The following is a 57,114-nucleotide window of genomic DNA, read 5'->3' on the forward strand; positions in this document are numbered from 1 at the left end:
GCTCGAAGAAACCTGCCATGCTGACCTCCATGATACGGTTTTCCTATCATTTCGAAGGCTTCAGGCGTAGGTTCCTTCAATATTGTACCTACCACTACTTCGGAGATGTCAAAATGCGTTCGCCCTGAATGACGGTGAGGAGCAGAGGGATCAGTTGGGGCCGAGGCCGGTGGTCTGTTCGACCCGTTCCTGGGCGGCCATCGCGGCCTTGGTGCCTGGAGCTGTCTCCATAGCCTTTCGCCAGTATCCGAGTGCGATCTCGGTCTGCCCAGCCTGGTACGCCTGATCGCCGAGCTTCACGTTCAGGTTCGCCGCGTTCTCGGTCGCGACGACGGCCGAGCGGCTGCCAGGATCGGCTCGAGCGGCATCCGCCCAGGCGGAGAACGCGCCGTTCATCTGCCCGGCGCGTTCCAGCGCGTTCCCGAGGAGCAGGTACGCATCGGCGTACTTCTCGTCGTACTGGAGAGCCTGTTTGTAGTGTCCGATGGCATCGTACAGGCGGCCGGCCTTATCCTGCTCGACCCCGATCTGCAGGTAACAGGCCGCGATGTTCCTGCGGGTGGTCTTCTCGAGCTCGGGATCGGTAGCGACCCTGAGCACGGCACTGAACTCCTCGATGGCGGCCTGATAGCTCTGGTTCTCGAAGTGCCGCCTGGCGTTCTCGAGGTGGACGCTGATCTGCTGCTGGCTGCCCTGTTGCTGGTACTCGCGGTAAGCCGAACTGAACATCCAGATGAAACCGATCAGTACGCAGCCGATCAGGACCACCGCAGCCAGCACCTTGACGAAATACAGAGCCTCCGATGAGAGCAGAGGTCTCCTGGGAATCTTCGGCAGCCTGAACTGGTCCGACGGCAGCCCGCCGAAGGGATCCGACAAGGGCGGAGGAGGAGGCGGCACGGGATACTGCGGCGTCGGGCCGTAGAGCGGGCCGGGGGCGCTCATCGTCGAGCCGAACGGATCGGGCTGCGGAGAGATATACGCGCCGTTGAAGCCCGTCGCATCCATGTCGGCCGACATCTCTTCAGCAGTGGAATACCGCTGGCTCGGCTCCTTCGACAGCGCTCTTCGGATCACACGCTCGAGGTGAGGCGGTACAGTCGGCGGGACCAGGATCTCCTGATTCATGATGTTGTATGTGATCGTGACGACGGTGTCGCCGGTGAACGGCTTGCGGCCGGTGAGCATCTCAAAGAACATCACTCCGAGGGAGAAGAGATCACTGCGAGTGTCGAGGGGGCGGCCGGCGACCTGCTCGGGCGACATGTAGCTCGGCGTGCCGAAGACCTGCCCGTCGGCAGTGATGGTCGGCTCCTCCATGAGCCGGGCGATCCCGAAGTCGGTGATCTTGACCTGCCCGCCGGGGAGTATATGGACGTTATCCGGCTTGATATCGCGGTGGATGACTCCGTTGGAGTGGGCGTATCCCAGGCCGCTGCTGACCTGCTTCACGATCTCTACCGCGCGATCCACGGAGAGGTTGCCCTCGATCTCCAGCACGTCGCGGAGGGACTGGCCCTCCAGGAACTCCATGGCGATGAAGTGGCGTCCCTGATCCTCTCCGACCTCGTAGATGGTGACGATGTTCGGGTGCGCGAGCGATCCCGCGGCCCGAGCCTCGCGGTAGAACCGCTGGACCCGCTCTTGCCGCTGCTGGCCCGAGAGGTTCGGGGGCATGAGCAACTCCTTGAGCGCGACGCGACGGTTGATACCCGGGTCCACCGCCTCGTAAACTATGTCGTTGCTCCGCCCGATCTCCCGTATGATTTGATATCTGCCGAGCATGTTCGTTGACAATACGCGTCACCGTGTCCGACGAATCCGAACTGTAACCCGTCGGATTCGTCAACGTCCGAGGAGTGTGCTGAGACGGTTCTTGCGGCCTAGACGGACGATGTCGCGGACGGCGACGATCACCACCGTGACGTTGTCTCCCCCGCCGTTCTCACAAGCCGTCTGGACGAGCTTGAGCGCCGCAAGCGACGGGCCGCAGGAGTCCGCAATCTGGAGGATCGTCTTATCGTCCACATACCCCGTCAGTCCGTCTGAACAGAGGACGAGTACATCTCCGGCCTCGAGTCTCTCGTGATAGACATCCGGCTCGACATCCGGGGCCGCGCCGAGCGAGCGCGTGATAACGTTCCGGAACGGGGAGTTCGCCGCTTCCTCCTCAGTCAGCGCGCCTCGTTTGACCTGCTCGGCGACCCAAGAGTGGTCGTTCGTCAACTGCTCCATCTTGCCGCCGCGGATGAGATACGCCCGGCTGTCGCCGACGTGGCCGATGTAGAGGTGCCGCTCCCGGAGAACGGCGGCGGTGCATGTCGTACCCATACCGTTCCTCCCGGGAATCACCTGCGCGGTGTCATAGACATAGGAGTTCGCGGCAACCAGGGCAGCAGACAGGCTCTTCTCGACATCCTCCTCCGGATCGGCGTAGTAATGAGTCAGGACGGTCTTGAGTCCGAGTTCACTTGCCACCTGGCCCGATTCGTGTCCGCCCATGCCGTCTGCGACTGCAAAGAACGATCCTTTGACCGCCAGCACGGGCAGTTCGTCGGGCTGGAAGAAGTCGAACTTGTCCTCGTTGTTCTCGCGCACGCGGCCCATGTCGGTCCGGGCGGCGACGATGAGGTCGAGAACATACTTCGGCTTGCGGTCCTGCTTGTCGGCCCACGCTTTCGCAAGGTCGGCGGTGTCGAGCTTGGCGGTTATTTCGATGGATTCGGTCATCATATGTCCTATGAATCCCATGGGTCGTATGGGACCTATGCGACGGATGGGACTATGCCGGCCGGAACTTCACGGCCGTCTTGCCGAAGACAATGTCATCACCGATAGAGACGGTGGTCGGCTCGTTCGGCTCGACCTTCGCGCCATTTAGCATCGTGCCGTTCGTGCTGCCGACATCGAGCAGGGTGAATACGCCGTCCTCGGCGGTGATCTGAGCGTGCGACCCCGACACATACGGGTCGCCTGCGAGCACGATGTCATTATCCCCACGCCGACCGATCGTATTCGTGCCAGGCATGACGGCGAACTCCTCGGAGGTCTCTTCGCTGACGAGGTGTGCGACCGGCGCGACTGCCGGTTCTTCGGCGGCTGCCTCTTCGACGGCTTCCTGCTCGGGGACCTCAATTACCTCGGGAGCCTCGTCCATCTGTTCGACCGGCTCGCCGGCCTCCTGTGTCTCCGCGACAACTCTCTCAACAGGCTCTGCGACCATCTCGGGCAGGTCGAGGGTGAGGACGCTCGATCCGAACTTCAGTTCCGCGCCGGATTCCACCTCGACGCGCTCACCCTTCGCAACCTGCGAGCGGTTGACAGATGTGCCGTTCGTGCTCCCGAGATCCTCGACGAAGCACTTCCCATCCTCCAGCACGATCAGCGCGTGCCTGCGTGAGACGGTCGCATCCTCCAGGAGGACATCCGTGCCCTCACGGCCGACGGTGTTCTCGCCAAGCTTGAGCAGGTGCTCGCGGTCCGATGCGATCAGCTTCGGCTGAGGAGCGACCTCGGCCTCCTCGCCGACTTCGCCCGGCGTCGAGGAGAGAAGGAACCCACAGTCGCCGCAATACTTCTCGGTCGGGCTGTTCTCCGTGCCGCAGACCGGACACTTCACTGTCGCGCCGATGACGGTAGCATTGGCGTCGGGCATCGGGGCGGCGATCATAGTCTTGTCGTCAACGTCCTGGGTCATAGCGTCATTCCTTCCTCTTGCCCTGGTCGAGCGAGTAGATCGTGCCGATGAGCGTCTTCTCCGCGCCCGGACCGCCCTGCTGGATGCTCTCGATCGCCTTGCGGACGTCCTCGGCCTCGTCGGTCCGTCCCTGGCTCGCGAGGAGGCTCATGGTCTTCTGAAGCTCCATGGTGGCGGTCATCGCGGAAAGCTGCTGGGTCTTCATGCCCATGACGGTCTTCTCGAGATTTCTCGACGCCTGGGCGATCTCGATCTCCTGTGCGATGATCGGGTTGACGTTCGCCTGGACGAGCGCGCGATCCGACGTGAAATCGAACTCGATGTCGGCGGCGATCGTCTCACTCCGGCCGCTAGACGTGTCCTCGTAGAAGAGCTCGGCCTTGGCAACCCGATAGGTGCCCGCCGGTCGCGGTGCGAACTCCATCTCGCAGAGGACGGACATCGCGCTCCCGCGCTCCATGTCCACGAGCGGCACCTCGGCAGAGCGCCCGCTGAAGGACGGCTTGCGGCCGTAGACCTGCCGAAGCTGAACCCACCTCGACAGGTTGAGACGTAACTTCATGTCGCGCGCGATGATGGTCATCAGGCTCTCCAACTCGCGTCGAAAGACCTCGGGGATCAGGTCGGGACGCGAGATGTAGTAGTAGTTGCCACCGCTCTGGCGGGCGATCCCGGCGATCAGTTCTTCGTTGTAGTCCGGGCCGAACCCGAGTGCGGTGACCGTGATGCCGCGGCTCTTCTGTTCGGCGACCTGGCCGACGATGGAGCCGAAGTCCTTGATGCCGGCGGTCGGGTCGCCGTCGGAGAAGAGAAGCACCCGGTTCACACAGCCTGCGGATACTGCGGAAGCCACTTGATTCGCGCCGACCACAATTCCGTCGTAGAGGTTCGTGGTGTTTCCCGGCTCAATGCGGTTGATATGCTCCTTTATCAGCGTCTTGTTCACGACCCGGCGTGCGGGCATGATGACATCCACCTGCTCTTCAAAGGTAACCACCGAGAGTATGTCGTTCTGATCGAGCAGGTCAACGACGTACCCGCAGGCCCGCTTGACGTAGTCGAGCGGTTCGCCCTCCATGGATCCGCTGCGGTCTATCACCAGCGCGATATTGAGCGGGAGTCGGCGTCCCATCATGCTCGCCGATGACCGCAGTTGGAGCATGACATGATCGCGCGACGGCTCGTTCGAGAGCACATACCGGTTGCCGGCGATGACGTCCATCTCGAGCGCGCGGACGGCGCCGACCATCGCGGTCTTGCCGACATCGGCCATCGCCTGCGTGCGGTCGTTCGGGTCGCCGCCACCGGGCGGAATGATACGGGTCTGTTCCATCAGTTTCCTCCGAAGAACACGGAAGCACGGAAGGAGAGGAGGGCGCGGAGAAGGCTTCCCTCAGGAGGACCAAGACGGCGTCCCATGCTCCCGTGCTTGCCGGCAATTCTGCGTGCTGAATCGTCAGATGTTTCCGACTACACCTCAAACCTGAATGCCGAGCCACCGAACTGGACCGTGTCGCCCGGGCTGAGCGGCTGGTTCGTGACTCTCGTGCCGTTCACCGTCGTGCCGTTGGAGCTTCCTTCATCATAAACGGTGAAGACACCATCTTCGTTCCGAATGCTCGCGTGGTTGCGCGAGACCGTCGAGTCCATCGGCAACTGGATATCCCTGCCGGGCTCGCGACCGATGCTCATGGCTGGCGCGGAGAGGCTGAATACCTGCCCGGCATACGGGCCGGAAAAGCCGACGAGTCGCGGTCCCGCTCCGCGAGCGGGGGCCGGCGCCTGCTGTTGGGGAGGGAGTACAACTCCCAACCCAACGTCTGGTTGCGATTCGGGCGATCCGGCAGCCCCGACGGAGCAGGCGCACTGGCCGCTCGCGTTCTTCTTCGTACCGCAGTAGGGGCAGATCCCCTCCATGGACGGGATGTTGACCGGCTTCGGCGCGACGTCCACCGGGGGCGGCGCGAGTTTCGACGCGGTCGCCTTCTCGTGGAACTCAAGCCGCATCGAGGCGATCTCGATGATGTCGCCGTCCTTCAACTGCGCCGTCTTTACCTTCTGCCCGTTGAGTGACGTCCCGGCGGGCGCTCCGCCGTCGTGGATCACGTGGCGTCCGGACTGCTGTTCGATGACCGCATGGGCGGGCGCGATGTTCATATCGCCGAAGAGCCCGATGTCCGCGAGTTCGTTTCGGCCGACGATCGTTCGCGTCTTGCTGATGATGTACTCACGGCCCTCGTTCCGCCCCTGCACGACGCGAATCCACGCCTGCTTGAGGAGCGTCTCGACGAGGCCGATAAAGAACCCTATCGCCGCGCCGGTGGCAGGGAGTCCGACTCCTCGGGCAATGACTCCAACGCTCTTCGTTCCCGGCGGGAGGATGTAGCGAGTCAGCTCGAACATCGTGCCCCCGAGCAACCCGCCTATCAGGCCGCCGATCGCGCCGTGACGCATCGCGCGCTTCGAATTGATCGGGACGCCCTGCGCGATCCCGACGAACAGACCGATGAGCGCCCACCCAATCGCGCGGGCGAAAACCTGGAGCACGAACGCGACGGGAGCGGTGAGCGGCCTGGCTCTCGCCATGGACTCCGCCACGGCGTAGATCGCGCCGAAGAACATCTGACCGAAGTAGAGTCCGAGCAGCCCGGCGACGGCGCCGATCGCCAGCCCCCAGCCGACGTATCTTCGCGTCATAAGCCCGCTCGAGCTGAACATGCCGTTCACCAGCCCGAGAGCCGCACCGACGAAGCAGCCGAAGAACAGCGTGACTGTCAGTTGCCGCCGGACCTGCTCGTACAGCGAGGCGGCATCGAACGACTGCGGCAGGTGATACCACGGGTTGAAGTCAATGCACACCCACGCGAGCAGCGCGGCGAACGCGCCGGCCATGAGGCTCATGACTATCTTCGAGTTCAAGGACATGGCAAACCTAAGGAGCAAGACGGAATCGTCATGCTGAACGTGTTTCAGCATCCATGCCGGGCCGATCCTGGATCGAGTTCAGGATGACGGTCCTGCGGGCTACTCGTTACCCTTCGAATCTGAGCTTCGTCGTCCCGATCTGAATTTCGTCGCCGGGGTTGAGCGCCTGCTCGGTCACCTTGACACCGTTGACGAACGTGCCGTTCGACGATCCCTCGTCATGGATCGTGAACGCGCCGCCGTCGGAAACGAGCCGCGCGTGCCTTCGGGAAACCGTGCTGTCGTCCGGAAACGCGACGGAGTTTGATTCCTCGCGGCCGATGTTGGTTTCGCCGACCTCAATGTCGTAGACCTGACCCATGCGGGGGCCCTGGATGGCCACCAGCCTCGGGCCGGAAGCGGTGGTGACTGCCGTCGCAGCGCCAGTCACGGAGCACGCGCACCCGCCGGATGCGTCCTTCTTCCGCCCGCAGAACGGACAGACGGTCGGGTCAACCGGCGGCGCCAGTGGCGCCGGCTCGACGAGCGGCTGATCGTCCTGTACCTCGACGCCGAGCTTCTTGAGGACTGACTTAGCGCCCGCACCTCTGTTGCCCAGCATCCTGGCAGCAACGTATACGATCGCGATGAGCAGGATCGCGCCGATCAGCCCGGTGATCGGGTCCACGCCCTTGTACGGTAGCCCTCTGTCAGACTGGTCTGACCCGCCCGACTTGTCGGACGATTCGGACTGGGCAGGCGCGATGGTCTCGATCTCTCCGGCGATCGGGATATCGAGCTTGAGTATCGGATCCTCGCGCCCGATGGCGATCTCCACGTCCTGGCTCGACTTCTTGTCGTCGCCGTAGAGGACGGTCACACTCGCGGTCCCTTCCGCAACGTCATTGAACTCGACGGTCCCGCCCGACGACGGATCGAGCAACTTCTCCTGAGACTTCTTGCCGGAGTCAGTGAGCTTGACGATCGCTGCGGCGGCGGGGCTGCCCGACTTGGCTTCAGTGATGGAAACGCGGACCCGACGCACTCTGTTGAAATCCGAAGCCTTCAGATCAACCGCGATGGCGCCCTTGCCCTCGATCGGCTTGACGGCTTGGTTGCCGGTCTTCGCATCGAGGACGTAGAGGAGCGTCCCTTTCGGGACGGCATCCTTTACGAGCGGCACGTCCGCGGCCGCCTTCCGATCCCGGAAGACCTTGGGTGTGGTCGTCGCGTCCGCGCCCTTGACGTCCGTGTAGGAGAACCAGTAGAAGAACTCACCTTCGGCCGGGACCGAGATCGTCGCGGTCGGCACTGCCCCGCAGCACATACCGACAGCGAGGAGCAGAAAGATTATCGCAAGTACGAATCCGCGCATAGGTTGTAACCTCCTGGATGGTGCCGCATCGCTCAGGGTATGAGTAGTCGCCGAGCCGGTCAGAGCGGCGTCAAGCCGCCGCTCGCAGAAGCCCCTTGAGAGCATCCGGCAGTGTGCGAAGCACGTCTCCCGCGACCATGCCGGCGGTCCCAAGACGCTCCTCTGCGATATCCCCAGCCCTGCCGTGGACGAATGCTCCGCAGATCGCGGCATCGAGCGTCGAGAGGCCCTGGGCAAGCAGTCCGCCGATAGCGCCCGCGAGGACATCGCCCGTGCCGCCGGTAGCAAGCCCCGGCCCACCCGTCGGGTTCACAAAGACTCTGCCCGATGGATCGGCTATCACGGTACGCGCACCCTTCAACACAACGACGGAACGGAAACGAGATGCGGCTTCCTTCGCGACATCCATCCGGTTAGACTGCACCGCTTCCGTGCCGGTTCCGAGCAGTCGAGCCATCTCGCCGGGATGAGGAGTAAGCACCAGTGCGCAATGGTCGCCATCGAGTACGCCCGTACTCTGCGCCAGGGCATTCAGTCCGTCCGCATCTATGACCATCGGCTTGCTCGCCGATCTCAGAAAGCGGCGAACGAACTCGACGGTTTCGGGATGAGTGCCGAGACCGCACCCGAGAATCACCGAATCACCCCTCTCGACCAGTTCGAGCGCCTGAGCGACGGCCTCCGATGAAATGGACAGGTTGCCCTTGTCCGGCAGGCCGCGAGTCATGACCTCGGTGAGTTTCGTCGCCATCACGTTCCACAGACCCGCAGGGCATCCGAGAGTCGCAAGCCCCGCGCCGACCCGCAGGGCGGCCTCCGATGCAAGGGCCGCCGCGCCCGTGAGTCCGAGCGACCCGGCGATGATGGTCGCGTGACCGAACGTCCCCTTGTGAGCGTCGGGAGGGCGCGTCGGGAGTTTATCGGCGACCATTCTCTCTTCAACGAGTTCGACGCCGACCTCCTCGTACAGGCACTTCGGGATGCCGATATCGGCGACGATGAGTCTGCCGACGCAGGCGGCCCCGGGATAGGTGACCAGCCCGATCTTCGGGAGAGCAAATGTCACGGTGCGGTCGGCCCTGACACAGTCGCCGAGGACGCTGCCGGAATCCGCGTCCAGGCCGGAAGGGACATCCACCGAGATGACCGGGATGCCGGACGCGTTGACAGCGCGGATGACCTCCGATGCGAGGCCGGCAACTTCGCCGCTCAATCCGGTGCCGAAGATCGCGTCAACGATCAGGTCGCAGCAACACAGGGAAGAGCTCAGCTCCTCAGCGGCAGAGACGATCGGGATCGGAACGCCCGAATCTAGGAGGATATCGAGGTTGGCCTTCGCGTCGCCGCGGACTTCATCCGGCCTGCCGAGCAGGTAGACGGAGACGAGCGCACCCGCCTCGATGAGCCGACGCGCGGCGACGAACCCGTCGCCGCCGTTATTCCCACGACCCGCAACTACCGTGACGCGCTTCCCACGGGGGTCGCCGAGAGCTTCGCGCGCAGCCTCGAACACCTCGCGGCCGGCGTTCTCCATCAGCACTATGCCGGGGACGCCGAAGTCGTCGGACGCCCGCCTGTCAAACTCCTTCATCTGTGCGGCCGTTGCGATCTTCATATCAGCCAACCTCGGGCGCATTATACACCAGCCGCCCCGCTCGCACAAAGCGGGATGCTCTCCTCCTCACAGTTGTGCTCCCGTCGCCACCGGTTCTGATGACACTGACGATCGCGAGAACGAGGGTTACTCGGAGACGGCGACCGCGTACGCCACGGCGTGGGTCCGGCAGTGGGAGATACTCACCATTACCCGACGGCCGGCCGCCGCCGACTTCGCCCCGCTCGCCAGATGCACGACCGGCGCGCCTGCGCCGTCAGAGAGTACCTCCACATCTCGCCACCTGAGGCTCCGGCCCAGCGCCTTCGCAACCGCCTCCTTGGCGGCAAACCGTCCAGCCACGCGCTCGGCCGGATCTCCCCCCGAGAAGCAGATCTCCTGCTCTCCGGCAGTCAGCACACGCGATCGAAATCCCGGATGGCGCTCGAGACTATCCCTGATCCGGGCTACTTCTATTATGTCGGCACCGACGCCGGTCACCATCGAATGTCACCCCAACATCAGTCCATTACGGCTCGCAGCCTGCGATTCCTCCCGACCCAGCAAGAGCTGCCGGAAGCACAGGGTATCGTTTTGCCTGAAAACTGGGTATAATGTATGTTGACGCGATCCAGGCGAGGAGGCAACCGGCATGGCTGATTCCTGGCATCTGACAAGGTTGAAAATAGACGTCAGGCACGAAGACGACATCGCCATCATCGAGGCGAGCGGCGAGTGCGACCTGATCACGAGCCGAATGCTGAAGGAGACCGCCGACGGCCTTTTCGAGAAAAAGAGCTGCAAGATCATATTCGATCTTCGCAACATGGACTACATTGACAGTTCCGGCTTCAGGGTTCTTCTCGAAGCGAAAAGCATCGCCTCGAACCAAGGCGGAGATATCGCACTGGTGAGTCTCACCCCGCCGGTCGAGCGCGTCTACACTCTCCTCCGGCTCGACGAACTCGTGATGCGGACCGATTCCGTGGACGAGGCGGTCAGCAGGCTCAGACTGCTGCACTGCAACCCCGACTGATCGCCCGGTGCGGTCACTCCTTCTTCCGCGTCTTGTAGATGTGCCGCGCGGCGCTCAACGCGGCAACTTGCCCCTGCCCTACCGCCTTCGCGATCTGATACGGCGGACCCGTGCAGTCGCCGGCGGCGAACACTCCCGCGAAACTGGTCGCCATCGACGCATCCACCTCGATGAAGTTGTCCTTGATCGAGAGCCCTTCGAGCATGCTTCCGATCGGCATCGCCTCGCGGACGACAAATACGCCGTCGGCCCTCAACTCTCCGACATCGGTCTTCAGCGCTGAGACGATCTCCTCGCCCAGGATCTCCTCCGGCTTCGCGTGGATGACCTCGATGCCGGACTCCAGGGACCCGACATCCTCGTAGGTCGAGACGTACCTGACAGACCGGGCGAAACCGGCGAGTGCGTTGGCCTCCTCCTCGCCCTCGCGTATGTATCCCGCCACTACCACATCCCTGCCGGCGTAGAGCGCGCCGTCGCACGTCACGCAGTAGTGCACACCCTTGCCAAGCAGCCGCTCCTCGCCTGGCAGGAGTTTCGCCTGCGCTACCCCGAGGGCAAGGACGATGGTACGCCCGTCGTAGATCTCCTTGTCCGTTCCGACGCAGAGGTTCTCACCCATCGGTAGAATCTTCTGCGCCCTCTCCCTGATCAGCCGGAAGCCGGTGAGCGCGAAGTGGGCGGCGAAACGATCCGCCAGCGCCGAACCCTCCAGGTTCGGCATTCCGAGATAGTTGGTGATCTCGGGATGCGCCCTCAGCTTTGAGGCCGGATCGTGGGCGTCCAAGACGATTGCGTTCAGGTTGCGCGCCTTCGCATTGACCGCCGCCGAGAGTCCGGCGGGCCCCGCGCCGATGATTATCACGTCTGCAAGTCCGATGGCAGGCGCATCGCTTTCCATTAGACATCTCCCGTGGGTCGTTCACTAGCGTTTGGAAACCTTATACCCGATGGCACTCTCACGGAAACCGCGGGGCGCGTCGTGCCGTGCATCGGTTGTGCTATAATACGATGGAACTACGCCTGTCGGCAATCAGGAGAACCAAGTGGACTACGACACCATCATCATCGGCGGCGGGCCGGCCGGACTGAGCGCCGGAGTATACGCGACGCGATCCCGCCTGAAGGCCATTCTGATAGAGAAGTACGCCTGCGGAGGGCAGATGATAGTCACCGACTTCGTAGAGAACTACCCCGGCTTCTGCGACGGCATCACCGGAGCCGAATTGAGCATCGCGATGGAGAAACAGGCTCGCAACCTCGGCCTGGAGATCAAGTCGGCGGAGGTGGTAAACGTTGACTTCACCGCGCCGGAGAAGCGGGTCGTCACCTCGGAGGGGGAGTTCCGCGCGCCGACCATCATACTCGCCACGGGTGCGACTCCCCGGAGGCTGAATCTCCCGGGTGAGGATCGGCTGACCGGCAGAGGCGTGTCGTACTGCGCGACGTGCGACGGCGCGTTCTTTCGCGACAAGCCGATAGCTGTCGTCGGGGGTGGCAACACGGCTGTCCAGGACGCAGTCTTCCTCAGCAAGTTCGCGAGCAAGGTCACGATCATCCATCGGAGGGATGCTCTAAGGGCGACGAAGATTCTCCAGGAGCGCGCATTCAAGAACGAGAAGGTGGAGATCGCCTGGGACTCGTTAGTGAGCGAGATCCTGGGAGAGACGAAGGTCAGCGGACTGACGCTGAAGAACGTCCGCGACGGATCGGAGCGGACTCTATCCGTCGAAGGAGTCTTCATTCTGATCGGAACCGATCCGCACACGGAGTTCCTTCGCGGCCACGTGGCACTCGATCCCGGCGGGTACATCCTGACAGACGAGGACATGCATACCAGCGTCCCCGGCGTATTCGCGGCAGGCGACTGCCGGCGGAAGAGCCTGCGCCAGATGGTGACCGCAGCCGCCGACGGGGCGATCGCGGCGGTTGAAGCGGAGAAGCACCTTGAGGCGCTGCAGGATAAGACGCTCTAGCGCTAAGCATATCGAAGGGGTGAATATGATGCGGAGAGCAATCACAGTTGCCGCAATCCTCGCAGTCATCGTAGGGGTCGGATGGATCATCATACCGTGGTTTGACTGCGGATGCCCTCCCCCCCGTGAGTACCAAGTAAAATGGGGCTTCATCGACAAGACCGGCAACCTCGTGATCAAGCCCCAGTATGGCCGCGCCCGAGGCTTCTCCGACGGCCTTGCGTGGGTCGGAGAATGGGAGAAGTACGGCTTCCCGAACCGACACCCGGGTACCAGATCAAGCGCATATATTGACAAGATGGGCAAGGTTGTCATTCGGAACGACGATGGTGATATGGGCTCCTTCTGCGACGGACTCGCCGTGATAACGCACCGCAGGGGGATTCTGGGCACCCTGACGGACAGAGACACTGGCAAAGCCGGATACATCGACCGCACCGGCGAGGTGGTCATCCCCGAACGCTTCGACGCTGCACGTGCCTTCTCCGAAGGCATGGCAGCGGTAAGGATCGGCGGCCGTGACACAGACAAGTGGGGCTACATAGACAAGACCGGCAAACTGATCATCGAACCACGATTCGACGAAGCACATCAGTTCTCCGAGGGATTTGCCGTGGTCGATCTGACACAGGACTACTGCGGCGGGCCGTACAACTTCGTCGACAAGAGCGGTAGGCTACTCAGTCCGAAGCCGCTGGATGGCGCTCATGATTTCGCCGACGGGTTTGCTCGGATCAAGATTGGCGACAGAGAAGGTCGGATAGACAGGAGCGGACGGATCACCTGGTCGTCCGTTGAGCTTAGGGAGTTCCACGACGGACTGGCCACGGTCAGCGTTGAGGACGATGCTCGCGTGTCCCTTAGGATCGGCTTTGTCGACGGGACCGGCAAGATGGTCATCCCAGCCAGATACGCCTATGCCAATGACTTCTCAGAGGGTCTGGCTGCCGTGCAGGTCAATGTCGGCACCAAGTGGGGCTTCATCGACAAGACCGGGAAATTCGTCATCCCACCCCGCTTCGACAGGGCCGGTTCTTTCTACGAAGGGATGGCGTGCGTGAAGGTCGGCGACAAGTGGGGGTATATCGACAAGACCGGCGGGATGGTCATCAGACCTCAGTTTGACGGCGCGCGCCGATTCTCAGAAGGACTGGCACGCGTGGGGTTCGCCAGGGGGCGATACTTGGATTCATGCCGCCCGGACGAGAAGTAGCCTCCAAAACCAGACTCTCCGCATAGTGGTGGCGGGACGGGGTCGAAGCAAGGGCTACATGTCACAGGCGTCAGATGCCTGAGAACCAGACCTGACACCTGTGACATGTGCTGATCAGAGAGGCAAGAGCTACTTCTCCCGGAAGATCGGGTTGTCGAACGCTGGGAAGTTGAACGGTTTGAAGTTCGAGCCGACCGTCTTCGGGAGCGCGATGATCGTGCCCCTCTCATAGTCGACGGTGTAGGCAGCGGGCTTGCCGTCCTTCTCCCCCCAGACAAAGACGTACACGTTCGCCATCGGGAACTGCATCCCCCGCATCGTGAAGTTCTCGATGCGTGCGTTGACGGTCTCGTCGCCGGTGAACCATACCGTCCCGATCTTGACAAACGGCTTGCCGTTCTCCTCGGCCTGTTCGACCAGGATCGAGTGGCTCTTACTGAGCATCAGGTCCGGCACCTTGTGGAAGAGATGGTAGGCAACCTGCTTCCACTCGGGCTTCTCGACGACCAGTGATATCTCGAAGCAGATCGGCCTATCGTCCTTTTTTGCCAGGATCATCACGTTGGCATCCGACCAGGCGATCTGCTCGGGCTTGATCCCCTCCGGCAGGAACAGGTCCTGCTTCCCAGTTCCCGTCTTGCCGGTATTGCCGACAGCTACCTTCCATCCTGAGGCCACCCCCGACCTGATGAACGCAGCCCACTGCTTGCCATCAGCGCTGACCGCCGCGTCGCCGAAAGCAAAGGCCGACTGAAGAAGCACGGGCTTCGACTCATCGTTCGTCTTGACGTAGAACAGATCGAAGCCGGAGCGCGATGTCCGGCGGGTGAAGAGCACGGCGCCCTTGTCCTGGGGATAGTAGTCGGAGACCTCGGAGGCAACCAGGGTTCTGTTCGTTCCCGTCACCGAGCACTGGTATAGATCGCCGTTCAGGTTCGCGTCGTTCGGCTTCAGCTTTAGATAGAGCACCGAGCAGTACCAGGATGCCTTCTGATTGCCATACTTGAAGGTCTTCTCGCTGGCCGTGTAGAGGTAATGGACGCCGCGAGCTTCCAGGATGATCCGATAGCCCGGGGTGAGAACCTGCGCGTACATCTTGCCGGGCTCGGGGATTCCGAGCGAAGCATCCGGCCAGGTGATGGGCGTCGTTTCGATGGCGTTGATGTCTTGGGCCTTCAGTTCGAGCCTCTTCGCGAGGTCGGCCTTGCACTTGCCCACGATGGGCGGTTCGGCCTCCGCAGCGAAGAGCGGCTGCGCGGCAACCGTGATGACGAAAAGAGCGCAGAGCAGCGTCAGTCCGCATCCAGAGAAGATGCCGCCGGGCATAGAGTCGAAACGTTTCATTGTCTACCTCCCGCAATCGCGCAAGCACTTGCTTCCTGAATCGTTGGACTCGAGGCCCCTCGCCAGGCTTCAATCGCCGGACGCGGATCGTTGCTCGGCGGCCCTTCGCCTTCCTCTTCAGCTAGACTGCCCTGGCCTCGCCCTTCGACGGATCAAACTCCATGACCTTGTCTTGCCGGAAGGAATGAATGGCCATGTGGAGCGCTGTCATAACCCGATAGCCGAACACCTCGTTGCTTCGGGGCTTCCTGCGACTCTTCACGCAGTCCAGGAAGTCGCGGAAGTGCTCCTCGAGAGACCAACCTCGCTCAGCGGTGATCTGCTCGGTCTCGGCCTCGTTCCCGACCGCCCTCTGAGCCTCGATCGTAGCGCTCGTCAGTTCGAGGTTGATCGTGCCTCGGTGTCCCCGGACAACCATGGGGATGCCGGAGTTGTTGGCGAGGGACGCCATCAGCAGCACGGAAGGACCGTTCGGGTATTCCATGGTGATGGTGAAGATGTCGGGAATCTCCGCGCCGTCTTTCCAGGCGTAGCGGCCGCCGGTGGCGGTCACACGCTTCGGGAGTTCGAGCCCCATCGTGCGGACGAGCGGCGTCAGGAGATGCGGCAGAAAGTCGGTTCCGCAGCCGCCGGAGTAGTCCCAGAAGGAGCGGAACGCGAAGAACCTGCCGGGATGCCAGGGGACCTTCTTCGCCGGGCCGAGCCACATATCCCAGTCGAGGTTTGTATTCGGGTCGGCCTGGCCGTCATTGCTGTTCGGATCGTAGAGACCTATGCGGCCGTTTCGCATATCCGAAGCCTGGGCGTGGACGAGGTCGCCGATCGCACCGGCTCTGATCCTCTCGTTAGCCTGCTCCCAGATGCTGCTGGACATGAACTGGGTGCCTACCTGCATGACGCGTTTGTTCCGCGAAACGGCGGTGACGACGTCCTGCGCTTCCTTCAGGTCGCGCCAGTGCGTCATGGGCTTCTCGCAGTAGACATCTTTGCCCGAGTCGGCGGCCTCGATGGTCATGCGCGAGTGCCAGTGGTCAGGCGTGGCGATGCTCACCGCGTCGACGTCTTTGCGGGCGATGATCTTGCGGTAGTCCTTGTACGGCTCGCCGCCCGTCCGAGACGCTGCGGCTTCCAGACGAGGTTGATACACGTCTGAAACGGCTACGATATCCACCGGGTAGCCGCCGTTCTTGAGATTCTGCAGGGCGCCGATGTGGGCATTGCCCATTCCACCGCAGCCGATGACTGCGATGCGGACACGGCCGGCCGAGTCGGCCGCATCCGAGATCGAGCCGGTGCCGAGCAGGGCGACGCCTCCTGCGGCAGCGGCGGACGTCCTGAGGAAATCGCGCCGGGATAATCTCTCGTTCATCTTCGTTCCTTTCTCCTAATCCAAGAGAGGCGTAGGAAATCACGCTGTCAGGAGAGGTTTCCATCAGCGGCACTGAACTTCCTCTGTGAAGGCAGGGATAACTGATGCGGACGCAGTATGAGGGTATGTGTCACAATCCGCCGGGTTGCCGCGTCTAATGCTTCGGATGACGAAGAGAGCATACGAGCGAGGCGATTCGGCAGGTACAGGAGGTACGCGAATGGCAGGAACCTCAGTTGTGACCCGACAGATGTGGAGGGCGGCCAGGCAGATCAACCCCGGCAGAGTCCTTAAGGAATCCGAACAGCCCTTCAGCCTTGCCGTAGTGGCGTCCAACCTCGAAGAAGCCGACGAAATTCGCGGATTCCTGCTCGGGAAATCGTGGACTTCCGAGGACGAGAAGCGGCTAGACAGGATACTCCGGCTCTATCTCCAACCGCTCACGGAGAAGCAGACCGACGAGCTGGCGCGAGAAGCAGTGGTCATCCTCGCAGCGTGCGGCGCCCGACAAGGACTCGAGCGGGTTTCCGGGAAGGTATGCACATACCATCCCGAGGACCCGGCCGGCTGCATGGAGGCGATCCTGAACAGCGACACAGGTGCGATGCTGCGCCTATCGCTGGCCAGGCATATCCCCGTGCTGCGCCCGGAGGTCGCGACCCGGATCGTGCGCCAGGTGTCACTCGAGAACGCGACGTTCGCCGTCGGAACAGCGCTCGGGAACGTCGTGCCGAGCATATTCCAGCCTATAATGGGGGTGGCGGAGGCGGCCGGCGACATCGTGTTTCTCACGGCAAACCAGGTCCGAATGATGTTCATGATCGCCTCGAGTTACGGCCGCGCCCCTGGGTACGCGACCCGATGGCGGGAGATGTCCACCATCTTCGGGGCGGCGTTTACTTGGCGCGCTGTAGCGAGGAATCTCGTCTCGAAGATACCGTTCGGCGCAGGGCTTGTGCCGAAGGGAGCGATCGCCTATGCAGGCACCTACTCTGTAGGAGAGGGACTGGTCTTCTACTACACCACGGGACACAAGATGTCACGCGAGGATGCGCAGAGAGCGTTCCAGTCAGCATACTCGGGCGCGGTCGAGCGAGTGCGACAGATGGTCAACCGGCTGCAGAAGGCACAGGAAGCGCCCGAGAAAGCCGAGCGCGAGGAGCCTCGAACCCCGGTAGGCGCTGGAACGCCCTAACTCCACTCCCAGTGAGTATGCCCGGATACCGGACACATAGGCCGAGGCATGTGGTACAATGTCGCAGCGCTCGCAGATTTCGGTATCGGGCATGTCAGACACGCAGACAATCCTGTTCGGATTCGATCCAACCGAGGGGATCACCGCCGTCGAGGCTCTTGAGTCGGAGGTCGTCCTCTACGTCCGGCGGGGGAGCGCCGTCACAGCTGTACGCGAGCCTTTTCGTCCCTGGCTGATAGTTGCCAACCCCGAGGACATCCCGTCCGACTGGAAGACCGTCGAGGTGAGCGAACTCTCGGGCGAGGGTTACCGCCATCTAGCGACATTCCCCAACTGGAAGGCCTTCCTGACTGCGCGCGAGACCCTGCGCGGGAAGGGCGCGGATCACCTCGCCTACTTGAACCCTGAGAAGCAGTACCTGATGCAGTCGGGCAGAACGCTCTTCAAGGGCATGACCTTCGAGGAAGTCCACCGGATGCAGTTCGACATCGAGACGTCGAGCCTCGTCTCCGATGATGAAGGCGGACGGATTCTGCTGGTGGCGGTGTCCGACAACCTGGGGTTCGAGGCGATACTGGACGGCGATGAGGCGGAACTGCTGCGGAGTTTCGTTAAGACCGTGCGGGATCGCGACCCGGACGTGCTCGAAGGGCACAACGTCTTCGGGTTCGACCTCCCATACATCTCGGCGCGAGCAAAGAGACTGGGTGTCCGGCTGACCCTCGGGCGCGACGGCTCAGAGATGACCTACGGGTCGGAGCGGAACTGCCCGATCGGAGGGAACTCCCGTCCCTTCGTACCGGCCTATGTCCACGGCAGACACATCATTGACACGCTCTTCTCGACCCAGAGGTTCGACGTCGCCAAGGGTCAGCTCGATCGGTACGGCCTGAAGGAATGCGCGCGGGTCTACGGCCTCGCCGAGCCGGAGCGTGTCTACATTCCGGGCGACCGCATCGCGGGGCTCTGGGCGACCGACCCCGAGACGATCAAGCTCTACGCGCGGCACGACGTCCGGGAGACGCGGAAGCTCGCGGCGCTCGTCTGCCCGGCGGAGTTCTACCTGACGCAGATGTCACCGGACTCGTACCAGGCGGTGGCGACCACCGGGACCGGCGAGAAGATCAACGCGATCCTGATCCGAGAGTACCTTCGCCGGGGACACGCGATCTCGTGGCCGCAGTCGGGGCGGGCGGTCGCGGGCGGATACACCGAGATTCGGATGGCGGGGCTGGTGCGCCGCGTTGTCAAGTGCGACGTCGAGAGCCTGTACCCGAGCCTTATGCTTAGTATGAGGATCAAGCCCGAGTCGGACGTACTGGACGTCTTCCTCCCCGCGCTGGAGGAGCTTACGCGCCGCAGGTTCGAGGCGAAGTCGCGGGCGAAATCCGAATCCCTGCCCGAGGATGAGAAACACTACTGGGACGGCCTTCAGAACTCGTTCAAGATCCTGATCAACTCCTTCTACGGCTACCTCGGCTCGCCGGCGTTCAACTTCAACGACATGGACGCGGCGGAGCGGATCACCTCGTCCGGGCAGCGGCTCGTGCTGCAGATAGCGGACTCGATCGAGCGGCTCGGCGGACATGTGATTGAGATTGACACCGACGGCGTCTACTTCCAGCCGCCCGAATCGGTGGAGAGCCTCGAGGCGGAGGAAGCGTTGATCGAGGAGATCGGGCGAGGACTGCCGGAGGGGATTCGCCTGGCTCACGACGGCCGGTACGCGGCAATGCTCTCGCTCAAGATCAAGAACTATGTGCTGATCGGATACGACGGCGCCAAGACCTTCAAGGGGGCGTCGGTCCGCTCTCGCGCGGACGAACCGTTCGGCCGGGAGTTCATCTCCTCGGCGGTGGACCTGCTCGTCAAGGGCGACATGCAAGGGATCGGCCGCATGTACAAGGAGCTGACGGACCGCATCGTCCGCAGGGAACTGCCGGTCGAGCAGTTCGCGCGTCGGGAGCGTATCACTCAGCGGACGTTCAGCAGCGCCCAGCGGAAGAGGCTGGCGCTAGTTGCGCGGGGGCTTCGAGTCGGAGAGTACATCACCGTCTACGAGAAGGAGGACGGCACGCTCGGGCTGATCGAGGAGTACGCGCGAGACGAGGATACCGAGAAGGTACTCGACAAGCTCTACAAGTTCGCGTGCAGGTTACGAGAGGCGTTCGGCCCGGAGTTCGACACGCTCTTCCCGAATCCGAGCCGCTCGGCGCGCCTTCGGAAGGCGGAAGCTGCGGGACAGCAGAGCCTCTTCTAGGCCGCTTCGCGGGCGGCGGGCTGCCAGGCGGAATGGGCCGCATCCACCACCTGAGGATCGAACTGCGTCCCCGCTCCCTCGTGCAGAATCGCGAGCATCTCCGGCGCAGATTTCTCAGCCTTGTATGACCTGGGAGAAGTTATCGCGTCAACCGCATCGGCGACCGCCAGTATCCTCGAAAGAAGAGGTATCTCCTCGCCGGCGAGTCCGTCCGGATACCCCTTGCCGTCCCAACGCTCGTGGTGGTGGCCCGCAATCCAGGCGAACTCGGACAGATGCACGATGTTCTTGAGGATGTCCATCGTAAGCTTTGGGTGGTCCTTCACCTTGCCGAACTCGACCGGACCGAGCGGTCCCGGCTTGTTCATGATCGCGAGCGGCACGGCGACCTTGCCGGCATCGTGCAGGAGACCCGCGAACCGCACGGTAACGACCTCATTGTGCGCCAGCCGCATCGCCTGCGCGAGTTCGGATGCATATCGGGCGACTCGCTCCGAGTGCCCCGTGGTGAACCCGTGCTTGGCATCGATCACCCGCGCGAAGACGGTCAGCATCGTGCCGAGAACGTCCGCGTTCGGACGGAATATCGGGCCCGTGACGCTCGACTCCATGTGCTGGATGAGGGTGCGGAGGCTCGTTTCGTCAACCAGCTGGCGGAAGAAGTTCTGGTCGGAGACGACCTTTCTGAACGCTTCGATCACTTCCGGGTTGACCTCGACGCGCGCCATGAGGCCCATCGTCTGAAGGGTCTGCTCGACGGAGGTATCGGGCTGAAACCGCCGGTTCATGTCGGCGCTGTCGGCGATCCGAATGAGCTGCGCGCCGATCGGGATGTCGTCGGAGGTCTTATGAGACGGGTAACCCGCGCCGTTCCACCACTCGTGGTGGTCGGCGACGAACTCGGCCGAAAGTTCGAGCCCGGGAATGCCTAGAATGATCTCCTTGCCGCGCTGGGGATGCGAGACGATCTCCGGCCTGGATGTCTGGCTGTAGAGCGTCGGGTAGTGGATAATGTGGGAGAAAGAACCCATCGCGCCGACGTCGTGAAGCAGAGCGGCGTAGAAGACATCCGATGCCTGGGCGGGGACGATCTGCTCCGCCATCGAAGCCGCGACGGCTGCGACCCGCCAGGCGTGGTAGAGCCTGGGGTTCTCCTGCACGTCGAGGATGTAGGAGAGCGCGGCGATCAGATCGCCGAAGAGCCTGGAGTTGTCGCCCTCGAACGGCAACTGGGCCGCGATGGCGGCTTCTTTGCCGGGAGACGCGGGGGGATGCGACCCGGCGCTGTCTTGCATTGACACCGGCATCATGGACTTGCTCCCATCTGCGCGAACACACGCATCTATCATTGTCGGCACGTGCGTTTACTCGCCTTAGGGAGGATTTTGCGCAGAGGGGCTACCGGCGGCGGATTACCTCGCGCACCAGAGGGGCGCGGTCGATCGGCGACGGCCCAAAATCGAATGCCCCGAGCAGAATACCCACCGCGCGGCCTGCCGAGGAATCATCCGTGGCATGGATGTCGGCAAGCGGCTCGCCCGAACGGACTGAGTCGCCGATCTTTGCGCGCAGAAAGATGCCTGCGGAGAGGTCGGGCTGACATCCGGCTTCCGAGCGGCCGCACCCGAGTTCCACGGCGGCCTGAGCAACGTCCATCGCGTCGAGACGGGTGACGAATCCCGATTCGGGTGCGGGCACGGCGCGCACCAGCGGAGCCTGCGGTAGCAGAGAGGGATCGTCCACAACCGACGGATCGCCCCCCTGGGCCTCGATGATCTCCCGGAGCTTCGCCGCGCCCCGGCCGTCCGACAGCATCCGGCTTATGATGCGTTCGCCCTCCTCGGGGGTCTCCGCCTTTCGGCCGAGAACGAGCCCGAGACCGCCCAGGTTCACGCACAACTCCACTAAGTCGTCCGGCCCGCCGCCGTTCAGCGCCTCAATGGCCTCCCGGACCTCGACCGCGTTGCCGACCGCGCGTCCAAGCGGCTGTTCCATATCCGTGATGACGGCGACGGTCTCCCGACCGACCTGCCTGCCGATCTCGACCATCCCGGACGCGAGTTCTCTCGCTTCCTTGAGCGTCTTCATGAACGCACCCGAGCCGACTTTCACATCGAGCAAGATTGCATCGGCGCAGGAAGCGATCTTCTTGCTCATCACGCTTGCCGCGATCAGGGGGATGCAGTCCACGGTCGCGGTCAGGTCGCGGAGGGCGTAGAGCTTCTTGTCGGCTGGCGTGAGGTCGGCGGTCTGGGTCGCCATGACGGCCCCGACGCGCGTCACCTGCGAGATGACTTCCTCGGGAGTCAAGGCCACGCGGAACCCCGGAATCGCTTCGAGCTTGTCGGCTGTCCCGCCGGTATGGCCGAGCGACCTGCCGGACATCTTGGCGACAGGAACACCCGCTCCAGCCCAGAGCGGCACGAGGACGAGAGTTGTCTTGTCCCCCACTCCACCGGTGCTGTGCTTGTCGATCTTGGTGCCAGGGATGTAACTGAGGTCGAGCACCTCGCCGGAGTGGACCATAGTCATCGTGAGGTCGGCGGTCTCGCGCGGAGTCATGCCTCGGAAGCAGACGGCCATCAGCCACGCCGCCGCCTGCGCGTCAGACACTTCGCCCCGGGCGTATCCGCCGACGATGGCCTCGATCTCCTCGGCGGTCAACTCCCCGCCGTCGCGCTTCTTGAGGATGATGTCGTAGATTCGCATGGCCGCCACTGACCCCAAGTTTCGCCACGGCATCAACCCAATCCCTTCATTGCTCGTGTGGACCCGCACTGACAACCGGAAACATGGACGAGTATCAACCGAAACCGGCAAGGAGAATGCACGCCCAGCGCGGAATACTATCCAGACTTTCCGCATATGAATGGGCGGACGACGTTTGTGGGTATGAACGATAGGATATGTGTCGCCGTGGTGCTGAATGCACGTGCGGCTGTTCGATAGAGGGGTAACCAATGAAAGCGGTTCGGTTTGCGCAGAACCCATTGATCACGCCGGCGGACGTGCCGCCGACCAGACCTGAGTTCGAGGTCGTCTGCGTCTTCAACGCCGGCGTGGCGAAATACGGGGACGAGATCATCCTGCTGCTCAGGGTCGCGGAGTGGGCGCGCGGTGACGAGAAAGTCGTCCGCGTACCCGTGCTGGAGGCCGGCGGAATATGCATCCGCGAGTTCTCGAAGGAAGACGGGAGCATGGACTTCCGCGATCCGAGGGCGATCATAACCCCCAAAGGCACGCTGCTGACCTCGATCTCTCACCTGAGAGTCGCGCGGAGCAGGGACGGTGTCAACTTCACCGTTGACCCGAATCCCGCGCTCTGGCCCGACCGCGCGTCCGAGGCCTACGGGCTCGAGGATCCGCGGGTGACGGAGATCGCGGGGACATACTACATCGCATACAAGAGCGTCGCGCCGAACGGGATATGCGTCAGCCTGGCGACGACGACGGACTGGCAGCATTTCGAAAAGAAGGGTATCATCTTTGCGCCTGAGAACCTCGACGTCGCCATATTCCCAGAGAAGGTGAACGGCCGTTTCGTCGCGCTGCATCGGCCGGTGCCGCGGATGTTCGGCGCGCCGAATATGTGGGTCGCTTACTCGCCCGACCTGATGGCCTGGGGCGAGCATCACTTCCTGATGGGCATACGCGAGGACGCATGGGACAGCGGGCGCATCGGGGCAGGCGCTGTGCCGATCAAGACGGAGCGAGGCTGGCTGGAGATATACCACGGCTCCACGCCGGAAAACCACTACTGCCTGGGTGCGCTGCTGCTCGCGCCGGACGAACCCCACGAGATAATCGCGCGCGGTACGGAGCCGATACTGAGCCCCGAGCAACCCTACGAGATAGACGGTTTCGTGCCGAATGTCTGCTTCTCTTGCGGCGCGATCGCGGAGGATGATCGTCTCGTGATCTACTACGGCGGCGCGGACACCGTTATGGCCGGATGCGAGATCAGCATAAGCGAGTTGCTGGAAAGCCTCGTAATCGGTTAGTATGGAGCAAGACGGTAGACATTGGACTGCAGACCGTAGACCGGCATCCGTCGGCCTGCGGTCTTTTGCCGTAGGAGGAAACATATGCCGGTCAGGATAGCAATAGTCGGCGCCGGGAAGTTCGGCGAGGTTCACCTGAAGACGTTCAAGCAGCTCGAGATGCTGGGGGTCGCCGAACTTAAGGGGTTCAGCACCATCAAGCAGGACGAGATTGACCTCTACGAGCCGCAATATGGCGTCAAGGGATACCTCGACTACAGGGAGATGCTCGAGAAGGAGGACATTGACGGCGTCACGGTCGTCACCCCGGACTTCCTTCACCGCGAGATAGTCGTCTACGCCGCGAATCAGGGCAAGCACATCCTGTGCGAGAAGCCTCTCGATGTGACCGTCGAGGGCTGTACCGAGATGATCGAGGCTGCGAAGAAAAGCAACGTCCTGCTGCAGGTTGACTTCCACAAACGGTATGATCCCGACCACATGGCGGTCGAAGCCGGAGTCGGCGCCGGGAAGATCGGCACCCCGCTCTACGGCCACTGCTACATGGAGGACCGGATCGAGGTGCCAGTGGACTGGTTCGCGCACTGGGCGCCGCACGGTTCGCCGGTATGGTTCCTCGGCAGCCACTTCGTAGACCTCGTCCGCTGGATCATCAAGTCGGACGGCGACTCGGTCTACGCCACCGGGAGCAAGAAGAAGCTGCTCGGTGAGTTCGGGATAGACATGTACGACTCGGCAAGCGCGAAAGTGGTCTTCAAGAACGGCGCGTCGTTCTCGTTCGACGTCTCCTGGATCATCCCCCGCAAGTTCGAAGCGATAGTGAACCAGGGAATGCGGATCGTCGGCACGGACGGCCTCTGGGAGGTTGACAGCCAGGACCGTGGCGACCGGTCGTGTTTCCAGGACGAGGGAATGCGCACCTGGAACAACAACTTCATGCGCGAGGAGAAAGACAAGCACGGGCGAACCGTCTACAGAGGCTACGGCGTTGAGAGCATCGCCGACTTCGCGTATAACGTCGAGTTTCTGAAAAGCGGAGGGAGCCTCGATTCTCTGGCGGGCAAGTATCCGTCGGGCGAGGACGGCCGCGAGGTAACACGCATCTGCGCGGCGATTCACCAGAGCATGGAGACAGGGGAGATAGTGAAGCTATGATACCGAACATCAAGACCGATCTGCCCGGGCCGAACGCCCGGAAGTACATAGAGATGTCCCGGCAGTACGAGCCCAACTCGATGTCCGACCAGGTGCCTGCTGTCTGGCAGAGAGCCGAGGGAGCGGTCGTCGAGGATGTAGACGGAAACACGTTCATTGACTTCACGTCCGGCGTATTGGTGACGAACATCGGCCACTGCCATCCGAAGCAGGTGGCGGCTATCCGGGAGCAGGCCGGGGACGTCATGAACTCCTACGATTTCGTCAACCCCTGGAGGGCGCGGCTCGCGAAGAAGCTCGTGGACATCACGTGTGACAACCTCGACAAGGCGTTCATCCTCTCGACCGGCGCGGAAGCAACCGAGTCGGCGATGAAGGTCGCGCGACGATACACCGGCAAGTACGAGATCATTGCCTTCCACGGCGCTTTCCACGGCCGGACCTACATGGCGATGAGCGTCGGCGGCAAGCAGGGCGTCAAGCGGGGCTTCGGGCCGATGGTGCCCGGCGTACTGCACGCGCCGAACGCCTACTGCTACCGGTGCGCGTTCGAGCAGACCTATCCTGACTGCAACTTCACCTGCCTTCGCTACCTCGACCGCCTGATTGACACAGAGAGCACCGGCAACGTCGGAGCGCTGATTACCGAATCGTATCAGGGCGGCGCCGGCTCGATCATCCCTCCCGGCGACTACATGCAGCGACTGAAGAAGTGGTGCGAGGAGCGCGACATCGTATTCATCCTCGACGAGGTGCAGTCGTCGTTCGGTCGCACGGGCAAGATGTTCGCCTACGAGCACTGGGGGATCAAGCCGAATCTGCTCTGCCTGGGGAAAGGCATCGGGAGCGGCGTGCCGATCTCCGCGCTCGTCGGCGAGTCGAGAATCTTCGACGTCCTCGAACCGGGCAGTATGTCCAGCACGAGCGGCGGCAATCCGCTCTGCTCGCGAGCCGCGCTGACCTCGATCGAAGTCATCGAGGAGGAGAACCTCGTCGAGAAGTCGGCGGCGCTCGGGCAGGTGATGCTCGACCGCCTCAACGACATGATGCGGAAGTACGAGATGGTCGGTGACGTCCGCAGCATGGGTCTGGTCGCCGGAGTGGAGATCGTGAGGGACAAGGCTGCCAGGACGCCGGACGCCGAGGCGACGCGAAAGATCATCGAGGCTGCTTACCAGGGAGGCCTGATGATGATCGCGCCTATCGGCTTCCATGGCAACGTGATCCGGATCGCGCCGCCGCTAGTGATCACCGAGGAGCTTCTCAATAAGGGTCTTGATATCATGGAAGACGCAATCAAGAGAATGAGCTGATGCCGGTACCTGATCTTCACGAACGACTCGCAGAACTCGATGCCCTCGTGGATCCCGCGCACGCCGCCGAGTCCGAACGGATACTGGAGGATGCGCTCCTCTATCGCGAGGTCCCGCGTCTGCCGCTGATCGAGGCCGTCGGAGTCGAGGGCTGGCCGACGTACCCCTACTCGGAAGCGTTTCACGACATCGAAAAGATGCTAGTGAACGAACTGGCGGGCGTCTATGCCGGCGCGAAACTGCGGGACGACCGGATGTACACCATCCGAGCGAACTACGGCGTCGGTACGATGGCTTCACTCTTCGGCTGCGAGATATCGCTCACGATGAACAATATGCCCTGGTGCGAGGCGCTCTCCGAGCGGGAGCTGCTCGATGCGCTCGACCGGGGCATCCCCGACGTGAGTGCTGCCGGGCTCGGCCCGCGCGTGCTCGAGACCGAGCGGTTCTATCTCGACGCGCTGTCGAAGCACCCGAACCTCAGCAAGGCGGTACGCGTCTTCATCTGCGATACCCAGGGTCCGTTCGACACCGCGCACCTGGTCATGGGCCACCGGATTTACACGGAGATTTACGACGATCCGGACCTCGTCCACCGTCTGCTCGATCTCGTCACCCGGACCTACTGCCGATTCACGCAGGTGCAGAAAGAACTGATCGGTGAAGGGAACGACTGGAGCTTTCATTCGCAGACCAAGGTTCGGGGCGGGGTGCGCATCTGCGAGGACGCACCGACGAACATCTCAGGGTCCTCCTACCTGGAGTTCTGCCGGCCATACAACCAGCGCGCTCTCGCGGAGTTCGGCGGCGGATGGATCCACTACTGCGGGCAGGGACACCAGATCCTGCCGCACATCCTTGACACTCCAGGCGTCCTCGGCGTCAACTTCGGCAATCCGGAGATGCAGGACCTCGACGCCGTGTACGACGCGTCCGCCTCGCGGAACATCGGCATCATAAGCTGGAACCGGCCGCTCACCGATGAGCAGAGAGAGCGCATCCGGACCGGGATAAGCCTCATCGGGAAGGGCGTCCGGTCGCCGGATCAGGCGCTGTGGTGACTGCCGGAACCCGCAGGGCGCGCCGGAAAGCATGGCGAGCCGCGCCGCGTTTGTGGTATCATCCCCATGAGGACTCCGGGTGGGTTGTCGAGCTGTGGACGAGATCGTCTCCGTTCTGGATCGCTACTTTTCCATCTTCCTGGGCACGGACCGCCGCACGGTGGAGCCCGGGACCGTTCGACTCGTCTCCTCGCCGATGCGTGAGATCGAGGACACCTTCTGGGAGTACGTCCGGCTTGTACTGTGCGGAACCGCATTTCGCCGGGGAGTAATCTCGGTACACAACGCGCTCTACGAGGACGCCAAGGAACTCGTGCCACCGGGCGCCGATCCTTCCATCATCTTCGATCCGATCTTCCAGCAGGAGATGATCACTCTCACCCGCAGGAAGCTCTCTCACCTCGGAGACATCCAGCCTTTCAAAGGGTTCGTCTTCTACTGCACGCCGCAGACCCTCAGGTTTCATCCTAACTACGAGGTCCGGCAGGTGATGCCCGACGACAGGCACAAGTTCATGCTGCTGGCGGGCGATGAGCGGATGCTCAAGTACATGTGGGACAACATTTACTGGTCGGTATGCCAGGGCACGGCTTACGGGATACTCAGGCACGGCTACTACGTATCATTCGCGGCGGAGTACAAGATTCCGTACATGCAGGACGAGGTCGGCGAGGTGCTGATCCTGACGGGAGAGGAGTACCGGGGCCGCGGGTACGGCAAGTCGTGCGTATCGGCGGTCACTAAGGCCGTGCAGGACTCCGGGCGCGTGCCGCTCTACCGCGTAGACGAGAACAACACTGCGTCGGTGCGGACCGCGAAGTCGCTGGGATACCGGATCTACTCCGAGTGGTTCTCCTGCAGGCTGGTGTCGAAGAATTGTTGAGCTTGTCGGGCCGAATGGCACGGTTCTTGCAATATGCCCCTGTGTACTCTACTCCTTCCAACCTTGCGTAAGGAGCATGCCGGAGTGATCGCTTCATGATCGCCGACGCTCCTGCCGAGGCATCTTCTGGATGCCCGCGCACCGTTTTTCATGGCGCGCGGGCGTCTTTTTTTTGCCAACCCTGGAACTTTTGCGGGGTTAGCACCGTCTGTATAGATGGTGCTTGGTTCTGCAAGGGCAGGCCGGGTGCCGATTGCAGATATACGCTTCTTCATCCAACGTGGTCCGGCCGTCACCGATGGCCGGTGATTGCCATCCCCCATGAGGCAGCCCGCTCATCCGAGCGGGCTTCTTTTTTTGTGTAGAGCACTATCACAGACCGCCGGATACCGCAAGCTTCGCGGGCCGAAGGACGCCCTTCTCTGTTATGAAGGCTGTAACGTATCCCGCCGGAGTCACGTCGAACGCCGGGTTCCAGGCGCGGACTCCCTCTGGGGCGAGGCGCACTCCGCCGATATGGGTTACCTCTCGCTCGTCGCGCTCCTCGATGGGGATGCGCGAGCCGTCCGGGATACTGAAGTCCACAGTGGAGATCGGGGCCGCGACGTAGAAGGGTATCTCGTGCGCCTTCGCCAGTACCGCCAGCCCGTATGTGCCGATCTTGTTCGCCGTGTCTCCGTTCGCCGCTATCCGGTCGGCCCCGACGATCACGCAGTCCACCGCGCCGCTGGACATCGCCCACCCCGCCATGCCGTCGGTAATGATCGTTACGGGCACGCCGATGCGCGAAAGCTCCCAGGCAGTGAGTTTCATGCCCTGGAGGCGCGGGCGCGTCTCGTCGGCGAGAACCCTGATCCGCTTGCCCGACTCGAACGCCGCGCGGATGACGCCGAGGGCGGTGCCGTATCCTGCAGTGGCGAGAGCGCCGGCGTTGCAGTGGGTCAGGACGGTGCAGTCGTCGTCGAGCAACTCGGCGCCGTTCCGTCCGATGGCACGGTTTACGTCTATGTCGTCCGAGAGGATGGCGGTCGCCGCGGCTGTGAGGACGACCTTCATCTCGTCGAGAGGCTTGTCGAGGTGCTCCCGTGCGGTGTCGAGCATGCGGTCTATCGCCCAGAAGAGGTTGACGGCGGTCGGGCGGGTGGAACGAAACTCGCCGGCGATCTGCTCGAGACGGCGAATGAACTCCGCGGGATCATCAGCCTCGATGCCGCGCGCTCCCAGTGCGATCCCGAGCGCCGCCGCAACGCCGATGGCGGGAGCGCCTCGCACGACCATCGCGCGGATGGCGTCGGCCACCTCTCGGTAGTCGGCGCACTCGACGAACCTGAGCTGATCGGGGATGAGGGTCTGGTCAATCAGCCTGACCTTGCCGTCAACAAGATCGACCGGCCGGATGTCGTCCTGCATGATGCTACTCCAGTCGGGCGTGCTCCATCGCAGCGAGGCACTCCGGGCAGGAGCCGGCCTCCATCCGTTCGATCATGTCGAGGATGACGCTGCGCACCCGCTCGTTGTTCTGCTTGAGCACCCTGACGACTTCTCCCGCATTGACCGGCTCGACGCCTGCCTGGCCGACGCAGCCCGCATCGTAGTCCGTGATGAGGGAGATGTTGACGTAGCACATCCCGAGTTCGCGGGCCAGAATCACCTCGGGGTGCTGGGTCATGTTCACCACGTCCCAGCCCATCTTCGTGAACCAGGAGCTTTCCGCGCGGGTGGAGAATCTCGGCCCCTGGATGACGACGACCGTGCCGTGTTCGTGGACGGGAATGCCGTGCGACTTGATGGACTCGACCGCCAGCGCGCGCATCCGACCGCAGTACGGCTCCGCGCCCATGACATGGACAACATCGGGACCATCGTAGAAGGTGTCCGCCCGGCCGCTCGTTCGGTCAACGAACTGGTCGCAGACCACGAAGTCACCCGGCTTGATGTGAGGCTGCAGGCTTCCGACCGCCGCCGGGCCGATGATGCGCGTCACGCCGAGTTCCTTCATTGCCCAGGCGTTTGCGCGGTACGGGATCATGTGTGGAGGAAGGGCATGCCGCCGTCCGTGGCGCGGGAGAAATGCCACCCGCCTCCCGGCGACAGTCGCAATTGCCACGAGATCGCTCGGTGGCCCATAGGGAGTCTCAACCTCGATCTCCTCGACATCGGAGAGGAACTCGTAGAAACCGGAACCGCCGTACACGCCGATCTCGGCGCGATTGTCGCTCATTTCGATGACTCCTTACAGGATGCCGCAAACTTCGGATGCTCGAGTGCATTGAGCGCGGCCGCCTGCTCGGCCTGCTTCTTGCTCTTGCCGGATCCGGTCCCGAGAGCCTCTCCGCTGAGGCGGGCCTCGACCAGAAACGTCTTGTCGTGATCGGCCCCGGACGAGGAAACGACGAAATACTCGGGGGCCTTCTTGTAGCGGCTCTGGCTGATCTCCTGAAGAAGCGATTTGTAGTTGCGGTGGTGCTCCTCGCGCTCGATGTCATTGAGGAGCGGACCGAGGGATCGAAGTATCAGCCGGCGGGCGTCCTCCATCCCGCCGATGAGATAGACGGCGGCGATCAATGCCTCAAAGGCGTCGGCGAGTATCGAGGGTCTGTCGCGCCCCCCGGACGACTCCTCGCCCATGCTGAGAAGGAGCCCCGGGGCGAGCCCGATCTTCCTCGCGGCGACGGCAAGGATCGGTTCGCTGACCGCGACTGCCTTGGCCTTGGCGAGATCGCCCTCAGGCTTGTCGGCGAACCGGGAGTAAAGATGCTCGGCAACCACCAGGCCGAGCACCGAATCGCCGAGAAACTCCATCCTCTCGTTGCACTCGGCGCCGCACGTTTCGCCCAGGTAGGACTTATGCGTGAGAGCCTGCCGAAGCAGAGGCTGATCGGCCTTCTTGATCTTCAGCCTTCGCGCGAGTTTCTGGAAATCGCTGAGTGGCATCGCAGGACCTATCCGCTCAGTTTCACGACTGCCTCGCCGATTCGCGCAACACCCTTCTTGATGTTCTCCATCGAAGTGGCGTACGACAGGCGGACGTTCTGGTCAGCGCCGAAGCCGGATCCCGGGATAACCGCCACCTTCGCCTCGTTCAGCAGGAACTCTCCGAACGAGTCAGAACCGCTCACCGTCTTGCCGTCAAACGACTTGCCGTAGTACGCCGAGACGTTCGGGAAGACGTAGAACGCGCCGCCGGGATTCGGGCAGACGACTCCGGGGATTGCATTCAGGCCGTCAACGATGACCTTCCGCCGCTCGTCAAACGCCTGACGCATCTCCTCGACCGCGTCCTGCGGGCCGATCAACGCCTCGATAGCACCGGCCTGTACGAACGACACGGGGTTCGAGGTGCTGTGGTCCTGGATGCGGGACATGCCGCTGATGATATCCTGCTCGCCCGCCGTATATCCGACACGCCAACCGGTCATCGAGTGGCTCTTCGAGAGGCCGTTGACGGTCAGCGTAAGCTTCTTGATCTCCTCGCCGAACGAGGCGATGCTGACTTGCCTGTTGTCGCCATAGACCAGCTTCTCGTAGATCTCGTCGGAGATCACGTAGACACCATTCTCGACCGCGATCTTCGCGATATGCTCGATCGCCGACGGATCGTAGATCGCGCCGGTCGGATTGCTTGGGCTATTGAGCACGAGCGCCTTCGTTTTGGGCGTAATCGCCGCTCGGAGCATCTCGGGGGTCATGCGGAAGCCTGTGCTCTCGTCGGTCTGCACGTAGACAGGAACACCATCCGCGAGCTTGACCATCTCCGGATAGCTCACCCAGTACGGCGCGGGAATGATCACTTCGTCGCCGGGGTCGCACAGGGCGAGCATGACGTTGTAGAGAGAGTGCTTCGCACCGATCGAGGCAATGATCTGCGAGGGCTTGTACTCGAGTCCGTTGTCTCTCTTGAGCTTTTCGCAGATGGCCTGCTTCAGCTCGGGCGTTCCCGAGGTCGGGGTATACTTCGTCATACCCCCTTGAAGCGCCTTGATGCATGCATCCTTTACGTTCTGCGGAGTGTCGAAATCCGGCTCGCCGGCTCCGAAGCTGACAACGTCAATGCCGTCGGCTTTCATTTGCTTCGCTTTGGCAGTGATGGCAAGGGTCGGCGACGGGCTGGCCTTGCGGGCTCTCTCTGAAATAGACAATGAACTCACCTTCGCTCTCCTCAAAATGACCTGAGTGCAACCGAGGCCGTGAACGCCTGCGCGCCCACGGCCCCGAATGCTGATAGACATTCAGTGCAGCCGCCTGATCAGGCGTTGGCAGGCGGCGGATCCTCGTCGGACTCCTCTGCTTCCTCGAACGAGACGGTCTCTCGGGCGTCGTCTACGGATGTGTACTCCAGACCTTGGTCGAGATCGAGCACGGTAGATTCCTTGTCGGTCTCGGGCGCCTGCTCGTCCTGAGTCATCCACCACGGAAGCTCGTCTTCCGCAGCCGGCTCGACCGCAGGCGCTTCAGCGTCCAGTTCCCTGGATGCGACGACAGGCGACTCGGGCGCGTCGAGGTCAACAACTCCGTGGGACAGAGGCTCTTCGTCCTCGGACTCGACCTCAAACTCTACCGCAGGCTCAAAGGTCGGCGCCGCGATGGCAAAGTCGCTCGCGGGCGTGTCCCCGGCGTCGGGTTGATCGGCGATCACCGGCACGAGTTCCTCAGCGACCTGCGACGGTTCTTCAGGCGCGGCAATCGGCACCTCCGGCACGGGTTCGGCGAGCTCCGGGATCTGAATCGGCTCGGCGACAGGCGCTTCCTCGATTTCGGGCGCCGCAGGAATCACGGCGGACGGCGGCGCGTCCCGATCCGTCAGCAGGATGGACTGCGCCTTCCTGCCGGCAACCTGCTGCAACTGGCCGAAGCACTTCCAGCAAGCCGCGCGATCATCCTGATTGGCGCTTCCACACCTCGGGCAGTACTGCATTCAATCGCCCCCATTCGTTTCGAAAGAGACCGCAGACAGCGGCACTTGACAACAGTCTACCACTTGCGGCGACGCGTGTCTAATCACAGCGCGCGAAGACCAGCGTTGCATTGTGCCCGCCGAATCCGAACGAGTTTGACATCGCGACACGGACATCCAGCTTGCGTGCCGTGTTCGGAACGTAGTCGAGATCGCATTCGGGGTCGGGCGTTTCGTAGTTGATCGTCGGATGCACGATGCCGTCTCTGATCGCGCAGAGGCACGCGATTGACTCGACCGCGCCGCCCGCGCCGAGCAGGTGCCCGGTCATGGACTTAGTCGCGCTTATCGGAACCTTCGGGGCGTGCGCGCCGAAGACGGTCTTGATCGCAGCGGTCTCGAGCTTGTCGTTTGCGTCGGTGGACGTGCCGTGCGCGTTGATATAGTCAATGTCCGCAGGCTTCAGACCGGCGTTGGAGATCGCAGCAGCCATTGACCTGGCCGCTCCCTCGCCTTCCGGAGCTGGAGCCGTTATGTGAAAGGCATCGCCGCTCATTCCGTAGCCGATGAGTTCGCCGTAGATACTCGCCCCCCGGGCACGCGCGTGATCCAGCGCTTCCAGGATCAGAGTCCCGGCGCCCTCGCCCATCACAAAGCCGTCGCGGTTCAGGTCGAACGGACGGCTGGCGCGCGCCGGATCATCGTTTCGGGTGCTGAGGGCCTTCATCGAGCAGAACCCCGCAACGGACAGCGGGGCGATCGCGGCCTCCGAACCGCCGGCTATCATCACATCGGCCGCGCCGCGCCGGATGATCTCCGCGGCCTCTCCAATCGCGTGCGTGGCCGTCGCGCAGGCGGTGACGACGGCGAAATTCGGGCCCTTTGCACCGTAGATGATTGAGATCTGGCCGGAAGCCATGTCGGATATGAGCATCGGGACGAAGAACGGACTTACGCGGCCGGGACCTCGCTCGAGCAGCGTCCGATGCTGTTCCTCCCAAGTGTTGGTACCGCCGATGCCGGAGCCGATAAGGACACCGACCCGGTCCAGATCCGTGGACTCAAGATCGAGCCGCGAGTCCTCAATGGCGAGTCTTGTGGCGGCGACGGAGAACTGGACGAAACGGTCCATCCGTCGAGCTTCTTTTCGCTCCATGTACTGCTCAGGATCGAAGTCATTGACTTCGGCGGCGATGCGAGTGGTATATTCGGACGCGTCGAAGTGGGTAATGGGCCCGGCCCCGGAGACGCCGCCCAGCAGCGCCTTCCAGAAGGCTTCGTGCCCGTGGCCGATCGGGGTGATCGCCCCCATTCCCGTAACTGCGACCCTTCTTCTATCCATGAATCTCCTCAGACAGTTGTGGCGCGGACACAGCGGAGAACAAAGACAAGCGGTACGAAGTAGAGACAGAACTCCCGGCACTTCGAACTCGCCGCTTCGCGTTTCCGGCTGTGTCCGCCTGGTGAAAGGTCAGTCTGCGCTAGACCTTGGCTTTCTCCTCGATGTAGCCTACGGCATCGGCAACGGTCGTGATCTTCTCAGCGTCCTCGTCAGGGATCTCGATATCGAACTCCTCCTCGAGACCCATGACCAGTTCGACAACGTCGAGGGAATCGGCTCCCAGATCATCCACGAATGAAGCGTCTGAGGTAACCTCTTCCTCGTTGACGTCAAGCTGCTCCACGACAACCTTCTTTACGCGATCGAATGTTGGCACTTGTTCACCTCCTTACATTACCATCCCACCGTCAACGTTCACGACTTGACCAGTGATATAGCTCGAATCTTCGGTGCAGAGAAACACTATCAGCCTTGCAACGTCCTCGGAAGTTCCGAGTCTGTTCAGAGGAATCTGACCCGATATACTCTCCCTTATGCTCTCAGGAAGATCGTCGGTCATCGCCGTCTGGATAAAGCCCGGCGCCACGGCGTTGACGTTGATCCCTCGGCTCCCGAGCTCGCGAGCCGCCGTCTTCGTCAGCGCAATCACTCCGCCCTTCGAAGCCGAGTAGTTCGCCTGACCGGGGTTGCCGATGATACCCATGACGGACGCGACATTCACGATCTTTCCGCTGCGCTGTTTGAGCATGGTGCGCGTGACCGCCTTCGTGCAGTTGAACGTGCCTTTCAGATTGGTGGCGATCACCGAATCCCATTCCTGCTCGGACATCCGCGGGATGAGCGCATCGCGCGTGATCCCCGCGTTGTTCACGAGAACGTCCACACCGCCGAGCTCGTCGAGCGCGCGCTGGACGATCGCATCACAGTCGGCGGGAAGCGCGACATCGGCCCGGACCGCGATCGCTCTTCTGCCGGCCTTCCGCACCTCGTCGGCGACGGCTTCTGCGGCCTCGACGACATAGTCGGCGATGACGATGTCGGCCCCCTCGGAGGCAAGCGCGAGGGCCACGTATCGGCCGATGCCCTTGCCCTCCCGGCCCGCTCCGGTCACTATAGCAACTTTGCCCTGCAGTTTCAAGACTGCTTAGCTCCTCTCCAATGACCGACGAATGCTTCGAGCGATTCGACGTCGCCAACGTTTGCGACATCGGCCGAGTCGGTCGTGCGCTTGATCAGACCGCCGAGCACCTTGCCCGGACCGACCTCCACAAACCCGCCGATGCCATCCGAGACCATCTTGAGGATTGACTCCTCCCATCGGACGCTTCCCGCGATCTGTTTCGAGAGCGCGGAGCGGATTTCATCAGCCGACCGCACATAATCCGCCGTGGCGTTTGCGACTACCGGAATATCGGCGTCTACGATCGCGGTCGCAGCCAGTTCCGCAGCAAGCTCGTCGGCCGCCGGCTGCATCAACCTGGAGTGAAACGCACCGCTGACGTTGAGCGGCATCACCCGCTTCGCGCCGGCCTCGGACGCATAGCCGGACGCCGCCTCGACGGCCCTTGCCTCGCCGGATATGACCACCTGACCTGGTGAGTTGTAGTTCGCCACATCTACGATGCCGACCTCCTGCGCTCTACTGCATATCTCGCGAACCTGATCCGCGCTCAGGCCTATCACGGCGGCCATCGTTCCGGGATACTTCACTCCAGCGGCCTGCATGAGTTCGCCCCTCCTGCGCACGAGCCGGAGGGCGTTCTCAAAAGCGGCCGCACGAGCCGCAACCAGCGCCGCATACTCTCCGATGCTGTGTCCCGCGACGACATCCGGCCGGATACCCTCGGATTCCAGCAGACGCAGAACCGCCACACTGACCGTGAAGAGCGCCGGCTGAGTGTTCGACGTGAGGCGCAAGTCCTCCTCCGGTCCATCGAAACAGAGCCCGCTGAGCGGGAAACCCAGAGTGCAGTCCGCGGCGTCGAAGACATCGCGCACCACCGGGAAACGATCATGCAAATCCTTGCCCATGCCGACGGACTGCGATCCCTGTCCCGGGAATACGAACGCGAGTCTCGTCATAGCGTCCACTTCACAACCGCAGCCGCCCACGTGAGACCGGCGCCGAAGCCGACCGTCACAACGAGATCACCCTTCTTGACCCTGCCGGTCGTATAGGCCTCATCGAGAGCAAGCGGGATCGAGGCAGCCGAGGTGTTGCCGTATCTGTCAACATTGATGAAGACCTTCTCAGGCGCAAGACCGAGCCTCTGCGCTGCGGACTCCATGATGCGGATATTCGCCTGATGAGGCACGAACAGATCCACATCGTCAGTTGTGAGACCGCATGCTTCCAGCGCCTTGAGGGAAGCTTCTCCCTGAATCTTGACGGCGAACTTGAAGACCTCTCGCCCCTCCATCTTGATCAAGTGAAGGCGGTTGCGGACGGTTTCCTCAGACGTGCGCAGTTTTGAGCCGCCGGCTTCTATCTTGAGCAGATCGGCGCCCGAGCCATCCGCGCCGAGGTGGGTCGCCAGCACGCCGGCGCCGTCATCCACAGGAGCGACTATCGCAGCGCCGGCGCCGTCGCCAAACAGCACGCAGGTGCCTCGGTCGGTCCAGTCGGTGACGCTGGTAAGGATGTCAACTCCGATCACGAGAACTCTGTCGTAGGCGCCCGTGCGAACGAATTGAGTTGCTGTGGTGACTGCGTAGACCCAGCCGGAGCATCCCGCCTGGAGGTCGAATGCCGGGGTATTGGTAATGCCGAGCTTCTGCTGAATGACGCAGGAGGTAGCAGGGAACGGCATGTCTCCCGTGACGGTGGCGCAGATGATGAGATCGAGATCCTCGGGAGCAAGCCCCGCCGAGTCGAGAGCCTTCCTGGATGCTTCCAAGGCAAGGTCCGAAGCCGGAGTACCCTCGTTAACGATCCGACGTTCTCTTATCCCGCTTCGCGTGACGATCCATTCGTCGGTCGTGTCGACGATCTTCTCCAGATCGGCGTTCGTCAGCACCTTGGGCGGCGCGTATGATCCTATGCCTACGATGCCGGCACTGCGTAGTTCGGCTGCCATGAGGTCTCCGTTTCGTGGGTTGATTTGGGTCTCGGGTCGCGGCCCGATTCCATATGAGGATTCACCTAACCGGCGACAAGTTCCTTCTGTCGAACCGCCGCGGTTATGCATCCGACCACGTCGCTCTCTACGGCGGACGCGGCGGCCCGGATCGCGTTCCGGATCGCGCGGGCGCTTGAACGTCCGTGGCTGATTGTGCAGATGCCGTTGGTCCCGAGCAGAGGCGCTCCGCCGTACTCTGCATAGTCGAGGTAGACGCGGGCGCGTCTGAGGGCCGAACCCATCAGCAGAACACCGAGTCTGGCGAGGATGCTGCGTTCGACTTCTTCCTTGAGGACGGCGACCAGAAACTCGGCCACGCCTTCGGTGACCTTCAGGGTGATATTCCCGGCGAATCCGTCGCAGACCACAACGTCGGCGGCGCCGCGGAAGATCTCCTTGCCCTCGACGTTGCCGATGAAGTTCAGGTCCGATTCGGAGAGCCGCAGATTGGCGCCCTTTGTGAGCTTGTCGCCCTTGGATGGCTCCTCGCCGATGCTCAGGAGCCCGACTCGAGGCTCTGACACGCCGAAGACTCGCTCGGCGTACGTCGCCCCCATCATGGCAAACTGAAGGAGATTGTGGACGTCGCAGTCCACGTTTGCGCCCGCATCCAGGAGGACGACCCGGCACTTGGCGGATGGGATCATGGACGCGATGGCCGGGCGCTCGATGCCCGGTATGCGCCCGAGCTTGAGAGTAGCGACGGCCATGGCTGCCCCGGTGTTTCCGGCGCTGACCATGGCCTGAGCTTCTCCCGAATTGACCAGGTTCGCTGCAACCACGAGCGACGAATCCTTGCGTCGGACGGCGTTGGTCGGGCTGTCGTCCATCGCAATCGCCTCGGAGGCGTGAACGACCTCAACCTTCGCTCCGGCCGAGGGATACTTGGCCAACTCGGCCTCGATCCGGCTGCGATGCCCCACCAGTGTCACGGAAATGCCGTGCTGATGAGCTGCTTCGACGGCTCCCTTGACGATCTCGAGCGGGGCGTAGTCGCCGCCCATTGCGTCAACCGCGATTCTCATGAAGGGCGATCCTCTCCCCTAGTCTTCTTCCTTCTCCTTGACTTCCAGGACCAAACGTCCGTTGTAGAAGCCGCAGCTCGGGCAGACGTGATGCGGCAGGCGGGGCGCATGGCACCGCGGGCAGTCCACCACATTCGGGGCGACCAGCTTGTAGTGAGTCCGGCGCTTGGCACCGCGAGTTCGGGAATGTCTTCTCTTAGGTAACGGCAATTCGATTCACCTCTTTCTTGCTGTTCGGAAGGCCGGCACAAACGCGCGGCCGCTAAGAATCCTCCGGCGATTCCTCTTCGAGGAGTCCGGCTAGTGCCTGGAACGGGGACTCGACGGGCTCCTGCGGGCAACCGCATTCGCCCTGGTTCAGATTGCTCCCGCACGTGGGACAGAGGCCCCTGCACTCCGGCGAGCAGACCGGGCTTATCGGAATCCCGACCAGCATATTCTGCCTGATCAGTTCCTCCAGGTCCAGTATGTTGTTCGCGACGAGTTCCGACTCTTCGTCGTCGGCGACGGCCACAACAGAATCCCCGATATGCACCAGACGGAACTGCTCGTCTATGTCCGCTTCGACTGGCAACGTCAAGTCGCTCAGGCAGCGGCCGCACTGCTGGCGGACTTCGGCGCCCACCTTGCCCCTGACGAGAAGCAGAGTGCCAGTGTTCGTCAAATCCACTCGCCCTCTGAGCGGTGAGACGCAGGTCAGCTCGGCATCCTCCGGAAAACAGGGTTCGTCAATCTCCTGCACCGAGCGCATGCCAATGTGCTGAGTGATCTCCGAGAGATCGAGTTTCATGCCTACCGGCCGTTCTCGCCCGTAACGACGCGGGCGGTCTCCCTTGCGATCGCCAGTTCCTCGTTGGTCGGTATGACCAGAATCCGGGCGTTCAGTTTGCCTGTGCTGATGTCGCACTCACCCCGGCACTCCTCGTTCTTGACTGGATCGAGTTCTATCCCGAGGAACTCCATATCCCTGCACATCATGGCCCTGATCGGCGGGGAGTGTTCTCCGATGCCCGCCGTAAAGACAACCGAGTCGAGGCCGCCCATAGCGGCTGCGTATGCGCCGATGTACTTTCGGCCTCGGTAACAGAATATCTCTAACGCGAGCTTCGCCCTCTCATGCCCGGCAGCGGCATTTGCCTCGATGTCGCGCATATCGTTGCCGATGCCGGTGATACCCAGCAACCCGCTCTTCTTGTTGATCAGGTCGTCCACATCGCCGGCGGAATAGCCGAACGTGTTCTGCAGGAAAGGCAGGATCGCCGGATCAATGTCTCCGCACCGGGTACCCATCACCAGCCCCTCGACCGGTGTAAGACCCATGCTCGTGTCCACCGACTTGCCGCCCTTGACGGCCGTAAAGCTGACACCGTTGCCGATGTGACACGTGACGATCTTCTGCTGCTCGACCGGAATGCCGAGATCAGTGAGAATCTTCGTCGCGCGGGAGGTCACGTACTTGTGCGAGGTGCCGTGGAACCCGTAGCGCCTGATGCCGTGTTCCTCGTACAGATCGTAGGGAAGGGCATAGATGTACGCGTGCTTCGGGATGCTCTGATGGAAGGCGGTGTCGAACACCGCGATCTGCGGGGCGTCCGGCATAACCTTCATCGCTCCCTCGATGCCCATCAGATTCGGCGGGTTGTGCAGGGGCGCCAGCTCGCTGAGGCGGGACACCGCGTCTATGACCTCCCGGTCTATCCGGACCGAACCTGAGAATGATTCGCCGCCGTGAACGACCCTATGTCCGATCGCCGCGATCTCGGAGACATCCGTAATCGCGCCGGACCCAGGATTCGTGAGGGCGTCGAAGACGAGGCGCATGGCGACGGTGTGATCGGGGATGTCCACCTCGTTCTCGACCGTCGGCTTGCCGGTCGTCTCGTGCCTGAGCATCCCCCCGGCGCCGATTCGCTCCGCGATACCCTTCGCCAGCACCTGTTCGTTCGACATATCAATGAGCTGGTACTTCAGCGACGAACTGCCGGCATTTACCACCAAGACTAACATTATCTACTCGCTCTTCCAGCCAAGCGGCAGGGGCGAAGCATTGACTGCCGACATCGGACACCTCTGCGCACCGATCGCCCAATGCGTCGCCCCTGCCGCCAACCGCCTATTGTGTCGCTTGAACGGCGGTGATCGCCGTGACGTTTACTATGTCTTCCCAGTCGCACCCTCTAGACAGGTCGTTGACCGGGTTTGCCACGCCCTGAAGGATAGGCCCGTATGCCTCCGCCTTCGCAAGGCGCTCCGTCAGCTTGTAGCAGATATTGCCCGCCTGTAGATCGGGGAATATCAGCACGTTTGCCTTCCCGGCGACCGGGCTGCCGGGAGACTTCTTCTGGCCGACCCACGGCACGAGCGCCGCATCCGCCTGAAGCTCGCCGTCTATGCACATTTCGGGCGCCTTCTCCTTCGCGATGCGCGTCGCTTCGACGACCTTCTCGACGAGGGGATCGGACGCGCTGCCCTTCGTAGAGAACGACAAAAGCGCTACCGTCGGCTCGAAGCCGAACAGGGCCTTCATCGTGTTGCCGGTGCAGACCGCGATCTCGGCAAGCTCCTGCGCGCTGGGATTCATGACAAGCCCGCAGTCTGCGTAGAGCAAAAGCCCCTGCTCCCCGAACTCGCAGTCCGGAACGATCATAACGAAGAAGCTCGACACGATCGAGATACCAGGCGCGGTCTTCAGTACCTGCAGGGCCGGACGCACCGTGTCCGCCGTAGAGTGAGTCGCGCCGGAAACCTCGCCGTCGGCATCACCCGCCTTGATCATGAGCACGCCGTGGTAGAGTGTATTGCCCGCAAGCTCGTATGCCTGCTCCGGAGTCATGCCCTTGTGCTTCCGCAGATCGAAGAGCAGATCGGCGTAGGCCTGCCTCCTCGGCGAGACAGCCGGGTCAACCGTCTCGATGCCGGCGAGAGCAAGACCCTGATCGTCCGCGGCCTTGCGAACGGCCCCGGCCTCCCCGAGGAGTATCGGCGAGGCGATATCGCGCTTGCGTATCTCCACAGCGGCCTTCACCACTCGAGGATCGTGACCTTCGGGAAGAACTATCCGCTTCCGAGCTTCGCGAGCGCGAGCATAGATGCCCTCCATGGGCTTACCCATCATTCATCCTCCGAGGGTCCGGCCCCCCTGAATCCCAGCTTGTCACGTCCGCGCTGAATCTGGCTCAACACCTTGCTGACAAAACCTTCGAGATCAACCAGGATCTCCTTGGCGTACTCGTCCGCGCCGGCCTTGGTGGTCCGCGCTTCGTCCTCGGACGCGGCGATGATCTCCTTCGCCTGAGCGGTAGCCAGCGTCTTGATTTCGCTGCTGTCCACCAGGCGCATGGCTTCCGCCCTGGCTTCCTCGACGATTCTGCCGGCGTCCGCCCGCGCCTGATCGGCAATCTGCGCAGCCTGCTCCTTAGCGTCGCTCAGGATGTGGTCGGCGTCTCGGGTTATTCGCCCGGCCGCCTTGACGTCCTCAGGCAACGACGCGCGCAGCTTGTGGATCAGACTGAAAACCTCATCCTCGTTGACGAAGACGGTGTTCATGAGCCGCCTGCTGTTGTCCAGCAGTTCCTCAAGCTTTTCCAGTAGTGCTAGAGTATCTATTCTGATCGCCTCCTTAAGCCGGATCGGCTCTGGCCGCCGGCCTTCAGACCGTGAGATGAGGAGCCGAGCTTGGCGCTCAGGCGTTCCTCGACTATCTTCGGGACGAGACCCTCGACCGAACCGCCAAGGAGGGCAACCTCCTTGACGATGCTGGAGCTGAGATACGAGTACTCGGCGTTCGTCATCATGAACACCGTCTCGATATCCCGATCCAGCCTTCGGTTCATCAGGGCCATCTCGAACTCGAACTCGAAATCCGACAGGGCGCGAAGACCCTTGACTATCACGTTCGCCTGATGCTCCTGAGCATATTGAACCAGAAGCCCGGTAAACGAGTCAATCCTCACGCCCGGGATGTCAGCGCACGCGCGGCCCAGCATCTCCATGCGCTCCTCGATGCTGAACATCGCGTCCTTGTCCAGGTTGAGGGCAACCGCCACGATCACCTCGTCGAACACGCTCGCGGCCCTCTGGACGATGTCCAGATGGCCGTTCGTGACAGGATCAAAACTTCCTGGATAGATTGCTCGTTTCACAGACTCTCGTCCCAAGAGCGCGCCTCTCAACTCACCGCTACGAGATCACTGCCTTCGAAGCGCTTCATGATAACATCGGTCAGCCCCTGATTCGCCGGTAACGACAAATCCGGGTCCGCCTTGATCATCTCGAAGGCGTCCTCCCTGCTCTTCTCCAGTATATCCACGTCACGCAGGACGTTCGCAATCCGGAGGGAAGGCACCCCGCTCTGGCGGGTCCCGTAGAACTCGCCGGGGCCGCGTATCCTGAGATCTTCCTCCGCGATCTCGAACCCGTCGTTCGTCCGGACCATCACGACCATTCGCTCGCGCGCATCGTCGGTCGTCGGGTCGGATATCAGCACACAGAAAGACTGGTGCGCTCCCCGCCCGACTCTTCCTCTCAGCTGATGGAGCTGTGCCAGTCCGAACCTCTCCGCATCCTCTACCAACATCACGCAGGCATTCGGCACGTCCACGCCGACTTCGATGACCGTCGTGGAAACGAGGACGCTTACCTCCCCGTCTCGGAACCTGCGCATGATATCGTCCTTTTCAGCCGGCTTCATCTGGCCGTGCAGCAGGGCAAGCTCGATATCCGGAAAGACATCGTTCCGCAGATGATCGGCAAGCTCGGTGGCCGCCTTCGCCTGCAGCCTCTCGGACTCCTCGATCAGCGGACATACGATATAGACCTGCCTGCCCTCGGAGATCAGCTTCCGCGCGGCCTGATAGATCTTCGGCCGCTCCTCCGTCGCCTTGAGGTGCGTGCGGATCGGCTTGCGTCCCGGCGGCATCTCGTCTATCACCGACAGATCGAGATCGCCGTAGACCGTGAGCGCGAGCGTCCTCGGGATCGGCGTCGCGGTCATCACCAGAATGTCCGGGTTGTAGCCCTTCTCCTTGAGCGCCGCTCTCTGAAGCACCCCGAAACGGTGCTGCTCGTCCACTATGACAAGACCGAGCCGCGCGAAGTCCACGCCTTCCTGGATCAGCGCGTGAGTGCCGATCACTATCTGCGCCTCGCCCGATGCTATCCGCTCGCGTGACGCCCGCTTCTCCTTCGCCGTGAGGCTCCCGGTGAGGAGCGCCGTCTGAAGCCCGAGCTGCTCGGCCCATCGAGTGAGCACAAGGTAATGCTGTTCCGCGAGTATCTCGGTCGGCGCCATAAGCGCCGCTTGATAGCCGTTGTGAATGGCGACCATCATCGCCGCCAGGGCGACGACCGTCTTCCCCGAACCGACGTCGCCCTGCATCAGGCGGTTCATCATCGTCGGCTGTGCCATGTCCCGCTCGATCTCGGCGATTACTCGCTTCTGAGCGCCGGTCAGATCGAACGGCAATATCTCGTATAGCGGCTTCGCGCACACCGGCGTCACGTGGAACGCGATTCCCGGCCCGGCCGCAACTGCGCTCTGCCTTCGCAGCGCAAGCGCGAGTTGGAGCAGGAAGAACTCCTCGTACACCAGCCTGAAGCGCGCCGTCTCCCGCTCTTCCTCGCTGTCCGGAAAGTGAATCTGACGGAGCGCCATCCTCAAGTCAACCAGCCCGCGCCGGGTCCGGATCCCCTCCGGAAGCGTCTCCTCCACCACCGGGAGGAACGCATCAAGCGCGTTGTATATGATCCGCCGGACCCGCCCCTGGAAGAGACCCTCCGTGAGCGGATAGACCGGAACTATTCGTCCGGACGAGAGGGTGTCGCCGCTTTCGCCGACCTCCTCCCACTCGGGGTTCGCTATCTCTATGCCGCGCGTGCCGAACTGGGCAGTCCCATAGACCACTATTTCCTTGCCCAGCAGTCTGACGAACTTATTCTTAAGGTACCACTGGTTGAACCAGACCAGGTATGCTACCCCGGACTCATCCTCGACCGCCACCCTGGTCAGGAGAGTCCCGCTTCGGGGAGTCCGCATGTTGTCCGCGACGCGCACCCTGCCCCGAAAGCTCGCCGTCTCGCCCGCATGGAGCTGCGCTATCCGACGCATGCTGCGGCGGTCTTCATAGCGCCTCGGGAAATGCCAGAGGAGGTCCTGGGCGGTGAAGATGCCGAGCTTCCCCAGGAGCTTCGCCATCCGCTCGCCGACTCCTTTGACGAACTGGACGTTCATGTCGAGATCGGGAGGTCGCGCGGACTTCCGCATTTCCGAGCCGGCAGTGCGTATCCGTGACTGCTGCATCTGACTCCTCGCGGAAAATACCGACGTATTATAGCTGGGTACACGGGGTCTTGTCAAGGATTCGGGGAGGGTGAGAGGCGTGGACCGAGGGATGCCGGGAGAAGCGATGGATAGGAGCGGACCGGTGCGGTCGCCTCGTCTCCTTGACTCGTCCTCTACAACTTGAATACCGAGTCCGGGAGGCCGGAGTTCACCTTGACGTCCATATATTCTGTGACACCCGCAAGCTTGCCGTCGCCGTTGTAGACGTCGAGTTGGCCCGGCACCCAGATCGCGCCGTAGTCCTTGTGCTTTGAGTAGATGAAGCGCGCGCTGAGACCGCCCTCTGAAGTGTACCTCTCGATCTTGAGCAGCTTGCAGGTCTTGGGCTCCACCCAGCAGGCGTTCCTCCTGGTCGAACCCGGACGAACGAAGGTGATTCGATATGCGGAGCCGGCCTGGGTCTTCTCGATAACCGCCTCCTGGACGATGTAGTCGTTCCAGAGTTCGTCGGTGACCAGGCCGACGTCGAGGTCGTTCTGCAGCTTGTGCGGATCGTTCCGGCAGTCCTCGGTCTTGCGTATTCCTAGCGACGGAACCCAGTAGGACTTCTTGTAGCCGTTCTGCACGACGCGAAGCGCCACCATTCCGAGCTTGCCGTCAACGGTCATCTTGTCGGGCGCCTTGTACTTGACGACGGTAGTCTTCGCCTCGTAGCTCCGCGCAAGGTCGTCGGATATCTTCGCCAGCGCTTTCTGATCGGCCTTGACTATCCGCGCTTTGACGGTGATGTCTTTGAATCCCTTCGTCGCGGCGCGTATCTCGCTGCGGACGTCCGCTGCGAGGCAAGTCGCAAGGACCGCGACTATCATCAGGACGGCGGCAAGCCCGAGGCGGATCTGTCGCAGGTTCATTTGAGGGTGTCTCTCCAACAATGATCGCGCCCGCGGTCAGGGCGCGAACTCCTGTTTCCTTCTATCATACAATACGATGGGCCGGTGCTCGATGTTTCCCCTTGCATGCGGTGAGCGGGTTCGCTATAATCGGGCGGATTCGCGGGCAACACCGATCATCCGCCGCCGGAGCGTGCCAAATGGCTGGAAACGGACTCAAGCGTACTGCCGGTCTCACTCTCGTCGAACTGCTCGTCGTCATCGCGATCATCGGCCTGCTCGCGGCGATTCTTCTCCCCGTGTTGATCTCCACGAGGGAATCGGCCCGCGCCGCCAAATGCACGTCCAACCTCAAGCAGTTGTACGTCGCCTTCGAACTCTATACCGCCGACTGGAACGGCGTGCTCCCCTGCCCCGGCGGACTGGACGGCGACCGAAGCTACTGGGCGCAGGAGTGCGGCGGCGGGGTTGACGCCTACCTGAAGAACCAGGACGAGGGTGGAAGGAGCATCTTCTGCTGCCCGTCCTACACCGGAGTCTACGCGTCGCCCTGGTCGCCCCGAACCTACGGCATGAACTCGTTCCTCCGTTCGCCCCCGGATGACCGTTTCCCGAACTGCCTCAAACGGCTGTGCGGGATCAGGAAGTCGAACATCCTCGAGCCGTCGCGGACGATACTCCTCTACGAAGGGATGCCGGAGAGCCGAACCAACACCCACGGCGAGGGCTACGTCTTTCGATGCGGCGACTGGACGCTTGTGCGCGGCTACGCTGATCTGAAACACTACCAGAGGTCGGACAAGCCCTGGCACCGCGGTCGCAACAACTACCTGTTCTGCGACGGGCACGTGGAGAGCCTCGTTCCGGAGAAGTACCCGGAGTTCAAAGGCGGTCCCAAGTCACCCGAGACCGACCTCTGGCACGTGGACAAGGAAAGATATCACGGGAAATGATCGGTTCAACCGGCCCGATCCAGGGCCAGCAACAGCCCGAACGCCGCGCCGAGCACGACAGCGACGTACGGGTTGCAGAACATCTTTCACCCGCCGCCCATCTGGCGGCTGAGGACGCTCAGCCCGTAGCCTACCGCCCCGCCGATGACGATTCCGAGAGCCATCTTCATTGCGTTACTCCCATGTGAGAGCCGGTGACCACCGGCTCAGGACCTGGGCTTTCACCCGCCGGGTTTGCAGTCGCCGCCGCCACCCAGGAAACGGCTGAGCGACGAGAAGACGGAGAGCGTCCGGCTTGTCTCAGTAGCGCCGCACTTCGGGCATTCCTTGCCCTCTCTTGAGGCGTCAACCGTTTCCAACAGCGAGAACCTCTCGCCGCACTTCGAGCACTTGTATTCGTAGACAGGCATGCGCTTCACCTTTGGTCCGCGTCTGTCGCGCGAGTAGACACTCATATTATACCACTTGCCAGACACATCGTCACAGTTTTCGGCATCCGATTGGCGAGGCAGGAATCCGGGCACAGATCGTGTGATAGGTACAATGTCCCTGCGCCGTCCGATTATTGTTGTCCCGGGACTGTTCATCCGTAGAGGGGAGGTACCCACGTGAGATTGATGGGAAAGCTACTCGTCTTGGTGGCTCTTGGGGTTGCGTATACGGCAGGCGGCTGTGCGCCTCCCCTCACGAGCGGCGCGTTAGTCGGTACATACCGGCTGGAACATCGGGTGGGCACCAAGAGCCACGGAGTGGAGACCCTGGTCCTGCATGCAAACGGAACGTATTCGCAGACATTCGTGCCGAGCAGAGGAGGTACCACCATGACAAATACGAACAAATGGAAGTACACCGATGGTACGCTCTGGCTGGTAGATGCACTAAGCGTGCCAGAGCCTATCCTAGACATCAAGCAGTACCCCGTAGAGAGGATCACCACAGGCTTTGGGGTCAGTGCTTACGGGGGCATATCGTTCTGCAAGGACCCCGACCTGGATCTCTACTACAGGAAGGTTCCGTGATCGGGAAGACAATGCCTGATACTACTTCCCGGAGAGACGGGCGCGGAGGTCCTCCTCCGAGAGGCCAGTGATCTCGAAGGTCTTTTCGCGGGAGGCGTGGCCGGAGGCGAGGGCGACCTGCGCGATCCTGTCCCCAAGGTCAGGCGGCGGATTCCGGGTCTTCCTCGGCGTCGTAGATTCGTTCACCGGTGCGAAGCACTTCCTTCACGAACCCGCTTCGGTCTCGCGTTTCATCGAGGAGGATCGGCTCGATGTGGATATCTACCTCGCTCCGCAGCCTGTACAGCTCGGCCGCCAGATCGAGAAAGTCACCGCCAAGTCCACAAGTGATTACCGCAATATCAATGTCGCTGTCCTCGCGCGCAGTGCCGCTAAGCTGCGATCCGTACAAAACGACCTTGCGCACCGGCATGCGCTTGCGCACCCTGTCGGAATATCGCCTGGCTACTCTGATAGCTTCTGCTTTATCCATAGATAGAATTCCGTAGTCTGATCGAGAATCAGGCGGCACTTCTCCGGCGAAAGCGCTTTCGCCAGCATGTCGCGGTCTGCGGGATATCGGCTCTCTACATTCAGCGGTTCAAGGCGTCGGGTAAGATCGAGTTGTTCCGGGGTGAGGCTTTCCGCAAGAGAGGACTGCACCGCCATCATCTCCAGGTTGTGAGTGTAAGGCGGCATCTCGCTCCTGACTCTCGCGAAGTACGCTTTCATCATCTTCTCGATGACCTGATGGCACATGAAGCCCACGTACAGATATCGGCCCGTGTCCAACATCGCGTTAGCTGTCTCCAGGTCGTATTCAGCCAGTTCAACCCAATACTCGGATCTCTCGCTCATATCGCGCCTAGTCTCCACCTGAATCATTATACCATACGCATGTGCGAACAACTAGAACTCGGAGAGCCGCGTGCAGACGTCATCCTCGGATAGGCCGGTGATCTCCAAGGTCTTGTCGCGCGAGGTGTGGCCGGAGACGAGGGCTACCTGCGACTTCCGGACACCCAGCAGTTCCGCGACGAACTCGACGGCGGCCTTGTTCGCGGCGCCTTCGACCGGCGGCGCGGTAAGCTTGATGTGCAGCACCTCACCCTCCCAGGCAGTAACCTGGTTGCGCGATCCACGCGGGTTGACTCTCACCCTGAGCCGGGTCTTTTCCATGACGGTGTCCGATCATAGGTCACTTCTTCACCATCCGGTCGTAGATGTCGGTCCAGCCTTCACCCTCGGGGCGCGGCTCGTAGTCCTCGAACTTCTCGCCGCGAAGAGTCAGAATCCCGAGCTGCCCTACACGCGCGGAGGCGTAGATCGCCTCGAGGACCTCGAAGTCGCCCTGACGCCCGCCGTACTCGATCGTCAGGTAGAAGCGGCCTGATGCCTGATCCGAGCGGCGGTCGAGAACCTTCGCCGGAACCTCGCGCAGGCGCTCGGTTCGGTTCGACTTCCATTCCCGGTAGCCCCGCTGCCAGATCATCATGACCATCAGCCAGACGATGACCGCGTAGACCGTGAGGAGGATTCCGAGCGTCAGTGGGTTCATAGTCTCCTTCGGAGCCGACAAGGAGGCAAGACCGCTTCCTCAACCGGCGAGGATAGACAGCAGTGCAAACGCGACCGCGTTGTTACAGGCGTGCGCGACGATGCACGTCAGCAGCGAGCCCCTCTGGTTGAATGCTACCGCAAACACTATGCCTAGCACAAGTATCGGTAGCAGGCCCAGCGGAAGCGGGTGGACCAGCCCGAACGCGACGGCGCTGACGATCACTCCCGCGCCGACTCCCCACCTGGCCCGGAGGCTGCTGAACAGCACACCCCGGAAGAAGAGTTCTTCGAAGAACGGGGCCGCCGCGACCACGAGCAGGAAGATCGCGACCCTGGCGGCGAGCGATTCCGACTCGACGAACAGCGGAACGATCGCGTTCTCGGAGGTGGGCAGGTATCGGCTGAGCCACTTCGCGGCGAAGGCGGTCACCAGTACCAGCGGAAGCGCGGCGGCGTATGCGCCGACACCCCAGAGCGCGTCCTTCAGCGGCTCCTTCGACCGAAGCCCGACGGCCACCCAGTTCCATCCGACGGAATGAAGGCGGGCGGAGAGGTAGATGAGGGCGAGCATCCCGGAGAACAGGTAGGCCGTGGCCGTGAACATGACCTCGACGGTCGCCTCCGCCGATATGCGCGCCGCATCGAGCGCGGCGGAGCCGATCAACTGGACGGCTGTGAGCAGGAGAACGTACACGACGAAGGCTTCCAGCAGGTATCCCGCGGCGTCGGCGCGAACGACGGGATCGGCGCTTGAGGCCGGGAGGTCGGCGCTTCGATCGCATCCGCGCTTCCTCCTCGAATACCATATCAGGAGGCCGATGCCGACGAGCCCCGTCACGAACAGCACCAGCGCGAGAGATATCAGGAGCACGAGCGTCCGAAGGGCCTCACTCTCGGCGGCCGCCCGCTCCGCCTCTGCCCTCTCCGGCATCCCGGCCCGGGCGTAGAGTCGGCTCATGGCGACGCGCTCGTACCAGCCGAGATCGAGGGCCCGGATCCGCTTCTCGTAGTCCTTCGCGGCGGCGGACGTCGGCCTCTCAAGGCGGTACACATCCAGCCAGAGTTCGGCTTCGGGCCAAACGGGGCGGAGTCCCTCGATCGCCGCGTGGAACCGACGGTCGTCTCGCGGTTCGATCTCCTGACTGAGGATAATCATCCTGCGGTAGATATCGGGGTTGCTCGGATCGCTGTCGGCAGCTTCCTGGTATCCCTTCAGGGCGGTCTCCGCAGCCTCCCGGATCTGGGCTCTCATCGTGGGGAAGTAGCGCGAGTAGGCCAGCGCGGTCTTCGCGGAGATGTCGCCCCGGAGCACGGACTCGGAGATCGCGGGAGCCTCATCCTCGCGAGGAACCACTATCTCGGCGACGGCCAACCCCACCATGATCACGACTAGGAAGGTGAACAGCAGAATGAAGCGCTCGAAAGGGTATCCACTTCGCTCGTTGAGACCGTCCGGAGGCGGGTGTCCGAACTCCATCAGAAGCGCCCCTCTCAGCCCAGCCCGATCAGTATGCGGGCCAGAACTCCCTCGATGATCCGCAGCGCGATGATCGCCAGGATCGGGGAAAGGTCGAGTCCGCCCGTCCTGTACGGGGAGAGCACTCTCTGGAACGGCCTGAGGGCGGGGTCGGTGGCTCTGAGCAGGAAGCGGACCGCATCAGGATATCTTCTGCCAAGGTCGGGCACCCATGAGAGAATCACCCTGGCCAATATGAGCAACGTGTAGACGAAGATGGCCTCTCTGACGACCAGATAGAGGATTGCTGCGGTCGGGCCCATGGGCTGCCTCCAAAAGAGTCTGCGATCAGGAAGATCACCTCATGGATGACTTGCCGATCTCCCGCGACCTCTGGGCGGCGGCCGAGACCGCACCCATGACGGCAGACCGAAACTCATCATCCTCGAGGCTGGCAATCCCCTCGATGGTAGTGCCGGCCGGGGTGGTAACCCTGTCGCGCAGGACCGCGGGATGCTCGCCGGTCTCGATCACCATCTTGGCAGCCCCGAGTACGGTCTGGGCTGCCAGCGAGAGGGCGGCATCGCGGGACAGGCCTTCGCGAACCCCGCCCACCGTAAGGGCCTCGATGAACATGTAGACATATGCGGGGCCGCTCCCACTCAGCCCGGTGACGGCGTCCATTCTGTCCTCGGTGACCCGCACGACCTTGCCGGATGCGCCGAGAATCCCGGCGGCGAGATCCATGTGGGAATGGGAGGCGCGGCGGCCCGGCGCGATTGCGATCGCTCCCTCGCCGACAAGGCAGGGAGTGTTCGGCATCGCGCGGACGACGGGCGCATCCGAGCGGAGCGCCTGTTCAATGGCAGACGTGGTGATCCCGGCGGCGATGGAGATGATCGTCTGATCCGGCCTGACGGAATCCGCTAAGTCAGAGATGACGTCGGCCATGAGGAACGGCTTGACGGCGAGGATGATCACATCGCACCCACCGACGATCAAACGGTTGTCGGCCTCGCAGCGGATGCCCATCTCGCGGAACACCGCTCGCCGAAGCTCGTCCGGATCGGAGGCGCAGAGGGCGTCGGGGTTAGCCCTCGCGCTCAGCAACCCGCGCGCGATCGCTTCGGCCATCATCCCCGCTCCGACGAAACCGATCCTGGTGACGTCCGACATGCGTCTGATCCTTCTATTGCGAACCGGCCTCGAACACGCTCACGCTGGACCGGCGCATGTCCTCAGGCACTTCGATGACGACGTTACTGGGCGCGAACAGGAAGACCCTGTCGCCGACCCTCTCTACGAACCCGTTGAGCGCGTAGGTAACACCGTTCAGGAAGTCCACGATTCGCTCGGACATCTCCTGGGGAGTCTTGTCGAGGTTGACGATCTGCTGGCGGCCTTCCTTGAGGCCGTCGGCGGCGAGGCGGGCATCTTCAAATGTTACCGGCAGCCTTATAGACACGTGGCTCACCTTGGCGGGATGAAATCTGGACGACACCGGGCGCACACGGGTTTCCTCGGTTGGATGGTACTCGTCGTCGTAGTCCTCTTCTTCGGCCTCGCCCATGCCGAAGAGTCCCTTCATCTTGGTCAGGAAACCTCTCTGCTCGGGATCTTCCGTGGACAAATGGTTGTTCATCGCGGGCCCTCCTTCTTCCTCTGCGACCGACTCGTCAGAGTCAAGAGTCGTAAGTTCAAAGCTCAATTCTCAAGGCTTTCGAGGGGCGCGCGGGCCGAAGATCGCGGTGCCGATGCGCACCATGTTCGAGCCTTCCTCGATCGCCACCTCAAAATCCGACGTCATACCCATCGAGAGCCACAGTCGGTTACCCTCGGGCAACTGCCCCCAAAGCTCCCTCAGCAGCACAAAGGATCTTCGCACAGCAGTCTCATCGTCGGTCAGCGGGCCGATGCCCATCAGTCCGCACACCCGGACTCCGTGTACCGAGGAGACCTCGCCCACCAGGTCGAGCGCAGCTTCCGGCGCGATCCCCGACTTCGATTCCTCTCCCGATACGTTCACCTCGATCAGCACGTCCTGCGACTTGCCTATCGAGGAACTCCGCTCCGCTATCTCCCGAGCGAGGGCCAAGTTGTCCACGCTCTGGATCAGATCAAACACATGGACCGCACGGGCAACCTTGTTTCGCTGGAGATGACCGATCATGTGCCAGCGGACCCGGCCGCCGATCACGTCGTACTTTGCCAGCGAATCCTGAACGTAGTTCTCTCCTATGTTCGCCACCCCTGCGTCTATCGCCTTCTCGATTGCGGCGGCGTCAACAGTTTTTGTGACGGCGACCAGTGTGACATCGGACGGGTCTCGGCCGGCGCGCGCGGCGGCGCCCGAGATGCTTTCCTCGACGCGCATGAGATTGTCTGCGATCGTCATGTCCGGACACCCGCGGCAAGTCGTACTGAATCGGGCGCATTATAGCACAAGAGTCTCGACCGGACAACGGCAGATCAGACCTTGGGTACATCTCCCAAGAGTGGGTGCGCCTCTCGATATGCCGCCGGAGCGGCTACTCGAGGAGATCGGTGTTCGGGTCCGCAGGCGCGACCAACCGCCTGGTGTCGAGTAGGTTTCTCTGGAGACCATATCGAGACACGGTCATGACGCCACCCACTCAACTCGAATGCACCCTCAGACCTTTCCCGCCACGAAGAAGACCCGGTCGCTAGTAGAGGTTGCCGGACGGAAAGAGTAACCGGCATAGACCGCGTGAACCTCAAACCCCGCGGACCTGAGCATCCCGGAGACCTCCCCGATGTCATAGGCACGCTGAAAGTGAGTCAGATCTATGAGACTCACTTCGCCGCCTCGCCTGTAGCGGAAACTCATGGATACCCGGCAGATTCGGGTAGCGGGGTCGTAGACGCTCTTCCAGTCGTAGGTGACGGGCCTGTTCGAGACGAGGCTTCGTTGATCGAAGAAACCGGCGGCGAGGGCGAACTCCGTGTTCATGTCGAAGATGAACAGCCCGCCGGGTTCGAGATGCTCGGAGACACGGTAGAACGCCTGCTGGAGCTGGTCGGCTTCTGTAATGTAGTTCAGGCTGTCGAAAAACGAGACCGCCAGATCGAACTTCCCGGGCACGGTGAACGAGGACGCGTCGCCGACGCGGTATTCGATGTTCCGGCCCTTATCTCGGGCCTTGCGACGGGCGATCTCGATCATCTCGGATGAGATGTCAACCCCGACCACGTCGCATCCGAGGTCGGCGAGCAGAGCGCTGACGGTGCCCGTACCGCAGCAGAGATCGAGCACGCGGTGGATCGTGTGGACATGTAGCTCAGCGCCGGCCTGAACCCTCAGTTGTCGTCCCATGCGCAGCAGAATCCGCTCGACGTAGCTGATCCACTCGGAGTAAGGTACTCCGGCCATCAGTTCATCGTACAAGCAGGCTATCGCGTCGAATTGCCCGGCGATCGGCGGGGTAGTGTCCTCCGACGACCTCCAGTCTCGGCTCCGTGTCATGGCGACAGTGTAGCATAGCGGACAGAGTGGTGACCAGTTGGAGGAGTCGGGAAACTCGAGACGTGGGACCGCAACGGCAGAGGTGCAGGCAGACGATCATGCGAGCCCGGCCCTGCGGTCCAGAGCCCTTTGACTGCCATCTTATATCACGCAGAGCGGAGAACTTGCCGCTCCGCTGAGGCGTCGGCGGTCATCCGTTCGACGATCAGCGGAGTCGGAATGGACCCGAAGTTCAGGATCGCGTCGTGGAAACCCTTCAGATCGAACCGGGACCCGAGTTTGCGCTTCATCCGTTCGCGAAGGTCGAGGAGCAGCAGTTTGCCGATGACATAGGTCATCGGCTGCGTCGGGCTCATGGCGTACCGCCTGACCTCGGCCGCAGCGGCGGCCTCCTCGATGCATGCCTTGTCCGCCAGCATATCCACTGCATCGCCCAGCGACATCTGGCCGGTGTGCAGGCCGACGTCTATCATCACCCTACAGGCGCGCCAGATCATATCCTTCAGTTGGAAGATGCGTACCCTGGGATCGGTGTAGAATCCCTGCTCCTGCATCAACTCCTCGCAGTAGAGCGCCCAGCCTTCCATCAGCAGGCTGCTCAGCATCTGCCTGCGCACGGGATGCGGCGACTCCATCGCCCTTGTGAGCTGGAGATGATGGCCGGGGATACCCTCGTGAAGGGCGATGATCGGTATGGCGTATATGCAGTGCTCCAGAAGTTGCGCATACTGCTGATCCTGCGGCAGCCGTTCGTCAACGGGAGTCACCCAGAGACATCCCGTCTTGCGGTCGCCGAAAGGAGCAGGCGGGAAATATGCGGCAAAGGGCATGACGTAGCGCTCGACCTCTGGCGTGGCAGCGACGCACAGGTCGGCGTCTTCCGGGATCGTCGCAAGCCCGTGTTCAATGACGAAGTCGCGTGCCGACTCGTAGGCCTGCCGATACGCGTCCACCAGGGCCTCGCGCGGCGGGTGCTCGCGCTTCAGTTGAGCCACGAGCTCGGACCAGGGAACGGACGGGGCAATGCCCTGCGCGACATCCGCGATCTCCCGCTCGGCGTCATGAAGCGCGCGCTCGCCCAGGTCCACCAGTTCGGCCGGGGTCAGTCCCAGACAGTGCTCCTGTTCGAGCATCCTGGCGTACACACCCGCGCCGACCGCGAAATCCCCGTCCGCCCCGGGGAGCACATCATCTCGCAACCAGCGACCGTAGTCCTCGAAGGCGAGAACGGCCCTCTCGGCCTCAGCGGATATCTCGCGCTCGAAGGTGGAGCCGGCGACGATTCCGGGGAGATCATCGCGGAAGAAAGAGAGCGACCCCTGGTTCACCCCGAGCGCGATCTGAACGAACACGGATGCCGGATGGCGCAGGTTCTTCTTCGACTCGGCGAGCATATCCGGTATCTCGCGCATTCTGTCGAGGACCGGGCTGAGCCTCTCCTCCTCGGACCCGGAGCGCCTCATCAGCACACCCATGCATCCCCAGACGGCTTGCGATCCATAGACGCTCGGATTGTTCTCCCAGGAGCGTTGGTCTTCGAAAAGTATCAGTTGGCTGCGCGCCAGGCTCAGCGCGAGTTGGCGGTTCAACTCCTGCTCGTGGTCGAGGTTGCCGGGTTCGATCTCGGATTCAAGAACCGATATGGAATCCCTCAGCGAGGAACAGACGGCCCTGAAGCCGCCCGCGGATACGTCACCCAGCGTGTGGTCGTACTTGTGTATGCCGAGGATTGTGGCGCCGACCGGATTGGACCTCCAGATGGTGTCCAGCACCTCGTCGCACAGGGTTGACAGGCGCGCGCCGTCGTTCCGGGTCCGTATGAACACTCGCAGGGCTCCTTGTCTACAGACGGATGCCGATGCGACGCGACAGAGTATTCCCTCTCGTTACCGGGCTGAGCGCGTCTTGTTCATTATCGGAAAACATGCTGGGGTATTTTACCCGGGACCTGCGGTATTCTGAGCGTGGGACAAGGAAATACGGCAAGCAGCGCTGCCGGCGGTTCGATGGTCTATACCCGTCGGCCGTGCCGAGGCGGAACTATCTCACGAGCACTGCGAACCGAGCGAAGGCATCGTCAATCCGGCCATCCCGATGAGGTTCATATGTCACCAGCTCGAACGAGTTGTGTACGATGGCCCTGCCCTCTTCGAGCGAGCCGACGTGCCCGAGACCGAGCGCCTGCACGATAATGTTGCCTATCGCGGTCGCCTCGATCGGGCCTGCGATGACGGGGCGGCTCGTTGCATCTGCGGCGAGCTGACACAGAAGCTTGTTCTGCGTGCCTCCTCCGACCATATGGATTCGGTCGAGACGATTGCCCGTCAGCATTTCCAGCCGTTCGAGCACCCATCGGTACTTCAAGGCGAGGCTGTCGAGAGCGGTCCGCACGACCGAGCCGACGTCATCGGGGACGGGTTGGTTCGTGCGCTTGCAGAACTCGCGAATGCGGGAGGGCATGTCGCCGGGCGCAAGGAACGACTGGTCGTCGGGATCGACGAGCGACCGGAATGGCTCGGCGGCGGCGGCCAAATCCGTCAGTTCCGTGTAGGAATACTCCCTGCCCTCTCGCCCCCAGGTGCGGCGGCACTCCTGAACGAGCCATAGGCCCATGATGTTCCTCAGCACTCGGAACATGCCTCCCACGCCGCCTTCGTTGGTGAAGTTCAGCTCGCGGGTCTTGTCGTTGATGATCGGCTGCTTTGACTCGATGCCCATGAGCGACCAGGTGCCGCTG

57 protein-coding genes (1 of these 57 only partly in view) are annotated in these 57,114 nt (G+C 62.3%); 12 read left to right on the forward strand and 45 right to left on the reverse strand.

The window, feature by feature from the left end:
* Window positions 1-150: 150 nt before the first annotated feature.
* The 8 genes from KBC96_00005 to acpS all read right to left on the reverse strand — a co-directional run bounded on the left by KBC96_00005 (window position 151) and on the right by acpS (window position 10,074).
* A complete protein-coding gene (locus tag KBC96_00005) occupies window positions 151-1,797 on the reverse strand; it encodes a protein kinase (protein ID MBP6962768.1) in 1,647 nt (548 codons plus the stop codon).
* A gap of 48 nt (window positions 1,798-1,845) precedes the next feature.
* Complete coding sequence (locus tag KBC96_00010; protein MBP6962769.1) at window positions 1,846-2,733, reverse strand: Stp1/IreP family PP2C-type Ser/Thr phosphatase; 888 nt, start codon at window positions 2,731-2,733, stop codon at window positions 1,846-1,848.
* Between the two features lie 49 nt (window positions 2,734-2,782).
* Window positions 2,783-3,697, reverse strand: coding sequence for an FHA domain-containing protein (locus tag KBC96_00015; protein ID MBP6962770.1), 915 nt, complete (start codon window positions 3,695-3,697; stop codon window positions 2,783-2,785).
* Window positions 3,698-3,701: 4 nt separating this feature from the next.
* A complete protein-coding gene (locus KBC96_00020; GenBank protein MBP6962771.1) occupies window positions 3,702-5,030 on the reverse strand; it encodes a VWA domain-containing protein in 1,329 nt (442 codons plus the stop codon).
* Between the two features lie 137 nt (window positions 5,031-5,167).
* Window positions 5,168-6,616: an FHA domain-containing protein gene (locus tag KBC96_00025; GenBank protein ID MBP6962772.1), complete on the reverse strand. Its 1,449-nt coding sequence runs from the start codon at window positions 6,614-6,616 to the stop codon at window positions 5,168-5,170.
* A 112-nt stretch (window positions 6,617-6,728) separates the two neighbouring features.
* A complete protein-coding gene (locus tag KBC96_00030) occupies window positions 6,729-7,976 on the reverse strand; it encodes an FHA domain-containing protein (GenBank protein MBP6962773.1) in 1,248 nt (415 codons plus the stop codon).
* A 70-nt stretch (window positions 7,977-8,046) separates the two neighbouring features.
* Entirely contained in the window at window positions 8,047-9,591 is a 1,545-nt protein-coding gene (locus tag KBC96_00035; protein ID MBP6962774.1) for an NAD(P)H-hydrate dehydratase, read from the reverse strand.
* Window positions 9,592-9,717: 126 nt separating this feature from the next.
* Window positions 9,718-10,074: a holo-ACP synthase gene (gene acpS / locus KBC96_00040; protein ID MBP6962775.1), complete on the reverse strand. Its 357-nt coding sequence runs from the start codon at window positions 10,072-10,074 to the stop codon at window positions 9,718-9,720.
* 148 nt (window positions 10,075-10,222) lie between these two features.
* On the opposite strand from acpS, the gene KBC96_00045 reads away from it, so the two are divergent.
* Window positions 10,223-10,606, forward strand: a complete 384-nt coding sequence (locus tag KBC96_00045; protein MBP6962776.1) for an STAS domain-containing protein — start codon at window positions 10,223-10,225, stop codon at window positions 10,604-10,606.
* 13 nt (window positions 10,607-10,619) lie between these two features.
* Here KBC96_00045 and KBC96_00050 read toward each other — a convergent pair whose 3' ends face one another.
* Window positions 10,620-11,507, reverse strand: a complete 888-nt coding sequence (locus KBC96_00050; GenBank protein ID MBP6962777.1) for an NAD(P)/FAD-dependent oxidoreductase — start codon at window positions 11,505-11,507, stop codon at window positions 10,620-10,622.
* 145 nt (window positions 11,508-11,652) lie between these two features.
* Here KBC96_00050 and trxB point away from each other — a divergent pair, with 145 nt between their 5' ends.
* The gene (gene trxB / locus KBC96_00055) at window positions 11,653-12,582 is read left to right on the forward strand and encodes a thioredoxin-disulfide reductase (GenBank protein ID MBP6962778.1); all 930 of its coding nucleotides are present in this window, start codon (window positions 11,653-11,655) and stop codon (window positions 12,580-12,582) included.
* Window positions 12,583-12,607: 25 nt separating this feature from the next.
* Complete coding sequence (locus KBC96_00060) at window positions 12,608-13,795, forward strand: WG repeat-containing protein (protein MBP6962779.1); 1,188 nt, start codon at window positions 12,608-12,610, stop codon at window positions 13,793-13,795.
* A 129-nt stretch (window positions 13,796-13,924) separates the two neighbouring features.
* On the opposite strand, the gene KBC96_00065 is transcribed toward KBC96_00060, so the two are convergent.
* Together KBC96_00065 and KBC96_00070 are read right to left on the reverse strand one after the other, a co-directional pair.
* Window positions 13,925-15,139 (reverse strand): hypothetical protein, encoded by a 1,215-nt coding sequence (locus KBC96_00065; protein ID MBP6962780.1) that lies wholly within the window; start codon window positions 15,137-15,139, stop codon window positions 13,925-13,927.
* A 121-nt stretch (window positions 15,140-15,260) separates the two neighbouring features.
* Complete coding sequence (locus tag KBC96_00070; protein MBP6962781.1) at window positions 15,261-16,508, reverse strand: Gfo/Idh/MocA family oxidoreductase; 1,248 nt, start codon at window positions 16,506-16,508, stop codon at window positions 15,261-15,263.
* A 220-nt stretch (window positions 16,509-16,728) separates the two neighbouring features.
* On the opposite strand from KBC96_00070, the gene KBC96_00075 reads away from it, so the two are divergent.
* Both KBC96_00075 and KBC96_00080 read left to right on the forward strand, forming a co-directional pair.
* Complete coding sequence (locus tag KBC96_00075; protein MBP6962782.1) at window positions 16,729-17,703, forward strand: hypothetical protein; 975 nt, start codon at window positions 16,729-16,731, stop codon at window positions 17,701-17,703.
* Window positions 17,704-17,794: 91 nt separating this feature from the next.
* Window positions 17,795-19,963: a DNA polymerase gene (locus KBC96_00080; GenBank protein ID MBP6962783.1), complete on the forward strand. Its 2,169-nt coding sequence runs from the start codon at window positions 17,795-17,797 to the stop codon at window positions 19,961-19,963.
* On the opposite strand, the gene KBC96_00085 is transcribed toward KBC96_00080, so the two are convergent.
* Together KBC96_00085 and KBC96_00090 are read right to left on the reverse strand one after the other, a co-directional pair.
* Window positions 19,960-21,273 carry an HD domain-containing protein gene (locus KBC96_00085; GenBank protein ID MBP6962784.1) on the reverse strand — a complete coding sequence of 438 codons (1,314 nt, stop codon included), beginning with the start codon at window positions 21,271-21,273 and terminating at the stop codon, window positions 19,960-19,962. The genes KBC96_00080 and KBC96_00085 overlap by 4 nt on opposite strands.
* Before the next feature lie 88 nt (window positions 21,274-21,361).
* Window positions 21,362-22,672 (reverse strand): thymidine phosphorylase, encoded by a 1,311-nt coding sequence (locus KBC96_00090; GenBank protein MBP6962785.1) that lies wholly within the window; start codon window positions 22,670-22,672, stop codon window positions 21,362-21,364.
* Between the two features lie 251 nt (window positions 22,673-22,923).
* Between KBC96_00090 and KBC96_00095 the strand changes: the two genes are divergently transcribed.
* From KBC96_00095 to KBC96_00115, 5 genes are all read left to right on the forward strand, one after another.
* On the forward strand, window positions 22,924-23,964 hold the full coding sequence (locus tag KBC96_00095) for a glycoside hydrolase family 130 protein (GenBank protein MBP6962786.1): 1,041 nt from the start codon (window positions 22,924-22,926) through the stop codon (window positions 23,962-23,964).
* A gap of 84 nt (window positions 23,965-24,048) precedes the next feature.
* Window positions 24,049-25,119: a Gfo/Idh/MocA family oxidoreductase gene (locus KBC96_00100; protein MBP6962787.1), complete on the forward strand. Its 1,071-nt coding sequence runs from the start codon at window positions 24,049-24,051 to the stop codon at window positions 25,117-25,119.
* Window positions 25,116-26,432, forward strand: coding sequence for an aspartate aminotransferase family protein (locus KBC96_00105; protein MBP6962788.1), 1,317 nt, complete (start codon window positions 25,116-25,118; stop codon window positions 26,430-26,432). The genes KBC96_00100 and KBC96_00105 overlap by 4 nt, the downstream gene beginning before the upstream one ends.
* Window positions 26,432-27,493: a hypothetical protein gene (locus KBC96_00110; GenBank protein ID MBP6962789.1), complete on the forward strand. Its 1,062-nt coding sequence runs from the start codon at window positions 26,432-26,434 to the stop codon at window positions 27,491-27,493. Before KBC96_00105 ends, KBC96_00110 begins: the two co-directional genes overlap by 1 nt.
* 79 nt (window positions 27,494-27,572) lie before the next feature.
* A complete protein-coding gene (locus KBC96_00115; GenBank protein MBP6962790.1) occupies window positions 27,573-28,376 on the forward strand; it encodes a GNAT family N-acetyltransferase in 804 nt (267 codons plus the stop codon).
* A 372-nt stretch (window positions 28,377-28,748) separates the two neighbouring features.
* Here KBC96_00115 and mtnA read toward each other — a convergent pair whose 3' ends face one another.
* The 19 genes from mtnA to KBC96_00210 all read right to left on the reverse strand — a co-directional run bounded on the left by mtnA (window position 28,749) and on the right by KBC96_00210 (window position 45,947).
* A complete protein-coding gene (mtnA, locus tag KBC96_00120) occupies window positions 28,749-29,786 on the reverse strand; it encodes an S-methyl-5-thioribose-1-phosphate isomerase (GenBank protein MBP6962791.1) in 1,038 nt (345 codons plus the stop codon).
* Between the two features lie 4 nt (window positions 29,787-29,790).
* Window positions 29,791-30,597, reverse strand: a complete 807-nt coding sequence (locus KBC96_00125; GenBank protein ID MBP6962792.1) for an S-methyl-5'-thioadenosine phosphorylase — start codon at window positions 30,595-30,597, stop codon at window positions 29,791-29,793.
* Window positions 30,594-31,310, reverse strand: coding sequence for a ribonuclease III (gene rnc / locus KBC96_00130; GenBank protein MBP6962793.1), 717 nt, complete (start codon window positions 31,308-31,310; stop codon window positions 30,594-30,596). The genes KBC96_00125 and rnc overlap by 4 nt, the downstream gene beginning before the upstream one ends.
* An 8-nt stretch (window positions 31,311-31,318) precedes the next feature.
* Complete coding sequence (locus tag KBC96_00135) at window positions 31,319-32,515, reverse strand: pyridoxal phosphate-dependent aminotransferase (GenBank protein ID MBP6962794.1); 1,197 nt, start codon at window positions 32,513-32,515, stop codon at window positions 31,319-31,321.
* 107 nt (window positions 32,516-32,622) lie between these two features.
* On the reverse strand, window positions 32,623-33,291 hold the full coding sequence (locus tag KBC96_00140; GenBank protein ID MBP6962795.1) for a hypothetical protein: 669 nt from the start codon (window positions 33,289-33,291) through the stop codon (window positions 32,623-32,625).
* Between the two features lie 79 nt (window positions 33,292-33,370).
* Window positions 33,371-34,612, reverse strand: a complete 1,242-nt coding sequence (fabF, locus tag KBC96_00145; protein ID MBP6962796.1) for a beta-ketoacyl-ACP synthase II — start codon at window positions 34,610-34,612, stop codon at window positions 33,371-33,373.
* 139 nt (window positions 34,613-34,751) lie between these two features.
* The gene (gene acpP / locus KBC96_00150) at window positions 34,752-34,988 is read right to left on the reverse strand and encodes an acyl carrier protein (protein ID MBP6962797.1); all 237 of its coding nucleotides are present in this window, start codon (window positions 34,986-34,988) and stop codon (window positions 34,752-34,754) included.
* 12 nt (window positions 34,989-35,000) lie between these two features.
* Entirely contained in the window at window positions 35,001-35,750 is a 750-nt protein-coding gene (gene fabG, locus KBC96_00155) for a 3-oxoacyl-[acyl-carrier-protein] reductase (protein MBP6962798.1), read from the reverse strand.
* Entirely contained in the window at window positions 35,747-36,694 is a 948-nt protein-coding gene (gene fabD, locus KBC96_00160) for an ACP S-malonyltransferase (GenBank protein ID MBP6962799.1), read from the reverse strand. Before fabD ends, fabG begins: the two co-directional genes overlap by 4 nt.
* Window positions 36,691-37,689 (reverse strand): ketoacyl-ACP synthase III, encoded by a 999-nt coding sequence (locus KBC96_00165; protein MBP6962800.1) that lies wholly within the window; start codon window positions 37,687-37,689, stop codon window positions 36,691-36,693. Before KBC96_00165 ends, fabD begins: the two co-directional genes overlap by 4 nt.
* A gap of 65 nt (window positions 37,690-37,754) precedes the next feature.
* On the reverse strand, window positions 37,755-38,756 hold the full coding sequence (gene plsX, locus KBC96_00170) for a phosphate acyltransferase PlsX (GenBank protein MBP6962801.1): 1,002 nt from the start codon (window positions 38,754-38,756) through the stop codon (window positions 37,755-37,757).
* 18 nt (window positions 38,757-38,774) lie between these two features.
* Window positions 38,775-38,966, reverse strand: a complete 192-nt coding sequence (gene rpmF, locus KBC96_00175; GenBank protein ID MBP6962802.1) for a 50S ribosomal protein L32 — start codon at window positions 38,964-38,966, stop codon at window positions 38,775-38,777.
* A 52-nt stretch (window positions 38,967-39,018) separates the two neighbouring features.
* Complete coding sequence (locus KBC96_00180) at window positions 39,019-39,546, reverse strand: DUF177 domain-containing protein (GenBank protein MBP6962803.1); 528 nt, start codon at window positions 39,544-39,546, stop codon at window positions 39,019-39,021.
* Between the two features lie 2 nt (window positions 39,547-39,548).
* Window positions 39,549-40,763 carry an acetate kinase gene (locus KBC96_00185; protein MBP6962804.1) on the reverse strand — a complete coding sequence of 405 codons (1,215 nt, stop codon included), beginning with the start codon at window positions 40,761-40,763 and terminating at the stop codon, window positions 39,549-39,551.
* Between the two features lie 106 nt (window positions 40,764-40,869).
* Window positions 40,870-41,868, reverse strand: coding sequence for a phosphate acetyltransferase (pta, locus tag KBC96_00190; protein MBP6962805.1), 999 nt, complete (start codon window positions 41,866-41,868; stop codon window positions 40,870-40,872).
* A complete protein-coding gene (locus KBC96_00195; GenBank protein ID MBP6962806.1) occupies window positions 41,868-42,302 on the reverse strand; it encodes a hypothetical protein in 435 nt (144 codons plus the stop codon). The genes pta and KBC96_00195 overlap by 1 nt, the downstream gene beginning before the upstream one ends.
* A 56-nt stretch (window positions 42,303-42,358) precedes the next feature.
* Entirely contained in the window at window positions 42,359-42,898 is a 540-nt protein-coding gene (coaD, locus tag KBC96_00200) for a pantetheine-phosphate adenylyltransferase (GenBank protein MBP6962807.1), read from the reverse strand.
* Between the two features lie 26 nt (window positions 42,899-42,924).
* The gene (gene recG / locus KBC96_00205) at window positions 42,925-45,054 is read right to left on the reverse strand and encodes an ATP-dependent DNA helicase RecG (GenBank protein ID MBP6962808.1); all 2,130 of its coding nucleotides are present in this window, start codon (window positions 45,052-45,054) and stop codon (window positions 42,925-42,927) included.
* A 155-nt stretch (window positions 45,055-45,209) separates the two neighbouring features.
* The gene (locus KBC96_00210; protein MBP6962809.1) at window positions 45,210-45,947 is read right to left on the reverse strand and encodes a hypothetical protein; all 738 of its coding nucleotides are present in this window, start codon (window positions 45,945-45,947) and stop codon (window positions 45,210-45,212) included.
* A 179-nt stretch (window positions 45,948-46,126) separates the two neighbouring features.
* Between KBC96_00210 and KBC96_00215 the strand changes: the two genes are divergently transcribed.
* Window positions 46,127-46,879, forward strand: coding sequence for a prepilin-type N-terminal cleavage/methylation domain-containing protein (locus KBC96_00215; GenBank protein MBP6962810.1), 753 nt, complete (start codon window positions 46,127-46,129; stop codon window positions 46,877-46,879).
* A gap of 221 nt (window positions 46,880-47,100) precedes the next feature.
* On the opposite strand, the gene KBC96_00220 is transcribed toward KBC96_00215, so the two are convergent.
* A complete protein-coding gene (locus KBC96_00220; protein ID MBP6962811.1) occupies window positions 47,101-47,289 on the reverse strand; it encodes a zinc ribbon domain-containing protein in 189 nt (62 codons plus the stop codon).
* Between the two features lie 411 nt (window positions 47,290-47,700).
* Here KBC96_00220 and KBC96_00225 point away from each other — a divergent pair, with 411 nt between their 5' ends.
* Window positions 47,701-47,898: a hypothetical protein gene (locus KBC96_00225; protein MBP6962812.1), complete on the forward strand. Its 198-nt coding sequence runs from the start codon at window positions 47,701-47,703 to the stop codon at window positions 47,896-47,898.
* A 139-nt stretch (window positions 47,899-48,037) separates the two neighbouring features.
* Here KBC96_00225 and KBC96_00230 read toward each other — a convergent pair whose 3' ends face one another.
* From KBC96_00230 to KBC96_00285, 12 genes are all read right to left on the reverse strand, one after another.
* The gene (locus KBC96_00230; GenBank protein MBP6962813.1) at window positions 48,038-48,370 is read right to left on the reverse strand and encodes a nucleotidyltransferase domain-containing protein; all 333 of its coding nucleotides are present in this window, start codon (window positions 48,368-48,370) and stop codon (window positions 48,038-48,040) included.
* The gene (locus KBC96_00235; protein ID MBP6962814.1) at window positions 48,343-48,735 is read right to left on the reverse strand and encodes a HEPN domain-containing protein; all 393 of its coding nucleotides are present in this window, start codon (window positions 48,733-48,735) and stop codon (window positions 48,343-48,345) included. Before KBC96_00235 ends, KBC96_00230 begins: the two co-directional genes overlap by 28 nt.
* Window positions 48,736-48,786: 51 nt before the next feature.
* Window positions 48,787-49,056: a DUF167 domain-containing protein gene (locus KBC96_00240; protein MBP6962815.1), complete on the reverse strand. Its 270-nt coding sequence runs from the start codon at window positions 49,054-49,056 to the stop codon at window positions 48,787-48,789.
* A 19-nt stretch (window positions 49,057-49,075) separates the two neighbouring features.
* Entirely contained in the window at window positions 49,076-49,435 is a 360-nt protein-coding gene (locus tag KBC96_00245) for a DUF2500 family protein (GenBank protein ID MBP6962816.1), read from the reverse strand.
* A gap of 39 nt (window positions 49,436-49,474) precedes the next feature.
* Window positions 49,475-50,914: a CPBP family intramembrane metalloprotease gene (locus KBC96_00250; protein ID MBP6962817.1), complete on the reverse strand. Its 1,440-nt coding sequence runs from the start codon at window positions 50,912-50,914 to the stop codon at window positions 49,475-49,477.
* Between the two features lie 14 nt (window positions 50,915-50,928).
* On the reverse strand, window positions 50,929-51,216 hold the full coding sequence (locus KBC96_00255) for a YggT family protein (GenBank protein MBP6962818.1): 288 nt from the start codon (window positions 51,214-51,216) through the stop codon (window positions 50,929-50,931).
* A gap of 34 nt (window positions 51,217-51,250) precedes the next feature.
* The gene (gene proC / locus KBC96_00260; GenBank protein MBP6962819.1) at window positions 51,251-52,069 is read right to left on the reverse strand and encodes a pyrroline-5-carboxylate reductase; all 819 of its coding nucleotides are present in this window, start codon (window positions 52,067-52,069) and stop codon (window positions 51,251-51,253) included.
* 13 nt (window positions 52,070-52,082) lie between these two features.
* On the reverse strand, window positions 52,083-52,535 hold the full coding sequence (locus tag KBC96_00265; protein MBP6962820.1) for a cell division protein SepF: 453 nt from the start codon (window positions 52,533-52,535) through the stop codon (window positions 52,083-52,085).
* Between the two features lie 69 nt (window positions 52,536-52,604).
* Window positions 52,605-53,288, reverse strand: a complete 684-nt coding sequence (locus KBC96_00270) for a YggS family pyridoxal phosphate-dependent enzyme (GenBank protein MBP6962821.1) — start codon at window positions 53,286-53,288, stop codon at window positions 52,605-52,607.
* Window positions 53,289-53,543: 255 nt separating this feature from the next.
* A complete protein-coding gene (locus tag KBC96_00275) occupies window positions 53,544-54,284 on the reverse strand; it encodes a methyltransferase domain-containing protein (protein MBP6962822.1) in 741 nt (246 codons plus the stop codon).
* Window positions 54,285-54,523: 239 nt separating this feature from the next.
* Window positions 54,524-56,203 carry a DUF885 domain-containing protein gene (locus KBC96_00280; GenBank protein ID MBP6962823.1) on the reverse strand — a complete coding sequence of 560 codons (1,680 nt, stop codon included), beginning with the start codon at window positions 56,201-56,203 and terminating at the stop codon, window positions 54,524-54,526.
* Between the two features lie 214 nt (window positions 56,204-56,417).
* Window positions 56,418-57,114: the end of a rhamnulokinase gene (locus KBC96_00285; protein MBP6962824.1), read on the reverse strand. 785 nt of this gene lie beyond the right edge of the window; only the last 697 of its 1,482 coding nucleotides appear in the window; its start codon lies beyond the right edge, outside the window; it ends in the stop codon at window positions 56,418-56,420.

The sequence above is a fragment of the Armatimonadota bacterium genome (genome assembly GCA_017993055.1).
Classification (GTDB): domain Bacteria; phylum Armatimonadota; class UBA5829; order DTJY01; family DTJY01; genus JAGONM01.

Bases quoted from the DNA above. Each gene is read 5' to 3' on its own strand.
- KBC96_00010 (MBP6962769.1), bottom strand. From the start codon at position 2,733: ATGATGACCGAATCCATCGAAATAACCGCCAAGCTCGACACCGCCGAC.
- KBC96_00015 (MBP6962770.1), bottom strand. From the start codon at position 3,697: ATGACCCAGGACGTTGACGACAAGACTATGATCGCCGCCCCGATGCCC.
- KBC96_00020 (MBP6962771.1), bottom strand. From the start codon at position 5,030: ATGGAACAGACCCGTATCATTCCGCCCGGTGGCGGCGACCCGAACGAC.
- KBC96_00030 (MBP6962773.1), bottom strand. From the start codon at position 7,976: ATGCGCGGATTCGTACTTGCGATAATCTTTCTGCTCCTCGCTGTCGGT.
- KBC96_00035 (MBP6962774.1), bottom strand. From the start codon at position 9,591: ATGAAGATCGCAACGGCCGCACAGATGAAGGAGTTTGACAGGCGGGCG.
- acpS (MBP6962775.1), bottom strand. From the start codon at position 10,074: ATGGTGACCGGCGTCGGTGCCGACATAATAGAAGTAGCCCGGATCAGG.
- KBC96_00045 (MBP6962776.1), top strand. From the start codon at position 10,223: ATGGCTGATTCCTGGCATCTGACAAGGTTGAAAATAGACGTCAGGCAC.
- KBC96_00050 (MBP6962777.1), bottom strand. From the start codon at position 11,507: ATGGAAAGCGATGCGCCTGCCATCGGACTTGCAGACGTGATAATCATC.
- KBC96_00060 (MBP6962779.1), top strand. From the start codon at position 12,608: ATGATGCGGAGAGCAATCACAGTTGCCGCAATCCTCGCAGTCATCGTA.
- KBC96_00065 (MBP6962780.1), bottom strand. From the start codon at position 15,139: ATGAAACGTTTCGACTCTATGCCCGGCGGCATCTTCTCTGGATGCGGA.
- KBC96_00070 (MBP6962781.1), bottom strand. From the start codon at position 16,508: ATGAACGAGAGATTATCCCGGCGCGATTTCCTCAGGACGTCCGCCGCT.
- KBC96_00075 (MBP6962782.1), top strand. From the start codon at position 16,729: ATGGCAGGAACCTCAGTTGTGACCCGACAGATGTGGAGGGCGGCCAGG.
- KBC96_00080 (MBP6962783.1), top strand. From the start codon at position 17,795: ATGTCAGACACGCAGACAATCCTGTTCGGATTCGATCCAACCGAGGGG.
- KBC96_00085 (MBP6962784.1), bottom strand. From the start codon at position 21,273: ATGATGCCGGTGTCAATGCAAGACAGCGCCGGGTCGCATCCCCCCGCG.
- KBC96_00090 (MBP6962785.1), bottom strand. From the start codon at position 22,672: ATGCGAATCTACGACATCATCCTCAAGAAGCGCGACGGCGGGGAGTTG.
- KBC96_00095 (MBP6962786.1), top strand. From the start codon at position 22,924: ATGAAAGCGGTTCGGTTTGCGCAGAACCCATTGATCACGCCGGCGGAC.
- KBC96_00100 (MBP6962787.1), top strand. From the start codon at position 24,049: ATGCCGGTCAGGATAGCAATAGTCGGCGCCGGGAAGTTCGGCGAGGTT.
- KBC96_00105 (MBP6962788.1), top strand. From the start codon at position 25,116: ATGATACCGAACATCAAGACCGATCTGCCCGGGCCGAACGCCCGGAAG.
- KBC96_00110 (MBP6962789.1), top strand. From the start codon at position 26,432: ATGCCGGTACCTGATCTTCACGAACGACTCGCAGAACTCGATGCCCTC.
- mtnA (MBP6962791.1), bottom strand. From the start codon at position 29,786: ATGCAGGACGACATCCGGCCGGTCGATCTTGTTGACGGCAAGGTCAGG.
- KBC96_00125 (MBP6962792.1), bottom strand. From the start codon at position 30,597: ATGAGCGACAATCGCGCCGAGATCGGCGTGTACGGCGGTTCCGGTTTC.
- rnc (MBP6962793.1), bottom strand. From the start codon at position 31,310: ATGCCACTCAGCGATTTCCAGAAACTCGCGCGAAGGCTGAAGATCAAG.
- KBC96_00140 (MBP6962795.1), bottom strand. From the start codon at position 33,291: ATGCAGTACTGCCCGAGGTGTGGAAGCGCCAATCAGGATGATCGCGCG.
- fabF (MBP6962796.1), bottom strand. From the start codon at position 34,612: ATGGATAGAAGAAGGGTCGCAGTTACGGGAATGGGGGCGATCACCCCG.
- fabD (MBP6962799.1), bottom strand. From the start codon at position 36,694: ATGACGAGACTCGCGTTCGTATTCCCGGGACAGGGATCGCAGTCCGTC.
- KBC96_00165 (MBP6962800.1), bottom strand. From the start codon at position 37,689: ATGGCAGCCGAACTACGCAGTGCCGGCATCGTAGGCATAGGATCATAC.
- plsX (MBP6962801.1), bottom strand. From the start codon at position 38,756: ATGAGAATCGCGGTTGACGCAATGGGCGGCGACTACGCCCCGCTCGAG.
- KBC96_00180 (MBP6962803.1), bottom strand. From the start codon at position 39,546: ATGAAACTCGATCTCTCGGAGATCACTCAGCACATTGGCATGCGCTCG.
- KBC96_00185 (MBP6962804.1), bottom strand. From the start codon at position 40,763: ATGTTAGTCTTGGTGGTAAATGCCGGCAGTTCGTCGCTGAAGTACCAG.
- pta (MBP6962805.1), bottom strand. From the start codon at position 41,868: ATGGGTAAGCCCATGGAGGGCATCTATGCTCGCGCTCGCGAAGCTCGG.
- KBC96_00195 (MBP6962806.1), bottom strand. From the start codon at position 42,302: ATGAACACCGTCTTCGTCAACGAGGATGAGGTTTTCAGTCTGATCCAC.
- recG (MBP6962808.1), bottom strand. From the start codon at position 45,054: ATGCAGCAGTCACGGATACGCACTGCCGGCTCGGAAATGCGGAAGTCC.
- KBC96_00210 (MBP6962809.1), bottom strand. From the start codon at position 45,947: ATGAACCTGCGACAGATCCGCCTCGGGCTTGCCGCCGTCCTGATGATA.
- KBC96_00215 (MBP6962810.1), top strand. From the start codon at position 46,127: ATGGCTGGAAACGGACTCAAGCGTACTGCCGGTCTCACTCTCGTCGAA.
- KBC96_00220 (MBP6962811.1), bottom strand. From the start codon at position 47,289: ATGCCTGTCTACGAATACAAGTGCTCGAAGTGCGGCGAGAGGTTCTCG.
- KBC96_00225 (MBP6962812.1), top strand. From the start codon at position 47,701: ATGACAAATACGAACAAATGGAAGTACACCGATGGTACGCTCTGGCTG.
- KBC96_00230 (MBP6962813.1), bottom strand. From the start codon at position 48,370: ATGGATAAAGCAGAAGCTATCAGAGTAGCCAGGCGATATTCCGACAGG.
- KBC96_00235 (MBP6962814.1), bottom strand. From the start codon at position 48,735: ATGAGCGAGAGATCCGAGTATTGGGTTGAACTGGCTGAATACGACCTG.
- KBC96_00240 (MBP6962815.1), bottom strand. From the start codon at position 49,056: ATGGAAAAGACCCGGCTCAGGGTGAGAGTCAACCCGCGTGGATCGCGC.
- KBC96_00245 (MBP6962816.1), bottom strand. From the start codon at position 49,435: ATGAACCCACTGACGCTCGGAATCCTCCTCACGGTCTACGCGGTCATC.
- KBC96_00250 (MBP6962817.1), bottom strand. From the start codon at position 50,914: ATGGAGTTCGGACACCCGCCTCCGGACGGTCTCAACGAGCGAAGTGGA.
- KBC96_00255 (MBP6962818.1), bottom strand. From the start codon at position 51,216: ATGGGCCCGACCGCAGCAATCCTCTATCTGGTCGTCAGAGAGGCCATC.
- proC (MBP6962819.1), bottom strand. From the start codon at position 52,069: ATGTCGGACGTCACCAGGATCGGTTTCGTCGGAGCGGGGATGATGGCC.
- KBC96_00265 (MBP6962820.1), bottom strand. From the start codon at position 52,535: ATGAACAACCATTTGTCCACGGAAGATCCCGAGCAGAGAGGTTTCCTG.
- KBC96_00270 (MBP6962821.1), bottom strand. From the start codon at position 53,288: ATGACGATCGCAGACAATCTCATGCGCGTCGAGGAAAGCATCTCGGGC.
- KBC96_00275 (MBP6962822.1), bottom strand. From the start codon at position 54,284: ATGGCCGGAGTACCTTACTCCGAGTGGATCAGCTACGTCGAGCGGATT.